Source organism: Gloeomargarita sp., assembly GCF_053491055.1.
Genome location: NZ_JBRCEP010000044.1, coordinates 1 through 42,314 on the forward strand (window position 1 = coordinate 1; position 42,314 = coordinate 42,314).

31 protein-coding genes are annotated in these 42,314 nt (G+C 57.8%); 13 read left to right on the forward strand and 18 right to left on the reverse strand.

The window, feature by feature from the left end:
• Positions 1–402: 402 nt before the first annotated feature.
• The 3 genes from ACWISF_RS04710 to gatC are packed head-to-tail and all read left to right on the forward strand — an operon-like array spanning position 403 to position 2,564.
• Entirely contained in the window at positions 403–1,734 is a 1,332-nt protein-coding gene (locus ACWISF_RS04710; protein WP_448380439.1) for a glycosyltransferase, read from the forward strand.
• 2 nt (positions 1,735–1,736) lie between these two features.
• Positions 1,737–2,258, forward strand: coding sequence for a photosystem I assembly protein Ycf3 (locus ACWISF_RS04715; protein ID WP_448380440.1), 522 nt, complete (start codon positions 1,737–1,739; stop codon positions 2,256–2,258).
• Positions 2,259–2,273: 15 nt separating this feature from the next.
• The gene (gene gatC, locus ACWISF_RS04720; protein ID WP_448380441.1) at positions 2,274–2,564 is read left to right on the forward strand and encodes an Asp-tRNA(Asn)/Glu-tRNA(Gln) amidotransferase subunit GatC; all 291 of its coding nucleotides are present in this window, start codon (positions 2,274–2,276) and stop codon (positions 2,562–2,564) included.
• Here the strand turns inward: gatC and ACWISF_RS04725 are convergent.
• The 6 genes from ACWISF_RS04725 to rpsF all read right to left on the reverse strand — a co-directional run bounded on the left by ACWISF_RS04725 (position 2,534) and on the right by rpsF (position 7,610).
• On the reverse strand, positions 2,534–3,550 hold the full coding sequence (locus ACWISF_RS04725) for an NAD-dependent epimerase/dehydratase family protein (protein WP_448380442.1): 1,017 nt from the start codon (positions 3,548–3,550) through the stop codon (positions 2,534–2,536). The genes gatC and ACWISF_RS04725 overlap by 31 nt on opposite strands.
• A complete protein-coding gene (gene hemE, locus ACWISF_RS04730) occupies positions 3,529–4,581 on the reverse strand; it encodes a uroporphyrinogen decarboxylase (protein WP_448380443.1) in 1,053 nt (350 codons plus the stop codon). The genes ACWISF_RS04725 and hemE overlap by 22 nt, the downstream gene beginning before the upstream one ends.
• A 461-nt stretch (positions 4,582–5,042) precedes the next feature.
• The gene (locus ACWISF_RS04735) at positions 5,043–5,762 is read right to left on the reverse strand and encodes a ComF family protein (RefSeq protein WP_448380444.1); all 720 of its coding nucleotides are present in this window, start codon (positions 5,760–5,762) and stop codon (positions 5,043–5,045) included.
• Positions 5,763–6,291: 529 nt separating this feature from the next.
• Entirely contained in the window at positions 6,292–6,531 is a 240-nt protein-coding gene (locus ACWISF_RS04740) for a 2TM domain-containing protein (protein ID WP_448380445.1), read from the reverse strand.
• Positions 6,531–7,169 carry a hypothetical protein gene (locus ACWISF_RS04745; protein ID WP_448380446.1) on the reverse strand — a complete coding sequence of 213 codons (639 nt, stop codon included), beginning with the start codon at positions 7,167–7,169 and terminating at the stop codon, positions 6,531–6,533. Before ACWISF_RS04745 ends, ACWISF_RS04740 begins: the two co-directional genes overlap by 1 nt.
• A gap of 90 nt (positions 7,170–7,259) precedes the next feature.
• On the reverse strand, positions 7,260–7,610 hold the full coding sequence (gene rpsF, locus ACWISF_RS04750; protein ID WP_448380447.1) for a 30S ribosomal protein S6: 351 nt from the start codon (positions 7,608–7,610) through the stop codon (positions 7,260–7,262).
• A 59-nt stretch (positions 7,611–7,669) separates the two neighbouring features.
• Between rpsF and ACWISF_RS04755 the strand changes: the two genes are divergently transcribed.
• The gene (locus ACWISF_RS04755) at positions 7,670–8,434 is read left to right on the forward strand and encodes a fumarylacetoacetate hydrolase family protein (protein WP_448380448.1); all 765 of its coding nucleotides are present in this window, start codon (positions 7,670–7,672) and stop codon (positions 8,432–8,434) included.
• Here the strand turns inward: ACWISF_RS04755 and ACWISF_RS04760 are convergent.
• From ACWISF_RS04760 to ACWISF_RS04785, 6 genes are all read right to left on the reverse strand, one after another.
• The gene (locus tag ACWISF_RS04760; protein WP_448380449.1) at positions 8,419–9,903 is read right to left on the reverse strand and encodes a UDP-N-acetylmuramoyl-L-alanyl-D-glutamate--2,6-diaminopimelate ligase; all 1,485 of its coding nucleotides are present in this window, start codon (positions 9,901–9,903) and stop codon (positions 8,419–8,421) included. The two genes, ACWISF_RS04755 and ACWISF_RS04760, sit on opposite strands and share 16 nt — an antisense overlap.
• 257 nt (positions 9,904–10,160) lie before the next feature.
• Complete coding sequence (locus ACWISF_RS04765) at positions 10,161–10,853, reverse strand: NnrU family protein (protein ID WP_448380450.1); 693 nt, start codon at positions 10,851–10,853, stop codon at positions 10,161–10,163.
• A gap of 9 nt (positions 10,854–10,862) precedes the next feature.
• The gene (gene ctpC / locus ACWISF_RS04770; RefSeq protein ID WP_448380451.1) at positions 10,863–12,161 is read right to left on the reverse strand and encodes a carboxyl-terminal processing protease CtpC; all 1,299 of its coding nucleotides are present in this window, start codon (positions 12,159–12,161) and stop codon (positions 10,863–10,865) included.
• A complete protein-coding gene (gene ispG, locus ACWISF_RS04775) occupies positions 12,158–13,393 on the reverse strand; it encodes a (E)-4-hydroxy-3-methylbut-2-enyl-diphosphate synthase (protein ID WP_448380452.1) in 1,236 nt (411 codons plus the stop codon). The genes ctpC and ispG overlap by 4 nt, the downstream gene beginning before the upstream one ends.
• A gap of 96 nt (positions 13,394–13,489) precedes the next feature.
• Positions 13,490–13,879 carry a VOC family protein gene (locus ACWISF_RS04780; protein WP_448380453.1) on the reverse strand — a complete coding sequence of 130 codons (390 nt, stop codon included), beginning with the start codon at positions 13,877–13,879 and terminating at the stop codon, positions 13,490–13,492.
• 494 nt (positions 13,880–14,373) lie between these two features.
• Positions 14,374–14,826 (reverse strand): T3SS (YopN, CesT) and YbjN peptide-binding chaperone 1, encoded by a 453-nt coding sequence (locus ACWISF_RS04785; protein ID WP_448380454.1) that lies wholly within the window; start codon positions 14,824–14,826, stop codon positions 14,374–14,376.
• 162 nt (positions 14,827–14,988) lie between these two features.
• Here ACWISF_RS04785 and ACWISF_RS04790 point away from each other — a divergent pair, with 162 nt between their 5' ends.
• From ACWISF_RS04790 to ACWISF_RS04800, 3 genes are all read left to right on the forward strand, one after another.
• Positions 14,989–16,128, forward strand: a complete 1,140-nt coding sequence (locus ACWISF_RS04790; RefSeq protein ID WP_448380455.1) for an adenylate/guanylate cyclase domain-containing protein — start codon at positions 14,989–14,991, stop codon at positions 16,126–16,128.
• Positions 16,129–16,387: 259 nt separating this feature from the next.
• The gene (locus ACWISF_RS04795) at positions 16,388–17,776 is read left to right on the forward strand and encodes a BCD family MFS transporter (RefSeq protein ID WP_448380456.1); all 1,389 of its coding nucleotides are present in this window, start codon (positions 16,388–16,390) and stop codon (positions 17,774–17,776) included.
• Positions 17,777–17,919: 143 nt separating this feature from the next.
• On the forward strand, positions 17,920–19,542 hold the full coding sequence (locus ACWISF_RS04800) for a dipeptide ABC transporter ATP-binding protein (protein WP_448380457.1): 1,623 nt from the start codon (positions 17,920–17,922) through the stop codon (positions 19,540–19,542).
• Here the strand turns inward: ACWISF_RS04800 and ACWISF_RS04805 are convergent.
• On the reverse strand, positions 19,493–20,791 hold the full coding sequence (locus ACWISF_RS04805; protein WP_448380458.1) for a TldD/PmbA family protein: 1,299 nt from the start codon (positions 20,789–20,791) through the stop codon (positions 19,493–19,495). The two genes, ACWISF_RS04800 and ACWISF_RS04805, sit on opposite strands and share 50 nt — an antisense overlap.
• A gap of 469 nt (positions 20,792–21,260) precedes the next feature.
• On the opposite strand from ACWISF_RS04805, the gene ACWISF_RS04810 reads away from it, so the two are divergent.
• Both ACWISF_RS04810 and ACWISF_RS04815 read left to right on the forward strand, forming a co-directional pair.
• Positions 21,261–23,450, forward strand: a complete 2,190-nt coding sequence (locus tag ACWISF_RS04810; protein ID WP_448380459.1) for a PBP1A family penicillin-binding protein — start codon at positions 21,261–21,263, stop codon at positions 23,448–23,450.
• A 104-nt stretch (positions 23,451–23,554) separates the two neighbouring features.
• Positions 23,555–23,896, forward strand: coding sequence for a hypothetical protein (locus tag ACWISF_RS04815; RefSeq protein WP_448380460.1), 342 nt, complete (start codon positions 23,555–23,557; stop codon positions 23,894–23,896).
• Between the two features lie 14 nt (positions 23,897–23,910).
• Here ACWISF_RS04815 and ACWISF_RS04820 read toward each other — a convergent pair whose 3' ends face one another.
• From ACWISF_RS04820 to ACWISF_RS04840, 5 genes are all read right to left on the reverse strand, one after another.
• The gene (locus ACWISF_RS04820; RefSeq protein WP_448380461.1) at positions 23,911–25,509 is read right to left on the reverse strand and encodes an ArnT family glycosyltransferase; all 1,599 of its coding nucleotides are present in this window, start codon (positions 25,507–25,509) and stop codon (positions 23,911–23,913) included.
• Positions 25,488–28,163 carry a GAF domain-containing protein gene (locus ACWISF_RS04825; protein ID WP_448380462.1) on the reverse strand — a complete coding sequence of 892 codons (2,676 nt, stop codon included), beginning with the start codon at positions 28,161–28,163 and terminating at the stop codon, positions 25,488–25,490. Before ACWISF_RS04825 ends, ACWISF_RS04820 begins: the two co-directional genes overlap by 22 nt.
• A 34-nt stretch (positions 28,164–28,197) precedes the next feature.
• A complete protein-coding gene (locus tag ACWISF_RS04830; RefSeq protein WP_448380463.1) occupies positions 28,198–29,985 on the reverse strand; it encodes a M3 family oligoendopeptidase in 1,788 nt (595 codons plus the stop codon).
• Positions 29,982–30,752 carry a 16S rRNA (uracil(1498)-N(3))-methyltransferase gene (locus tag ACWISF_RS04835; RefSeq protein WP_448380464.1) on the reverse strand — a complete coding sequence of 257 codons (771 nt, stop codon included), beginning with the start codon at positions 30,750–30,752 and terminating at the stop codon, positions 29,982–29,984. Before ACWISF_RS04835 ends, ACWISF_RS04830 begins: the two co-directional genes overlap by 4 nt.
• Positions 30,753–30,972: 220 nt before the next feature.
• Positions 30,973–32,478 (reverse strand): class I SAM-dependent methyltransferase, encoded by a 1,506-nt coding sequence (locus ACWISF_RS04840; RefSeq protein WP_448380465.1) that lies wholly within the window; start codon positions 32,476–32,478, stop codon positions 30,973–30,975.
• A gap of 111 nt (positions 32,479–32,589) precedes the next feature.
• On the opposite strand from ACWISF_RS04840, the gene ACWISF_RS04845 reads away from it, so the two are divergent.
• The 4 genes from ACWISF_RS04845 to ACWISF_RS04860 all read left to right on the forward strand — a co-directional run.
• Positions 32,590–33,357 carry a peptidylprolyl isomerase gene (locus tag ACWISF_RS04845; protein ID WP_448380466.1) on the forward strand — a complete coding sequence of 256 codons (768 nt, stop codon included), beginning with the start codon at positions 32,590–32,592 and terminating at the stop codon, positions 33,355–33,357.
• The gene (locus tag ACWISF_RS04850; RefSeq protein ID WP_448380467.1) at positions 33,354–36,269 is read left to right on the forward strand and encodes a peptidase domain-containing ABC transporter; all 2,916 of its coding nucleotides are present in this window, start codon (positions 33,354–33,356) and stop codon (positions 36,267–36,269) included. Before ACWISF_RS04845 ends, ACWISF_RS04850 begins: the two co-directional genes overlap by 4 nt.
• Positions 36,266–37,561, forward strand: a complete 1,296-nt coding sequence (locus ACWISF_RS04855) for an HlyD family type I secretion periplasmic adaptor subunit (protein ID WP_448380468.1) — start codon at positions 36,266–36,268, stop codon at positions 37,559–37,561. Before ACWISF_RS04850 ends, ACWISF_RS04855 begins: the two co-directional genes overlap by 4 nt.
• Before the next feature lie 195 nt (positions 37,562–37,756).
• A partial coding sequence (locus tag ACWISF_RS04860) for a choice-of-anchor I family protein (RefSeq protein ID WP_448380469.1) occupies positions 37,757–42,314 on the forward strand: 4,558 nt, incomplete at its 3' end.

Sequence of the window (42,314 nt, forward strand, 5' to 3'; positions counted from 1 at the left end):
ATAGTCGTTTCACAGGAAAATGCAACACTTTGAGGCACTGGTCATCACTGTATCCCCTTCCAGGACAGGGTTTGCAGGTAAAGGCGAATGTCGCAAACTTGTTTGAAATGACTATATCTGCGTGGGGGATAAGTGGATGACAATGGCTAAAAAACACAGCAAAGGCCATTCAAAGTTAGGCATCACCAAGCTAGTTTTTAATTTTGTGACGAATTATCGGCCCTACCAGGAGAACTTTTCCTTTGGCTAAAAGCCCAGGAAATCCTGCTGCGAGCCACCCCTACAATTAGGCATGACTTTGTGCGTATCCCCTGCTTGTTCCGGCGGGGAGAGGGGCAATGAGTGGACAAACCCTGGCCTACCATAACGTAGTATAGTGAGGGCAGCAGTCCAGGAATTGTTATGGCCGTTGAGCAGGTCTGGGAGGAACCGGAGTATTACGACCCAACGCCCCGGAATTTTAATGCCTATGGGCAGGGGCGTCGCCGGAAAGCCGCCGTAATGCTCTCGCTGGTGTGGGGGGGGACGGTGGCGCTGCATTGGCTGTCTTGGGGGACCTGGGTCGTGTGGGCGTTGACGACGGTGGTTGGTTGGCAGGTGATGCGTTTGCTGTGGGGGAAACCTATTCCCGAATCGCCGCCGCCTGCCTTGACCGACGGCCCTTTGCCCCTGGTGTCGTTGTTGGTGGCCGCCAAAAATGAGGAAGCGGTGATTCGGCGCTTGGTGCGCTCGCTATGCCAACTGGATTACCCGTGCTATGAGGTGTGGGTGATTGACGATGGCAGTACAGACGCCACGGGGCAGATTTTGGACGAACTCACGGCGGAATATCCCCAACTGCGGGTGTGGCATCGGCCCCCAGGGGCAGGGGGCGGTAAATCCGGGGCGCTCAACGAGGGGTTGCGCCTGAGCCAGGGCGAAATTATCGGGGTGTTTGATGCGGATGCCCAGGTGTCTCCGGATTTGCTCCGCTGGATTGTGCCGTTGTTTGCGCAGGCGCAGGTGGGAGCGGTGCAGGTGCGCAAGGCGATTGCCCCTGGCCCGCGGAATTGGTGGTTGGCCGGACAGCGGGTGGAAATGATTTTGGATGCGTTTTTGCAGCAACAACGCCGGCGGCGAGGGGGGATTGCCGAATTGCGGGGGAATGGGCAATTTGTCCGGCGCACGGCCCTGTATCGGGTGGGGGGCTGGAATGAGGCCACGCTCACCGATGACCTGGATTTGACGTTTCGCTTGCATCTGGACGCCTGGGATATTGAGTTTTTGTTTACCCCCAGCGTGTTGGAAGAGGGGGTCACCAGTTTCCGCGCCCTGTGGCACCAACGCAACCGGTGGGCCGAAGGGGGCTACCAGCGCTATTTGGACTACTGGCGGCTGTGGCTGTTTTCCCCCTGGGGCTGGTGGAAACGCTTTGATACGGGGGTGACCTATGTGAGCCAATACCTGCTCCCGGCGGCCAGTATCCCCGATGGTTTGCTGGCGCTGTGGGGCAAACACCCACCCTTGCTGTGGCCGTTGACGGGCCTGATGTTGCTGCTGTTTTGCGGTTCCACCTGGCGGGGGCTGTCCCAGTTGGAGGCCCGTTCGCCCTGGCACCGCTTGGGGGAGTCCCTGCGGGCGATGGTGTATATGACCCACTGGTTGCCGGTGATTGCGGCGATGATGGTGCGTCTGGCCGTGCGGCCCAAACGGTTAAAATGGGTAAAGACGGTTCATGTTAGTTCGGGGGAATAGCCATGCCCCGCTCGCAACGCAACGACAATTTCATTGACAAAACCTTCACGGTGCTGGCGGATTTGCTGCTCAAGGTCTTGCCTGCCAGTCCCAAGGAAAAAGCGGCGTTTGCGTATTATCGGGATGGCATGAATGCCCAGGCGGAAGGGGAATATGCCGAGGCGCTGCAAAACTACCAAGAAGCCCTTGCCCTGGAGGAAGACCCCTACGACCGCAGCTTTATTTTGTACAACATTGCCCTGATTCACACCAGCAATGGCGACCACGAAAAGGCTTTAGAGTACTACCACCAGGCCTTGGAATTGAACCCCCGGATGCCCCAGGCCTTGAACAATGTGGCGGTCATCTACCATTACCAGGGGGAACAGGCCAAGGCAGCTAATGACCTGGAACGGGCCGAGCAACTTTTTGACCAAGCGGCCCAGTACTGGCAACAGGCAATCCGGCTGGCGCCCAACAACTACATCGAAGCCCAAAACTGGCTGAAAACCACCGGGCGCGCCACCATTGACATCTTGATTTAGGTAGAACCGTTCCCCATGCTCACCCCGGAAGAAACTGCCCACCTGGCTCACCTGGCCCGTTTGGAACTGACGCCGGAAGAAATCACAGAACTCAGCGGCCAACTGGGGGCAATTCTGGACTACATGGCGCAGTTGCAGCAGTTGGATGTGCGGGATGTCCCACCGACGGCCCATGCGGTCGCCACGGCCAATGTGTGGCGCCCCGACCAACCGGTGCCCTCGACCCTGGCGGCTGCGCTTTTAGAGGCGGCGCCCGTCCCGGAAGACCATTTCTTTCAAGTACCGCAAATTTTGCGGGAAACGTAGGCCGGCGGAATGCCCAAGGCGGCAAGTACTTCTGGTAGGGTGGTGCAGTGGGGGGTCAGCCCCAACCGCCCTGGATGCACCACCGGTTCGTAGCAGAAATAGCGATAGGCAGCGCAAAAGTCATCCCAGGGAATCAACGGCATCCCCAACCAACGCGCCACCCGCATCAACCAGGCCACCCGTCGGGGGGTTAAATCTAACTGCCAAGGGGGGACGCGCAGCCCCCAATAAGCGCACAATTCCCGCACCGCCTCGTTCAAGGTCACTACCTCATTGCCCAGGACGAATTGGCGAAATGCCTGGGCAGGCCGGTCTAGGTAATACAGCACCACCTGGGCAATATCCTGGGCATGAATAAAGTGGAAACAGCCGTCTGCCCGTAGCCACCGCACCCAGCGCAAATAACCGGGCAAGGCCGCCAAACCCGTAGCCACATGGCTAAGAGGTTTATCCTTGTCCCCCCCAAAAATCAAAGTGGGGAAAAACACCGTGATCCGGTGGTAAATCGGCAGGGTTGGCAGGGCCTCATAGCAGGCACATTTAGAACGAATGTATTCCGTGCCGAGGGTTTTCGCCTGGGGCAACAGCCGCAACTGCCGATCCAAAATACTCGCCGTCGAAAAATACATCACCTGTTCGCACACCTGGGGGTTCAGAAGCTGCATGATGCGCAAATTGGCATCCACATTCACCGCAAACGTGCCTTCTCCTCCCCACTGGGTCGCCAACAAGATGGCTACCTGCACGCTGGGCAACAGCGCCCTATAGACCGCTTCATCCCGCACATCACCCGTGAGCAGATGCACCCCAGGGCGGCTGGCCACCGGGAAGCGCACCTTTTCCGGGTGCCGCACCAAAAAAAACAACTCGTGCTCCGTCTGGTGAATCAGGGCATCGGCCAGATAATGCCCCACACAGCCACTGCCGCCGGTGATAAAAATCCGTTTCCGTTGGCCCGTTGCCATCACCCCTGCGCGTGGTTCCACTGCTGCACAGTTTCAAAAAAGACCCGCACATGCTCTTCCGGGGTATCGGCCAACACCCCATGCCCCAAATTCATAATGTGTCCCACCGGCCCGGCCTGGCGGATGATTTCGCCAACCCGTTGGCGGATCAGGGCAGGTGGCCCAAACAGCACCCCAGGGTCAAGATTGCCCTGGACACACATTTCCCCCAACCGACGCCGGGCAACCCCCATCTCCACCGTCCAGTCCACACTCACCACGTCCACGCCACTTTGCGCCATCGATTCCAACAACGTGCCACTCCCATAAATGTATAAAATCAAAGGGGTTTCCGGGTGTACCGCCTTCACCTTTTGCACCAATTGCTGCTGATAGGGCAAGGCAAATGTTCGATAATCCCCAGGCGACAATTGCCCCGCCCAGGAATCAAAAATTTGCACCACCTCTGCCCCTTGCTCGATCTGATAGATGACATAGGTAGCAATTTGCTCGGCTAAAAACCCCAGCAACCGGTGCAACACCTGGGGTTCCCAGTAGGCCAGGGACTTAATCACCGTGTAATCTTTGGAGCTTTTGCCTTCGACCATGTAGGCCGCCAGGGTCCAAGGCGCCCCCACAAACCCCAACAGGGTCGCCCGGTCACCGATTTCCGCCCGCAGGGTGCGCAGAATTTGGCCGATAAACGGCAACGACTCGGCTGGGGTGAGGGGATGCAACTGCTCGATTTGCGCCGCAGTACGAATGGGCGGGTCAATCACCGGCCCCCGACTCTCAACAATGTCAAAATTGATCCCCAACCCCGGCAGGGGCGTGAGAATGTCCGAGAACAAAATCACCCCATCGGGCGCGAAGGCGCGAAACGGTTGCAGGGAAATTTCCACCGCCAACTCCGGGTTTTCTGACCGTTCCCGAAAACTGGGGTAACGCTCCCGCAAATCCCGGTACGCCCGCATATAGCGCCCCGCCTGCCGCATCATCCACACGGGCGGTCGGGGCAAGGGCACTTTTTGGATGCTTTTGAGCAGATAGGTACTGCGGGAACCAGCGGTCATCGGGGACACAAACCAACGGCTTTTTTGACTATACCACTCTGGGGCAAAGCTGAGGCGCAGGTGTTCCCACCTCCGTCAAATCATGGCCGCTTGCCAGCGCGAGCAACCGTTCCACATCCCGCTGCACCTGCGCACAGAGAGGGATCGCTTGGTAGCCCCGCAGTACGGGGAGGAAAAGCCCTTAAACCCCTTGAGTTGTGGTATGACCGTTGGTGAGGCATAAGTTCCCAGGCAAGTAGCCAACTACGGTGAAAAACCCGATCGGTGATAAATGCCGGGGAGATGCGTAATCTCAGAGAAAGTAAGCAGAACCTGGGGCGTTGGTCTCAAAGGAAGTGTGTAGAGGCGTCTTGACAATGCCGTTACGAGTCCGTTTGTGGACGGCGTAAGAATCCCTTGCCTTCAGGCGGTGGAAGTTTCAAAGTAATTCGGCGCCACCATTCCCATCGCCCTGCTGCTAATTAATTTGTGTCCCTTGACCTAGCCATTGTTCTGGAACTGTCAAGCCTTTTGCCTGCTGATTTGTTCCGTTGTAGGCGCGCTGGCGTATCTCCCTTCCCGGTCGCTACTACCAAAATTCCCACCACAGGTACCCCTGCCATGTGCAGCACTCTCTGAGCAGTGCGGGCAGTTGCCCCCGTCGTGTAAATGTCATCCACAATCAACACCGGAACACGAGGGCGTGGCGATTGGGGGTTAACGGCAAAAGCGGTCGCCAAATTTGCCTCCCGTTCCTGAGCCGACAGACCGTGCTGGGCTTTGGTATTCGTTTGCCGCACCAACAAATCACTGTACAAATTAAGGCCAACATACTGACAAAACCAGAACGCCAATAACTCTGCCTGATTGTAGCCCCGGATTTGGCGTTTGTCGGGGTGAATGGGAATCGGGACGACCCCAGGTGGTTGGGGCAAACCATGCCCGCGTGTGAGCCAGAGTTCCCCTAGGTAATGCCCCAAGGGACGGGCCAGTTCTGGGCGGTGGTGATACTTGAGGGCCGCCAGGGCGCGCTTGAGGGCATCCCCATAGCGTCCCCAGGCAGCCAGGGGGAGTTCGCCTTGCCAAAATTGCCAGGGTTGGGCTAAGCGGGTTGCATCTAGTTGACGCTGACAGTCGCGGCAAAAATATCCCTGCGCCGGACGGCCACACAAGGGACAGGCAGGCCGAAAGACGGTTGCCACTAGGGAGCGAAGTACCACCTAGGGAGAAAGGTTCTCTTGGGGACATTTTTATCCTAATGATAACAATTACCGCTGTCCCCCAAAAATGCATCATTTTTAATTAATATAGTTTAATTTGTTAATATAGTTTAATTTGTAATTGCTCTATCCCTTTTGGGACAGGGTTTGTTGGCTAGTTGGAAATGATGATAGGAGTCCTATGGGAGATGGCAACAGTAGTCCCCTAAGAAGTGAACTGGAAACAGATTTCTTTTGGTATAGCTAGGTAGGCTAAGGTTGTCGCCTGAAGATTCATGGCGACGCCATTGTGGGGCTACGCCCAGCGACCCATATCATGTCAACCTTTGTATGCTTAGCTATATCTTTTGTGCAACCATTTAGGATATTCATGGGATGAATTGATAGATAGAGTGAGCACGCCGCAAGCCATAGGCTCAGCCTGCGGTATCAGGGAGGGTCCACCGATGTACCATGTTGCCTTGTTGGTCAACCAGTCCGCCAAGTGTGGGGGCAAAAATCCCTGCAAAAGTTATTTGTCGTCATAACGCGCCCAGGCCACGACATACACCCCATGCACCAACAATCCCAAACCCCACAGGCCCGTGAACCAGGGTAGGCGGGGAAAGGCGCCATTCAATTCCTGCACAAACCATAACCCGGAATTGACAGCGGCAAACAGGGCAATGTGAACGGCCAGGTTCATCCGGTCAGCCAAGCGGCGGTAGGCCGGGTCCTTGGGGTCGGGGCGCCGCGGCCAACGGGGGGGCATCAGGAAACTACCCGCGAGATGCTCTGGAGGGGCGGGAATTGGGGCAGGTCAATGCTGGGGGGCGACTCCCGCCGGGAAACCGTCTGGGTCAGGGCACCATAGCGCTGGAGTTCGGCCTGGAGACGGCGATTTTCCTCCTGAAGTTGCGCCAGTTGCTCTTTCACCGGGGCCAGCCGGGCGTTGAACCGACGGCGATAGACCTCCGGCAAATCCCGCAGAATCGTTTCCAAATGCTGGTTTCGTTCCCGCGCCGCCGCCAACATCCCCTGCACCTCCACCAATGTCTGTTCCCGCTGGTGCAATTCCTGTTGTACCTGCTGCAGTTCGCCTTGGAGCTTCTGTATCTGCCCTTGCAACGCCATGACGGTTGCCCCATCTACCTGCCGTTCCTGGCGCAGCCGCTGAAATAACTCCGCCGACAACTGCTGGACTAACTGGGTATATTGCTGCAATTCCATCTTTAACCGCCGGAGTTCCTGCGTCTGCGCTGCCAAAGTGTATTCCCAAATCTGTTCCCGTCCCCGCTGGGGCACCAACCGCTGCAACAATTCCTGGGAAAGTTGGTGAACGAGGCGGTTTCGCTGGTCAAGCTGTCGCCGTAGCGCGGCAACATCCTCCTCTAGGCCATGGGCAGGCACAGGGATCAACTCCTCACCAAAAGGCAACCGACCTGGCCTTAGTTTAACACCGGCCGGCAGCGTTTGTCATGCCCTTGCAACAGCCCCGCATTACTCAGCGCCGGCAACCGCCACCGGCTCCGATCCTGCCGGCGCAGGGGGTGGGGTTTGGGCAATGGTCAAAAAACGAATCACCTCTTCACTCAAACGCATGGCCCGCTCGAACGCAGCCACCGTGTGGCGATTGCCGTAGTAGTTTAACTGCACATAAATCCCGTCAGAAAATTTGCGGATCGGGTAGGCCAGCCGCCGCCTTCCCCGGTTGAGCACCTGAATCTGCTCGCCCCCTACTTCGCTCAAGATATTTTTGAATTTTTCAATCGTTTGCTGGGTCAATTCGTCGCCCAAATCCGGGCGCAGAATGTACATGGTTTCGTAATAGGGTTTGGGGGCAACGGGCATAGCACTCCTAGACAACACAAAACCTTTACAATCATAGCAAATCGTTGTGTGATGTGGCGATGTGGGTACGGGTTCAGGCGGGGACACGGGTGGTCTATGGCCGGTTGGGGGATGACGGGGGCATTGGGGTATGGACGGATGCGCCTTGGTTAGGGGGTATAGAGACGGAAGAATACTGGGCGCCGGGAACCTACCAGCTTTTGCCACCCACCTTGCCCAGTAAAATTGTTGCCGTTGGCCGCAATTACGTTGACCACGCCGCCGAAATGCAAGCGACGGTGCCGGTGGAGCCGGTGATTTTTCTCAAACCGCCGACGGCCCTGCTGCCACCGGGGGGAGACATCGTTTATCCGGCCCAGTCGCGGCGGGTGGACTACGAGGGGGAATTGGCGGTGGTCATTGGGCAAAAGGGGCGCCATTTAACCCCGCAAGAGGCAGTGGCAGCCATTTGGGGCTATACGATTGCCAACGATGTGACGGCGCGGGATTTGCAAAAACAGGATGGGCAATGGACCCGCAGCAAGGGATTTGACACGTTTTGTCCCCTGGGGCCGGGGATGGTGCGGGAATTGCCCCCGGAGGCCCAACTGGAAACCTGGGTGAACGGGGAGCGCAAACAGGCGGCCAAATTGCAGGAGATGGTGTTCCCACCGCCGGTGCTGGTGAGCTTTATCAGCCAGGTGATGACCCTGCTGCCGGGGGATGTGGTACTCACCGGGACGCCTGCGGGGGTGGGGCCGCTGCAACCGGGGGATGAGGTGCAGGTGCGGATTACGGGCATCGGTACGCTCTGCAATCGGGTGGTGGCTCAACCCCGGTTATAACGGCGATTCAGCGCCATGGCTGCCTGCTTGCGGTCGTCAAAAGGGATTTTGGTTGTACCCAAGATTTGGTAATCCTCATGGCCTTTGCCCGCGATCATCACCCCATCCCCAGGCTGGGCCATGTGAATCGCTTGGTGGATGGCCTCCTGCCGGTCGGGGATCACCACCGGCGTACCCGGCATCCCTTGCAAAATGTCCTGGATGATCTGCTGGGGGTCTTCGGTGCGGGGATTGTCGGACGTGACGACCACCACATCGCTCAATTCGGCAGCGATTTTTCCCATCAGCGGTCGCTTGGTGCGGTCCCGGTCACCGCCGCAGCCAAACACGCAGATCAACCGCCCGGCCACAAAAGGACGCAACGCCCGCAACCCATTGGCCAAGCCGTCCGGGGTATGGGCATAGTCCACCACCACCGTAATCTCCTGGTCAAGGCACACCTGCACCCGCTCCATGCGCCCCGGCACCCCCGGAAATTGGGGAAGAATTTCCTGAATTTGCGCCAACTGTACACCCAGATGCAAGGCCGCCCCCACCGCCGCCAAGGTATTGCTCAAATTAAATTGGCCGATCAGGGGAATCTGCAAACGTCCAGTCCCGGCCGGCGTCATCACCATAGCCTCAATACCCGCCGGAGTGTAATCCACCTGCTGCACCGTAATATCAGCCGGTTGTCCCGCCGCGCTGTAACTCCACCGGGGCACATCCAACTGCTGCAAGCCCTGGAGCAACCGCCTGCCGTAGGGGTCATCCCGGTTGACAATCGCCCGCCCCCGCAACAGTTGTGGCTCAAACAACCGCGCCTTCGCCCGGAAATAGTTTTCCATCGTCAGGTGAAAATCCAAATGGTCCTGGGTGAGGTTGGTAAAAACCGCCACATCGTAGGCACAACCCGCCACCCGTCCCTGCGCCAGGGCATGGGAACTCACCTCCATCACGGCCACCCGACAGCCCGCCTGCAGCGCCTGCGCCAAATCCCGCTGCAAATCCACCGCCCAGGCAGTCGTGTAACTCGCCGTTTGGGTATAACCCGGCCAGCGGTTGTACAGCGTTCCCAACAAGGCCGTCGGCCCCAGCGTCTTTTGGCAGAGAAATTCCAGCAGGTGGGTGGTGGTGGTTTTGCCGTTGGTGCCGGTAACCCCTACCATGTGCAGGCGACGACGGGGGTAGCCGTAAAACGCCGCTGCCAACTCCCCACAGACCTGGGCAATCTCCACCACCGGCAGCACCTGGGGCGGCAAATTGGGGCGCGGCGTCACCAGGGCCGCAATCGCACCCTTGGCCAGGGCTTGCGGCCAAAAGTCCCCCCCATCCACCCGTGTACCCGGCAAACCCACAAACACCATCCCCGGTTGGCATTGGCGGGAATCGCAGGTAATCCCCGTCACCGGTGCCTGCCAGTGGGGGTGCGGCGCATCCAGAGGCGGCAGATAGGGAGCAATGGCAGCAAGTAAATCCCCCAACTTCATCGGTCAACCCAGGCATACCATTGCCCCTAGGATAAACCAGGGAGAACCTTTTTAGCCCAGGGAATGTTCGTGCGTTTGGCAATGGTTAGGGGTTTTGGCATGAATGGTTAGCCCAATCGTCCGAATCAAAAACGCAAACCCATTCCCCTTTACCCAGGAGAATTGTTCCTTGATAAACCCACAGGTTCCATCAGGCAAGTATTGCAAAGGTGTTGGCCAATTTTACACTGGCCACTTAATTTTCTCCGCCCCCAAAACTAAAAAGGAAACCCCTGGGCCCAGCGCAGCATCTGCGGATGCAACCAATAAACTGCGACCACAAACACTGCCACCCCCGCATAGGCCGGACGGAGAAATTCCCGCAGTACCAACTTTTGTTTGCCCTGGAGAATGGCCCGGAAGGGAATAATCGAAGTATTGGCCTTGAGTTCAGAAAACGCTTCGGGATAACGCGCCGCCCAACGCCGATCCCCATGCCACACCCCAAACAGGTGGTAGGCAATCAACCCCAGCGACGTCACCACCATAAACGAACTGCCAACCCACAACGTATGGGCAATACACCACAGGGTTTGCCCCACCATCTGCGGGTGCCGACAGACCCGAATAATCCCCTGGGAATACAGATGAATTTGGGGTTTTTGAATCGCCGCAATTTCCCCCAAATTAAATGTCGCCGGAAACAAAAATAAAAAAGAAAACGCCGTTAATACCCACACCAACGCCCGCACCCCCGGCACCTCCTGTAGCTGCCACAACTGCACCCCATCGTAGCGGTGTTTCAAAAAATAACCCAGCAGCGGCACCACCACCACCAAACTGGCTGTGGCAAACAACAGCCGGTACCCCCGCGCGCCCAAACGCTTTTCCCCCTGGGGCCGCAATGCCGCCAGCCCACTATGCACCAGGGCAAACCCCAGCAGCCAGGCCAAAATAATGACGTGCGACATACCCAGCGACTACCTGGCCGCACCGCGCTGCAGCGTATGGCTATTGCGCCGCACCAACTCCGTCAGCACCTCCACCGCCCGGACATACTGCGGGTCCATCGGCGTCCCCATCGCCTGGTCGCGCATGATCTTCTCCCGCTGCTCCTCCGTCAGTTCCACTTTCACATCGGGAATAATGCCCTCTTTGTTGATGTCCTTGCCGCTCGGCGTAAAATACTTGGCCACCGTCACCGCCACCCCCGAACCATCCTGCAACTCCCGCACCGATTGCACCAACCCCTTGCCAAAGGTTTTTGCCCCCACCAACGTCGCCCGCCGATTGTCCTGCAACGCCCCGGCCAAAATTTCACTGGCGCTGGCCGAACCCCCATCCACCAAAATGACCAACGGACGGTCCGTCAACGGCCGCCGCGAAGCTTCATACCGCTCCGCTTCCCCTACCCGCGTCACCGTAGACACAATCGTCCCTTTATCCATCCACATCCGGGCAATCTCAATGCTGGCCTGCAACAACCCCCCCGGATTGGCGCGCAAATCGAGAATATACCCCATCACCCCCTGGCTTTCCAACTTGCGAATCGCCTCCCGCATATCCTGCGCAGCATTCCCGTTAAACTGGGTCATGCGGATATACCCCACCTTCCCCGCTGGCGTCTCTTTCACCTCATGGCGCACCGCATGAATCTCAATCCGCTCCCGCTTCAAGGTAAACGTAAGCAACTTTTTATCCCGCTCAATCACCAACTGCACCGTCGTCCCTGGCCGCCCCCGGATCAGCGACACCGCCTCGTTGATGTCCATCCCCTGGGTACTGCGCCCGTCAATCGAAACAATGTAATCCCGCGGCAAAATCCCCGCCCGCGACGCCGGCGTATTCTCAATCGGGGCAATCACCACCAAACGGTCCGTCTTCTCCTCTTGGGCCAGTTGAATCCCCACCCCCGTCAACTCCCCGGACGTATCCACCCGCAAATTGGCAAACTGCCGCGGGTCCATAAACCGGGTGTAGGGGTCGCCCAACTTCTCCAGCATCTCCCGGATGGCCTTGTAAGCCTCCTCCTTGCTGCTGTACTCCCGGCTAAGGTACTGCTGCCGCACCTGCTTCCAATCCGTCTTGTTGAACGAACCATCCACGTAGTCCCGGTAGATGATGTGCCAGACCTCATCCACCAACTGCTTGGGACTCTCTTTGAGGCCCGCCCAACTCTGGTTACCTGCCCCCGCCGCCAGCAACCCCGCTGCTGCCGTGACCGTCGCCCCAATCGCTACACCCCGCGCCACCTCCGGCGGCCATTTGCCCTGCCTCATGCGCCATCCCCTTGTGTATGTGGTTCTACCCAACGTCCATCCGCCTTGATTAAATTGATCAACTCCGTGACCCCCTCCTCCTCCGGCACCCTTTTAATCTCCTCCCGCCCCCGATACAGCGCAATCACCCCCGGCGTTTTCCCCACATAACCGTAGTCCGCATCCGCCATTTCCCCCGGCCCGTTGACAATACACCCCATGACCGCAATGTTTAACCCCGTCAAATGCTTCGTCGCCTCCCGCACCTTGTGCAGCACCTCCTCCAGGTTAAACAACGTCCGGCCACAGGAAGGACAAGCCACATACTCCACCATCGTCCGGCGCAACCCCAACGCCTGCAAAATGCCATAGCACACGGGAATCTCCTTCTCCGGCGCCTCCGTCAACGACACCCGAATCGTATCCCCAATCCCTTCTGCCAACAACGTCGCAATCCCCGCCGTGGACTTGATCCGCCCGTACTCCCCATCACCCGCTTCCGTCACCCCCAAATGCAAGGGATAATCCATCCCCAACTCCTCCATGCGTTTGACCATCAACCGGTTGGCCGCCAACATCACCGGCACCCGCGACGCCTTCAGGGAAATCACCAAATTGCGAAAATCCAACGACTCACAAATGCGAATAAATTCCAGCGCCGACTCCACCATGCCCTCCGGCGTATCCCCATAGGTAAATAACATCCGCTCCGACAGAGAGCCATGATTCACCCCAATGCGCATGGCTTTCCCCTGCTCCCGCAAGGAAATCACCAACGGCGCCAACGTCTCCCGAATCTTCTCCGCAATTTCATCAAACTCCGCTTGGGTATATTCCGTGCGGTTGGGCTTGGGCTTCTCAAACACATACAACCCCGGATTGATCCGCACCTTGTGGACGTGCTTGGCCACCTCCAAGGCAATTTTCATGCCGTTGTGATGCACATCCGCCACCAAGGGCACATCCTTATACTGCTTTTGTAATTGTTTGCGAATCTCTGCGACCGCGTGGGCATGGGCCAAACTGGGTACCGTCACCCGCACAATTTCACAGCCCATCTCATGCAGCCGTCGTATTGCCCGTACCGACCCTTCCACATCCAGCGTGTCCTCGTTGATCATCGACTGCACCACCACCGGATGATCCCCGCCAATGGTCACATCGCCGACTTGAACCGGACGGGTGCGCCGCCGGGGAAAGGTAAGCGGCATATCCTGGTAAAAGCCGCCCGCCGGTGCATCAAGGGTCAGCATAGGGTACGACCAAAAACCGTTGCCGTAAAACAACTATAGCCAATCATATTGTACTGTAGCTCAGGGGTTGAGGGAGCATGTTGCCATGTGTGAAACCTACGGACGGTCAGGACGGGGTTCGGGTTCCCACTGGTTAAGTTCGATGACATGACCATCCGGGTCCTGGGTAAAGATGGCCGCCCGCCCAGAACTGCTCGGTTGCACCGGATACCCGGCAGACAGTAATTCCTGGGCCGCCTGAGTTAGATCGGTTACGGCCAAAGCCAAGTGGGGATTGCGTCCCCAGCGGTCAGGGTCGGCCAAAGGCAGGGGTGGGTGGGGTTGGTGGATCAAATGAATTTGCACGCCGTGCAGTTCATACCAACACCCAGGAAAGGACATATCCCGTGGCACTGGGGTCAGACCCAAAAGCTCGCCGTAAAAATGCCGGGAGCGTTCCAGGTCATTGACCGTAAGTGCCGTATGCAGGTAACGCACCAATTTCATGCCGCCAAGCCAACGCCAAAACCATCAAACTGTTGACCACGATAAAGCAATTCTACCCCGTAGGCAAATATGCTATTTATTGTCAAAAATTTATTCCATCACACCGCAGGATTACTTGGTAGCTCCGTACTACGGGGTGGAAAAGCCTTTAAGCAACTTTAGTTTTTTACCGATGTTATTAAGTATCAATGAGGCGTAGCGTTCCCAGGGAGTCGCTTGAGCGGGCCGTCGGCCTTGCACCTACGACGGTGACAAACCCGACCGGTGCGTCCCCGCTGACGCGAACAGTAAAGTGAGCAGAATCTTAAGGAACTCTGTAGGGGTGTTTTGACGGCGCCTTTGCGCGTCCGTTCGGGGACTGCGTCAGCATCCCCCGTCTTTAGGCCGTGGGAGTGTCAAAGGTTTTGCCCTGGCATCCCTTGCCCAACCTGCACCTGGGCAGCAATTGCCGCTAGGGTGTGACCCCCGCTGCCACTGCCTGAACCGGCAATGGTTTAGGCTTGTACTCCCAAACGGTCGGCGGCGCGTTGTCCCCCGGCGAGGGCCGAAATTTCATCGTCGTAGCGGTCGGCCATTTCCATAATGGATTTCGCCGAAGTCTCCAGTTCCTTGCGGTCGCAGGTGGAACCCACAATCGCGTGTTCGAGGAGAATATCCCCATCCTCGTCAATGCCAAAGGCGCCAAAGGGAATTTCCGTATTTTTGCGCAAAAGGTACTGCAACAGTTCCGGTTTGAGTTCGGCGCCTTTGACCACATAGGACCACGTACACACAATGGCATCGTCTTCGGTCCAAGGTAATACTTCCACCGCCGCGTAGGCCGAACCGCGGGGAATGATGAAAATGGGCAGGTCTTCCCGGATTTGTACCTTGTCGCCGAATAATTCCTGCATCCAGGGACGGATTTTTTCGTAGCAGGCTTGTTGCGGGGCACTCTCAAAGAGCATGGGCATTCCTCTTGGCTCACTGCTTTTTAGTGTACCGGCAAGCCCCGCCCCCCAAGGTTAAATTCCGGTAATGAACCGGAAAAAATCTGAAGGGAACGGCTGGGGTTCGGGGGCTTGGGATACCCTGGACGTAGCAGAGGCTAACTGCTCGCTTGGGGGGTTATGGAGTCTGCCATCTCAAACAGCCGTTTGCAGACGATGGGAATTTTGATTGTGGATGATTCCCCGTCCCAACGGCTGTCGCTGGTGGCAATTTTGACCGCTGCGGGGTTTCAAAGAATTTACACCTGTGACCATGCCTTGGCGGCTTTTGAATTGCTCCAGCAGCAACCGGTGGATTTGATTTTGATGGATGTGAGTATGCCTCTGCTTAACGGCATCGAAGCCTGTCGCCACATCAAAAGCCAGCCTGCTTTGCACGATATTCCGATTATTATGGTGACTGCCAGTGTGGAGGTGGCTGACCTGGAATCGGCCTTTGAAGCCGGAGCAACCGATTACATTGTCAAACCCCCCCATCAAATCGAGTTGTTGGCGCGGGTGCGGGCAAGTTTGCGGCTCAAGTACGAAATGGACCAGCGCAAGGCCAAGGAGGCGGAATTACGGCAGTTGACGGTTGACCTGGCGCAGGCCCTGAAATCCCTCGATGAACAGCACCGGCTGTTGCAGTTGGAGCAGGAAAAATCCGAGCGTTTGCTCCTGAATATCCTGCCCAAACCGGTAGCCGAACGCCTCAAGCAGGGACAACAGGTGATTGCCGATGATTTTCCCTCGGTTACGGTGGTGTTTGCCGATATTGTGGATTTCACTTCTTTGGCGGCGCGGATGCCTGCCCAGGATGTGGTCGCTTTGCTCAATGCGGTGTTTTCCCGGTTTGACTGGCTGGCGGAACGGCACGGGCTAGAAAAGATCAAAACCATCGGGGATGCCTACATGGCCGTCGGTGGTTTGCCTACCCCTTTTCCGGGACACGCCCAGGCGGTGGCCGCTTTTGCCCTAGACATTTTGCAGGTCCTCCAGGGCGATGAACACACCAAACACCTGTTGCGGGTGCGAATTGGCATTCACACAGGGCCGGTGGTGGCAGGGGTCATCGGCACGAAAAAGTTCATCTATGACCTGTGGGGCGACACGGTCAATACGGCCAGCCGGATGCAAATGGTGGGCAATCCCAACACGATTCAGGTGTCGGAAGCGACCTACCAGCACCTCAAAGATGCGTTTGTCCTGGAGGAACGGGGGCTAATTCCGGTGAAGGGAAAAGGCGAGATGCGGGTGTATTATTTGCTGGGGAAAAAGTGATGGTTAGGGTGCTTGGCACAGAAATTTTTTTATCAATTTGCTGAATTTGTTCAGGGGGATCAGCGCTCATTATCTTTTCCAGCTAAGTACGGGAATGTCCTCAACGACCGCAAAAATTCAGTTCTCCGAGGGTTGGAAGGGGGATGCGGTTTGGGGAAGCGGGTTTGGCAGGCTTGGTTGGCGGATGTCCCACAGGTGGGGATGGCATCGTTCATAATGAATTAGGCTATGGAGAAACGCTGGGAACTGGGGTAGGGGTATGGGTGAGTATCCCCGCATTGGGTTGCTGACGATGGTGCGCCTGGGGTTATTCCAGGCGGGGTTGGGGATGATGTCGGTGCTGATGTTGGGAATTCTTAACCGGGTCATGATTGCTGAGTTGGGGATTCCCCCGTTGGTGGCGGCAGGGGTGATCGCCATGCACCAGTTGGTGGCGCCGGCGCGGGTGTGGTTTGGACAACTTTCGGACGCCTATCCGGTGGGGGGGATGCACCGCACGGGCTATGTGTGGCTGGGGGCCGGGGCGTTTGCTCTGTTGGCCTGGGGGGTGGTGCAAATCACCTGGCAGGTGGCGGCGCAGATAGCCCTGGGCTGGACCTGGGTCACCTGGGCATGGGTGGCGCTGTTGGGGCTGGGGTTTGCCCTGTATGGCTTGGCAGTAAGCGCCAGTTCTACCCCGTTTGCGGCGCTGTTGGTGGATATTTCCGACGAAGATAACCGCTCCCAGTTGGTGGGGGTGGTCTGGTCCCTGTTGATGGTGGGCATTATTGCGGGTGCGGTTGTCGGGGGTAGCTTGCTCAAACAGGTGGAATTGGATGCGGCGGCGGCGGTGGTACAGGCGAGTGTGAACTGGCTGTTTACCCTGGTGCCGTTGGCGGTGGTGGGGTTGGCGGTGTTGGCCACCGCCGGGATAGAGCGGCGCTTTTCGCGCTATCGGTTGCGCTCCCAGGTGGTGGAACGGGAGGACCAAATTACCCTGGGGCGGGCCTTGCGGGTGTTGACGGCCAGTCCACAAACCGGTTTATTTTTTAGCTTTTTGCTGTGCATGACGTTGGGCCTATTCATGCAAGAACCGGTGCTGGAACCCTACGGGGGGACGGTGTTTGCCATGCCCATTGCCGCCACGACCCGGTTGAATGCCTATTGGGGCATGGGGACCCTGTTGGGCTTGGGGGTGACGGGGTTTTGGGTGGTGCCGCGCTTGGGCAAACGTCCGACGACGGTCTTGGGCTGTGGTTTGGCGGCTTTGGGATTTTTGGGAATGATGTTGGCAGGTTGGGTGGGGCAGGTGTGGCTGTTTACCCTGATGGTGTTTGCCTTTGGGGTGGCCTCAGGGGTGACGACCACGGGGGCTTTGACCCTGATGCTGGATTTAACCCTGGCAGAAACCGCCGGGACCTTTATCGGGGCGTGGGGCCTGGCGCAGGCGTTGGCGCGGGCGTTGGCGACCTTGTGCGGTGGCGGATTGCTGGAATTGGGGAACCGCTGGTTTGGGGCGGAGAGTTTTTGGGCCTATGTGCCGGTATTTGCGACGCAAATGGTATTACTCTTGACGGCGGCTGCGTTACTCCGCACGGTGGATGTGAAGGTGTTTACCGAGCGTACCCGCCGGGCTTTGGGGGAACTCTTGGCGGAGGAATTGGAGTAGGTACAGGGGTGATGCGAGATTGGCAGGGCGGATTGATTGCCAACCGTCGGGTTGACTTTTAAGATGGCTTGAGCCAATCTCAGCATCCTTCGGGAAGCCCACCCGCGCCATACTGGAGAACGACCCCTATCCCCTGGGATGGCATGAATCAACAGCCTTTGCTCGCGGTACGGCATCTGTGGGTCGCCTATCCCGATTCCCCCTGGGCCTTGCAGGATGTGTGCCTGACTTTGGCGCCGGGGGAACGCTTGGGGTTGGTGGGGGAATCCGGTTCCGGCAAATCCACGTTGGGCCGGGCGTTGGTGCGGCTGTTGCCCCAGGGGAGCCGGGTGCAAGGGGAAATTGTGTTAGACGGGGTGAATGTTTTGACCTTGTCCCCCCGCCAACTGCGTCACCTGCGGGGAGAACAGGTGGGGCTGGTGTTCCAAGACCCCATGACCCGCTTGAACCCTTTGCTGACGGTGGGACAACACCTGCAAGAAACCCTCAACGCCCACCGACGGATGACCCCAGCCCAGGCCAAAGCGACGGGGTTAGCCATGTTGCAGGCGGTGCAATTGCCGGAGCGCTGTTGGGGGCAATATCCCCATCAACTTTCCGGGGGGATGCGCCAGCGGGTGGGGATTGCCCTGGCCTTGCTGTTGCGTCCTTCGTTGGTGATTGCCGATGAACCCACCACCAGTTTGGATGCCACCGTCGGGGCAGAAATTCTGGCCTTGCTCGTCCGTTTGGCACCGACGTTAATCCTCATTTCCCACGACCTGCATCTGGTGAGTCGCTATTGCCAGCGGGTGGCCGTGATGCACCAGGGACAGATTGTGGAGCAGGGCATGACCGCCCACGTGTTAACGCAACCGCAACACCCCTACACCCAAGCCCTGTGTGGGGCGCGCCTGACGCTGACGGTTCCCCCACTCCGGGAAGCGCCCCCCTGTTTGGTCGTCCAAGGGGTAAAACAGTCCTACCCACTCCCAGCACGACATCCCCTCCACCTGCTGGGCTGGCGCCCTGTGCCCCGGTTAACAGTCTTAGACGGGGTAGATTTCAGTCTGCAACCGGGGGAAACCCTGGGGCTGGTGGGCGAATCCGGTTCTGGGAAAAGCACCTGCGCCCGAATTATTCTCAAACTAATCCCGCCCACCCAAGGCCATGTGTACTGGCAAGGGCAGGATATTATCCCGCTTACTTGGCGGCAATTTCGCCCCTACCGCCGCCATTTGCAAATCATCTTCCAAGACCCGCGCGCTTGCTTGAATCCCCTGTTGACCGTCGCGCAAATTCTGCAGGAGCCGCTACGCATTCACCGCTTGGCCCAAGGGGCAAAGGCCGCGGCCATCGTGCGGGATGCCTTGACCCAGGTAGGGCTATCGGAACAATACCTGCCTCGGTATCCCCACCAACTCTCCGGCGGGCAACAGCAGCGGGTGGCGATTGCGCGGGCGTTGGTTGTGCGTCCCCAGGTGTTGGTCTGCGACGAACCCGTGAGTATGTTGGATGCCCAAGTACAGGTACAAATCTTGCAACTTTTAGACCGACTGCGGCGGGAATGGGGGTTGACGCTGCTTTTGATTACCCACGATCTGCGGGTGGCGCGGCAGTTTTGCCATCGGGTTGCCGTGTTGCGGCAGGGGCAGATTGTGGAATACGGCTGCGCCCAAAGGGTAATTGACCAGCCCCAGCACCCCTATACCCAGGCTTTGGTGGCCGCCTGTGGGCTTAATTCCGGGTCGCCACCCCCAGACGGGCAAACAAAATCGCAGGCGTAAGCACACTACTGCCGACCCATTCCCGTTCTTGGCTGAGGGCCTGGATGGGCGCTTCCAACACACTGCCTGCCACCATCGTATTTTTCACCCGCCCGACAATCTCTCCATTCACCACCCGGTAGCCCAGGTCAAGATTCACGGAAAATTCCCCCGCCAACTGGTTGGACTGCCCTGCCCCCAACACCTGGTCCACGATCACCCCCTCGGTCATCTGGGCCAGCAATGCCTGGTAGGGCGTGTCCCCCGCCTCGATGCACACATTCACCAACTCCGCCCCCGGTCGCGATAGACCGCTGCGATAGCCATTGCCGGTAGAAACACACCCCGCCCGCTGCGCCCAGAGTTTATCCCAATAAAAGCCCTGCACGACCCCCTGGTCAATCAAGGTCTGGGCTTGCGTCGGCGTACATTCATCGTCAAACCGGCGGGCACTCACCCCCAACGTCGGCTCCTCCCGCACCGTCCAGTGGGGGTCAAACACCCGCTGCCCCACCTTATCCGCCAGCGGCGTTGCCCGTTGCACCACCGCCTGCCCCGACAACATGGACTCAAACAACCCGGCCAAGACACTGGCGACCGCCCTAGGGGTAAACAACACCGGCAGCGCCCCAGGGGTAATGGTCGTCGTGGTTTCCGCCCAGGTGTATTTTTGAATCAGCTCCTGCAACAGGCGGTCGTAATCCGGGGGGTGACCATCCGTCACGTCATAGCTATAAATCTGCAAAAAATCCTCTCCCCGCACCCAATTGCCCCCCAAGCTGGCGCTGAGCGACTGCCGCCGATAATGGGCCTGAGCGCCGGTATGGGTAAGGATATACACCTCGCCACAGGCCGGATTCAGACTGACATCCACCAAAATCTCGGCGTTGTAGTCATGCACCCGCGCCACCAAATCCTTACCAATCGCCACCAACGTCTCAGTGCTGGGCAAAGCCACCGGCGGGCGACTGTCTTCTAGCTGTTGCGCCGGAGCAAACTCAATCTCTGCCGGGTCGCCGATGGTCGCCGTCTCCAGAGCCGCCGCCACCAAATCGTCCAAACGCGTCAAATCCGTACTGGCAGCAAACCCCAACCGCCCGTTCCGAATCACCCGCAGGGCCACCCCCTCGACCGATTTACTGGTCAGGGACTTGAGGCGATTATTTTCAAACTGCACCGGCTGACTGTAGGTACGCAGGTAATAAATTTCCACCCCCTCTGCCTGGGGGCGTGCCAAATCCATGATCCGCTCCAGGACGGCATGAACCATCGGGACTGCCTGCCAATCAAAGTGCTTGCTTATCTTAGCGCAAACCCCGGCCATCTTCCTCCCCAGGGGAACCTAGGTAGCAACCACCGCCCTAACGTAAGGGGGCTGTCTAGGGGCGTTTTGACAACACCTTGACCCATCCTTTGTGGGCTATAGCTAAGCATACAAAGGTTGAATGATATAGGCCGCCGGGTGTAACCCCACATTGGTTTCCCGGCGTAGCCATGAATCTTAAGGCGACAACCTTAACCTACCTAGCTATACATAAAAATCCCCTTCAGGCGGTGGGCGTGGCAAGGAGTTTTCAGCGTCAAGGCAGTTATCGGGGAACTGCGGGAGTCCCTGAGAACGTCCATAGGGCAAATCGCCCATGAACCTGTTGGGCTGTATTTTTGAGGGGCAAGCAGCCACGCTCGCTACAATACATGGATTATACATCTAGGGTTTGCACCACCGTTTCGCCTAGCCTATGGCAGATCCTTCCCGCTTGGGATTGAGTCAATTGCTCCAAACCCTTTATGCCGGTAAAGCCGCCTTGAAGCCCCAGGCGCGGGTGCCCCAGCTCTATATCTACTATCCAGACCGCCCGCAGCCGGAAGTGGTGCCCTTGGTGGGGGAGCGGTATTTCATCGGGCGCAGTCGCCGCAGTTGCGATATTCCTGTGCGGTCGGAGTTGGTCAGCCAGGTGCACGCGTTGCTCCAACGGCGGGGGCGGCGGTATGTGTTGCTGGACCAAAAATCCACCAATGGCATTTACCGGGGGCGGCGGCCAATTCAACAACACACCCTGCGGCATGGGGACCGCCTCACCTTGGGGCCGCCGGAGTTGGCCGCGGTGGTGCAATTGGTGTATGTGGACCCTCCCCCTTGGTACTGGCAGGCGGTGGGCTACAGCCTATGGGTCATTGGGTGTGGGCTAGCCCTGGCCGTAGGCTGGGTGGCGGTGGAATGGCAGAAATTTGACGTCACGCCCCTGCCGGCAGGCACTCAGGGACCCTTGGTCATCTTATCTGGGGATGGACGCACCCCCCTGCGTTCGCCCTGGAACCAAAACCACCGCGAGTTGGCCCGCTTGGAGGACTTTTCTCCCTACCTGCCCAAGGCGGTGATCGCTTCCGAAGATAGCCGTTTTTACTGGCATCCGGGCGTAGACCCAATTGGGGTGGTGCGGGCCTTGGGCATCAACCTGCTCAGCGGCGGAGTGCGGGAAGGGGCAAGCACCATCACCCAACAGGTGGCGCGCAGTCTGTTCCGGGAATATGTGGGCACAGAAGATTCTGCCGGTCGCAAGTTGCGGGAAATGGTGGTGGCACTGAAACTCGAAGCCCACTACGATAAAAAAACCATCCTCACGGTGTACTTAAATAAGGTGTATTTGGGGGTGGCGGGGTATGGGTTTGAGGATGCGGCGCAGTTCTATTTTGGGAAATCTGCCCGGGATTTGACCTTGGCGGAGGCGGCGACCTTGGTGGGGATGCTCCCGGCCCCCAATCGGTTCAACCCGGTCAAGGACTACGACACGGCCTTGGCGTTACGCAACCGGGTGATTGACCGGATGGAAGCCCAGGGGATGATTACGGCGATGGAGGCCAAACGGGCACGGCGTTCCCGGATTGAAATTAGCCCCCAGGCGACCAGAAATCTACAAAGCACCATTGCCCCCTACTTCTACGACACGGTGCTGGCAGAACTGGAGTCCCTGCTGGGCAAACGTCTGGCAGAGGAAGGGAACTTTATCATTGACACTGCCTTGGATATCCATATGCAAAAACGGGCGGAAGAGCATCTGGCCCGCTTTGTCGCCACTTACGGGCCAACCTACAATTTTGACCAGGGCGCCTTGGTCACGCTGGATGCCCGCACCGGCGCAGTGAAAGCATTAGTGGGCGGTAAAAATTACCAACAAAGTCAATTCAATCGCGTTACGCAAGCCCGCCGACAACCGGGTTCTGTGTTCAAGGTTTTTGTCTATGGGGCGGCGCTGGAGCAGGGGATTTCCCCAAGCACCACCTATGAATGTACCCCGTTGGTCTGGCAGGGGGTGTCCTTTGCGGGGTGTCGTTCTGGCAGTGCGCCGTTGGATTTGACCCAGGGGTTAGCCCTTTCGGAAAATGTGGTGGCGTTGCGGCTGGCGCAGCAGGTGGGGTTGGCGGCGGTGGTGCAGTGGGCCAGACGGTTGGGGATCGCATCGCCTTTGAACCCTGTCCCCGGTTTGGTGTTAGGACAAAGTGAAGTCACTCCTTGGGAATTGACCGGGGCCTTTACCGCTTTGGCGAACCAGGGGGTAAAACACCGACCCCATGCAATCACCCGTATCCGAGATAGCAGCGATTGTACAGACATCAACCGCCCGGAAACCTGCCGGGAAATTTACCGCAGTCCTGCTGGGGAATCGGTCATCGCGCCGGAAGTAGCGGCTACTTTAACCAGCATGTTGCAAACGGTGGTCGCCAGTGGCACGGGACGGGCAGCGTTTTTGGGGCGGGGGGAAGCGGGCAAAACCGGCACCACCAACGAGGCGCGGGATATGTGGTTTGTGGGGTATGTGCCGGGGGCGTGGGTCACGGGCATCTGGCTGGGAAATGATAACAATCAACCCACACGGGGAAGTAGCGGTCTGGCCGCCCAATTGTGGGGGGAATATATGGGTGGCGTGTAATGAGCATTGCTTTCTAATATACATAAAAATTGCATGGGTAAATGTTTGAGGCGTGCTAACGTAGTCTGTATTGGGTCACCATACACCTAAAACCCATTAGTGCGATGAATTTTCTTCTGCGATTGATTGGTTTAGGTTTGACCCTCTGGGGCATTTATATGCTGGGGGAAAACATCTTTTTCACCACCCAAGCCTCTCCCTATTTTTGGCGGGGTATCGCTGCCGATGGGTCAGTGCTTGCCCTCACCGCTGGGGTGCTCATGTTGGTTTTGCTCCCTAGCGATGCGAAAAGTTGGGGACTGCTGCCAATTGTCATCGCGATTGTGTTGATCATTGCCAGTGGTCAAGCGGTTTTGCAACCTACCAGTTTGTGGCAATTGTTCCTCTCATTATTGGCGTTAACAGTAGGCTATACATTGCTCACTACCGGACGCATCCCCCTCTAGATCAGAGTTTATATTTATAATTTGGGTAAGGGGCAAGTAGGTGCATCTGCTTGGGTTGGGGGGGCAATCATTGGCCCAACTAAAGTGTAGTGTTCGGTCTGACCATAGATACGATGATTGGGCAAATTCACCTGGTCTAATTCCTGGTTTTTTAATAATATAAATGGGCGTACCGGTTTCTCTTTCCACAGACGTTCCAGGGTTTCTTTGCTGTGGGCTTCTACCCGCCTGCCGCTGTAAAAATCTAAAGTGCGGCGGCTGTGATGGCGAGAGAGATAAACGTTATATCCGGGAGGTACAAATTGGCGAATGAGGGCTGCAACCGGTTTCACGGCAAATTCCGAATTGTTTAACTCCCAGTTCCAGTGTGGCGTTGCCATAAATGCCACCAGAGCTAGATAAAATCCCCCGGTTAAAACCACTAAAAATTGCCGCTTTTGTTGCCAGTAATAAAAGGTAGTTCCCCCAAACGTTATGGCTAGGACCAATAACACACCTGCGAGGTCGAATTGCTTTGCCATAAACCCATAGTAAATACCTGCACCTGTGGCCCCAAAAGTTAAAAACCCAAATACATACAACCACCAGCGGGGCGGGACAGTTTTGTTCTGCCAAATTTGGGTTATTTTTGCCCCAACATTTAGCGCAAAAAAAGGATAAATAGGCATCACATACCAGGGGATTTTTGTTGTCATCAAGGAAATAATGCCTAAAAATATGCCCGTGCCCAATAAACTTAGTTTTGCCCAGGATTCGTGACGTTTGCGCCAAGCCAAAAGCAATCCCCCCGGCCAAAACAAAAACCACGGCCAACTGTGAAAAAATAAATGTTGCACATAATACCAAGGCGGCCCCGGTTCCCCTCCCACCACTTCCCAAGCGCGGGCCAGACTTTGGTCGAGGAAATGCCCTTGCCAAAAGGTGGCGCCATAGTGAGCCATTTGGGCAAAAAACCAACTCAAACCGGGGAGCATTCCTAGCCATAAACCCACCCAAAACGATGGGTTTGGGAAGGTGCGAGGCTGTTCCCAGGCTAAAAACGCTAAAGCAATTACCCCCAAGGGCAGGGCAATTAATCCCTTGGTCAGGGCGATGATTCCCAGCAGGCATCCCATCCCCCAACTCCAGCGGGGTTCATAGCGGGTACCGGCGGTGGCAATCAGCAAAAACACTAAGCCCGTTACAACGGTGCCGTCTAACATGGCAAGACGACCATGCCGCACCACCGGCAGCAGGGTCAAAAACACCAGGGCAGCCCAGCGGGCAGCAACTTCCTTGGCCAACACCTGTCGTCCCAGCAGGTACATCCCCGGCACGGCCAAGCTACTGACCACAGCGGCAGGGAAACGGCTGGTCCAGTCGGTAATGCCCCCTAAGCGATAGCTGAGCGCAGTAAGCCAATGCACCAACGGCGGTTTGTTTAGGTAGGGTTCCCCCATGCGGGTGGGAAAGAGCCAATTGCCGGTGCAAAAAATATCCCGTGCCACCAGCGCTACCTGACCTTCATCCACATCCCGAAGCGGTACGTTGTCCAAACCAATTAGCCAGACCAGCAACGCCAGTCCGGTCAAGCCCAGCAACCACCGCCAGCTCAAAGGGCCAGGGGTAACCATAACCGGCTCGAAAAGCGATTGTCGGGGAGTTTTTCGTAGAAAATATCGCCGCCCATCTGTTGCACCTGGAACCGACACAGGAATAACTCCCGCGCCGGGGAATGGTCCAAGACGCCGTTGCCCAACGGGTCGGGCTGGCCCGGGCGCAGCAGTTCCAGAAGACTTACGGACATCGGGCCGTAGTCGGTAATCGCCACCTCCACCACCCCGCCTTGCACCGGTTGACACCAAATATCCACCCGTCCTTCCTGGGGAGAGCGTTGGCAGGCAAACCGCAGCAATTCTGCCAAAACCAACTCCAAACATTCCCCATCCCCCAAAATTTGCGCCTTTTCCAGCCCGGATTGATGCACCCGAAACCAGACCTTGCTTTGGTTGATTAGGTCATTGACACGGGCAGAGGCCCGGCGCAGGAGACCCGAAAGGGACACAGGCTGGGGATGCAGGGTGACATCGGGACTGAGCCAGCAGGTGGCTTGGGCCTGTTTCTCCGGCCACTGCTGCGGGAATTCCTCCGGCGTTAGGCTGCCCACCGCCGTTGCCCACTCCTGCCAGCGCCATTGCCGTTGCCAGTTTTGACTCACCAGGTGCAGATACGCCCGCTCTAAGTGCTGTAGCCGTTGGTTCCAGGTCAGTTCCCGCCCCAAAGCACTCCCCAAGGCCTGCACCACCTGGAGCAAAGCGGGCGGCCAGGTTTGTTGCGCCGTATCCAACAGCACCAGCACTCCCTGAACAGGTTCCCCAAGGGGCAAGGCAAACACCTGGTCAATGCCTGCTCCCGTCAACCAGCGGCGGGTCGCCGGTTCCAATTCCACCCCGCTTTGCAACCAAGGTTCCCGTTGCGCCATCACCCGCTGCAAAAGAGGGTCATCGGGAACCGAAATGGGGTCATGCACGTTGACCGTCAGGGCGTCGTGGTGGGGATTGGCCGCTACGACCTGTCCTGCCCCGGCCGTCCAAGTCACCAAGGCCACCTGCGGCAGGGAGAAAGCGGCAGCCAGATGTTGCACCAACGCCTGGGGTTGATCCAGGAGTTCCAAGCCCCGCACCAGCGCCCGATACCAACGGGTTTGGGATTCGTAGGACTGTTGTAAATACCATTGGCGCACCACCGTTCCCAGTTGCCGCGCCACCGCCTGGGCAAACTGGCAATCGCGGGGACTCCAATAGTGGGGTTGGTTTTGGGTCAAAACCAGGAGAATGTGCGGGTCCTGTGCCGGCAGGGCATTGGCTGCCAACACCGCTTGCACCCCTTGGTTTTGTAGGGTTTGTCGCCAGGTCATGAGTTTCAATTCCGTTTGCCAGTTGGGTACGGTGATGACGACCTCCCCCTGGCGCAGTAAATCCTGGTCCAATTCGTGCAAGGGCGCTAAAGGCCCTACCAAAGGCCGTTTTTTATAGCTTTGGTACACGATTTCATAATGGCGGCTGTCGGGATTTTGGTGCAGGAGCAACCATCGCTCCCCCGGCAAATGCTGATCCAAAATTTGACCGGCGGTTTTGAGCGCCTGTTGCCAGTCACCGGCCCCATAAACTGCCTGCGCTACGCCCAAGTACACCTTTTGCTCCGTTTCCAGCCGCGCCAGCGTTTGGCTCAATTCTGCCAGGGGTGAGAGCATGGCTGCCAACTGGGCCACCCCTTGCAGAACCGATTTGTCAAAAGGCTCCCAATTCCGGGGCTGGCGGCTAAGACAACAGTAAAACCCCAACAACTGCTTGGATGCGGGCGCCAAAATAGCAGCGGCTAACAACGCCTTGGCATTGTACTGCTGCCAAAACTGGAGGCTGATGGGGATGCGCTCGGCTTGGCTGGCATCGTTAATCACCACCAATTCCCCCAGCACGAGATTTTGGTACAAGCCCTGGACCATCGCCACGGGCACCACCTCCTCCCGTCGCAACCGGGGGGCGCTGGTTTTGAGGATGAAGTGATTCGCCCGTTCGTCGTAGGCATACACCAGGGTTTGGTCCGCCCCAAGGGCCTGATGCACCTGTTCGGCCATGAGGGCCAGACGTTCCTCATAACTGCTCTGGGGACGGCACTTGAGCATCACCTGGGTCAGAAATTCTCCCCCTTGGCGGCTCTGCTGTCGGTGGTGCTGCTCCGTCAAGCGGCGCAACTGTTGCTCCATTTCGGCCAAAAACAGCCGCACCCGCAGTTTGCCATCCGGGCGCAGCGCCGCGCCCCAATGGGGAATCCCCAACCAAGCGACCCCCATTCCCCCTGGCAGCGGGTAGAGGGTGACTCCCACCGGGCGCAGGCGTTGCATTTTAGTGGCCCATTCCCCCAACTTCGGCTCCTTGCTCCAGTCGGGAATATCCAGGGGCGTTTGGGACTGCAAGACCCGCTGCCACACATCCCCCGCCGTGACCGCCAACCGTTGCCGCAGCAGGGTTCCCTCCTCCCTGGGGTTGGGCACCACCCCGTCTTTGCCCACCAGCATTTGCCGAAGGGCATCGTAACTGGCTAACCACACCCAGACCGACCCAGTACGCCCCTCGCTGGCCAGATGGGTCTGCAATTCCTGCCCCAGATAGGCGGCGGCTTGGCTCCAGACCTGTTCCGCTGTCGTGGCCGCCCGTACCTGTTCCACCGCTTGCACCAGGGCGGTCAACTTGCTTTCTTCTGTGATGACTGCCGTTTTCAAAACCACCGGAATTTTCAGGAATAGTACCAGCTTACCAGGGTCACCGCGAGGCTTCCAATCGGTCGATTAACCCGGCCACCGTATCCAAAGCCCGGTCAATGGTCGCTGGCTGGGTCAAATCCACCCCCACGTACTGCCGCAACGCCTCCATCTGCTCCTGGGAACCGCCGCTGGCGAGCAGTTGCAAATACCCTGGGATAAACTCCCGCCCGTGCTGCCGGTACTGCTGATAGCAGGCCAAACTCACCACACTGGATGCCGTGTATTGGTAACAGTAAAAAGGCTTGAAAAAAATATGGCCGATGCGCGCCCAGTCCACCCGATGTTCCGGCAGCACTTCCACCGCATCGCCGCACAATTCCTGATAAAGCTGCATCCAGGTCTGATTGACAAATTCGTGGTCAAAACTCCCCTGGGTCGCCCGCTCATGAATTGCCAATTCTAAGCGGCTGATGGTGCTCTGCCGGAAGATTAAATTCAACTGGTCCTCGATCAAGCGCACCAACAACAGCCGTTGCAACGCCGGTTGGTCATTGGCCCGCGCCAGCAGATAATCCAGCAACAGCAACTCATTAAACACCGACGCCACCTCGGCCAAGACCATCGGCGGATTGCTGTTGAAATAGGTCTGTGCCTCCCCAATCCAAGCAAAATGCAACCCATGCCCCAGCTCGTGCGCCAGCGTAAACAGGGAGTTGTAATCATCCGCATAGGAAAGCAACAGATAACTGTGCTTGCCATACACATAGGAACAAAACGCTCCCCCCTGCTTGCCGGGACGCATCTGGGCATCCACCCACCGCTTCTGGAAAAATTGCTCCGCCCGCTGACGATAGGTGTCGCTAAATTCCCCCAACGCCCCCAGCAGCAGTGCAATCCCCCGGTCGTAGTCAATCCGGGTGTCCACCGGCTGTTGGCTCGGCCAGGGTGCAAACATATCACAGGTGCGAATTTTCTGCCCCAGCGCTTCCCCTTTTTGCCGGTAATAGCGTTGGAACAGGTCGTAACGCGCCCGCGTACCCTGCATGATGGCCGCAAACACGGCTTCGGGCACCTCATCCGCCAGCAATTGCTTGGCCAGGGTCGAGGGATAGCCCCGCAGTTGGTTTTCCAGGCGATGATCCTGCGCCAACGTACTCAGAATATACCCATAAAGCAAATTGTGTTCCGCCAGCCGCTCCCGGATGCTGGTGTAGGCCTGGTAGCGGGTCTGGGCATCCGCATGAAACAGCAGGGCGCTCAATTCCGCCTCCAGGGTCGCCGTTGTTCCTTCGGGGGTGGTCACCGGGCGGTAGGTCAAGGCCCCTTGGTGCAAAGAACGCAGTTGGATAAACGCCTGCCGTCCCGTCAAACTGTCCTGGTTGCGGGTTTGTTCCACGGCCTCGGGCAACCGGTAGGGCTGGGTCACCCGGAGCCGTTCCAGATAGTGCCGGTAGCCCGCCAAGACCGGTGCCTGAATCAACTGGGTCAACTGCGCCGCCGGTAATTGCTGCAATTCCAGGGAGAAAAACAACACCTGATTTTCTATTGCCGTCGCCGCCTGCATCACCTGGTCCAGCCGTTGCCGAGCGCGGGGGTTTTGCGTATCTGCCGCAAACATCAACGCGGGATAGGCATAGACATAACCCACCCGTTCCCACAGGGATTCCAAGGTTTGCAAGGCCGTGCGCACCTCCAGCGGGGTCAAGGTCGCCACCCTGCCCCGATAGGTCTCCCGAAACCGTCCCGCCTGCGCCTGCAACGCCTGCATCTCCTGGTCCAGCCGGGGGTCTTCCAGGCTTTGGTACAAATCCGACAAATCCCACGCGCGGGCGTAAGTGACGGTCATGGCCGCTCCCTGCCAACGTACTGTTCCCATGATGCCCCAATCAAGGCCAGCGCGACGACCGGTGCGGTGACCGTGCGGAGCACCCGTCTTCCCAACGACACGCACTGCCCCCCCTGGGCCTGCAACCAAGCCATTTCCGCCGGACTCCACCCCCCCTCCGGCCCAATCAGTACCGCCAAGGCCGTTGGTTCCGGGGGCAGGACGGTCACCAGATGGGGAAATTCCGGCGACGGGGCGCACACCAACTTGGGCATGGCCCCCACCTGCACAACCGCCGTGGCCAAAGGTTGGGCCGGGAACACCTCCGGTATCCATTGCCGCCAGGACTGCTCTGCCGCTTCGGTCGCAATTCGCCGCCAGCGTTCCATCCGCCCAGAACCCGGATGCACCTGCGTCCGTTCCGTGAGCACCGGCCAAATCTGCCGCACCCCCAACTCCGTCGCCTGCCGTACCACCTGATCCATCCCATCCCCCTTGGGAATTCCCATCAGGAGGGCGATAGGGGCAGGCAGTTCCCGCCAGATGGGTAATAATTCCCCCAACTGGGCCAGGGTCGGGGTGAGCAACTGCGCCCGCCACCAATGCCCCTGCCCGTCCATGGCGATAAAGGCATCCCCTGGTGACAACCGCAACACCCGTCCCAGGTAATGGCTTTGCGCCGGGGTCAAATGCACCTGTTGCCCCTGCCTTTGCTGGGGATGAATGGTCAGGCGCTGATACCCGGCCAGGGCGTCTAGGGGGGGCGTGGCGCCCGCAGAGGTTGCCATATCAGGTGTATTCACTCGCCGTAACTTTAGCGTAGCGCCTTACCAGGGTATAAACAGCCTTAATGGTTCTCAAGGCATGGCGATAACGACCGCCCCTTTATTAGCCCCTGTGGCTTGAGGAATCACCACAGGGTTACTCAGAAGAGCCGCACCCGCAGGATGTGGCCCAGAACAAGCTGTTATTGCTCCGTTTTTTTCAGAATGGGAGAATCAGGAATGCTCAAATACCCAACTGACGCAACACCGGTCGCCGATTCTGGGCAAACTTTTGGGCGCTTTCTTGTAAAAATTGCCAGTTTTCTTCGGGAGTTTCCAGGGTTTTGCCCTCTTTGGTAAAGCGCATCCCACTATTTTTGAGATTTTGCCAGACAAATTCTAAGCCTTGCTCGCCCTTAGCTTCTGCCAGCAACAGCAACTGCTCCAGCCGGGGGACACTAATGCCATTGCCAATCACCGGACTGCACAGGAAATTCACGTCGCTGTGGTGGAGTGAGCGCTGGATCATTGCCTGGTTAAATTGCTGCGCCTGCGTGGGTTCAATCCCCTCGACAACCGGGTGGGCATAACTCATGCCGGTCATGACCAGCAAGGCTTGGATCAGACGTTGGAGCGGGATATTGTGGGCACTCAATTTGGCCTCTAATTGGGCAAGGCTGAGGGGGCCTTCTTCCTTGAGGCACATGGTGAGGGGCCGATAAACATGTTCCTGGAGTTGCAATTTCCCCAAAGCGGTTTGATGTTCCAGTTTGATTTGGTCAACCTCCACGGTCAACATAAATTTCATCCGGCGAAATGCCTCGGTTTGCTCGGCGGGACTCAAGAACTCCAGCCCCCGCACATACACATCCCGGCGGAAGGTATTATTCAGATAAAAATCCCGCACCACTTCCCGATAAACCGGGTCTGGAATTTTTGCCAATGCTTGTATGGCTTCCGCCGTGAAATTGAGATTCTCCATATTATCAATCAGGTGGGCCGAACCCAAGTAGGTGAGTTTGGCCTGTTCCATCTGCTGATGCACTTGGTCAAAGTACAGGGCCGTCCAGTGCTCGTTGAAATATTCATGGATGAGATAGGAGCGATTTTGGGATTTGAGGCGCTCTAGACGTTTCACAACATTAGGTTCTTGCAAATAGACCGCTTTGGTCGCTTTCATCTGTTCTAAAAATTCGAGTGCCCCGTTGAGTCGCTGCTCGACAGACGTATTGGTGACCGTCTTATATTGCAACATCAGTCGCTGCAGGGGCGCCATCATCGCCCAGCCAGGCATGGTGTTGTAGGATATATAAACTACCCCGCCAATTTTGAGTTTTTGGCGGATAAATTCCACAATCGCCTGGCGGTTTTCCTCGCTAATCCAGCTATAAATTCCGTGGAGGCAAATAAAATCAAAGGGGGGCAAATCCTCATGCAGATATTCCTTAAAACTTTTATCGGCAAAGGTCACATTGGTCAGTCCTGCCGCCTGGGCGATGGTACGGGCATGCAATATATGGGTGGGGTTAAAATCCGTCCCGTAGAACTGGGCATGAGGATAGGCTGCAGCCAGGATATTTGTGGTCATGCCGAGGCCGCAGGCCAATTCGCAGTAGGTGAAGGGTTGGTGGAGAGGAAGCCCCTGCACCCGTTTCATCAACAAAACCAGATGCAAATTGGCAGGGCTAAGGTGGTGGTAAAATCCGGGTGTGTAGGGGATTTGGGTAACGTACCCTTCATTCCAAGTCATGGTTTTCTCAGGTCAGGGACTAGCTGGATTATACTACCAGTCATCTACCGCGCAGACAGCCTGGGGCTTTGCAGGTCAAACCTTGAACATGGACCCAACTTAGGGACGAGGATGAACGATGAACCAACCCAAGGGATGGATGTGGCCACCGCGACGGCAGTTTTACAGGTCGGGGAACAGGTTTTCACAGCCGCGGAGTTGTTGCGGGCGCTGGCGGAACATCAACTGCTTATCCCCCTTATCCAGGGAATCGTGACGGAACAAGCCCTGCGGGACATTTCCTGCACGCCGGAGGAGGAGGCCCAATGGCTACAAGCGTTTTGGGAGCAACAGCAGGTGACAAACCCTGAAGCGCAACAGGCCTGGTTGGCGCGCCATGCCCTGACGCCGGAGCAGGTGGTGCGGGTCGCCAGCCGTCCCCACCGGTTGGAACGGTTCAAGGAGGCCACCTGGGGCGCTGAGGTGGAAAGTTATTTCCTGCAACGCAAGGCGCACCTGGACCGGGTAGTGTATTCGCTTTTGCGCACCCACCAACCCGGCATTGCCCAAGAACTGTACTTCCGCATCAGCGAGGGGGAACAGTCCTTTGCCGAGGCGGCCAAGCAATTTTCCCAAGGGCCGGAGGCCAACACAGGCGGGCTGATTGGGCCTGTGCCTTTGGGCAAGTTGCATCCTACCCTCAGCCGTATGCTCTCGGTCAGCCAACCGGGGCAGGTCTGGCCGCCGGTGCAGTTGGGCAACTGGTGGGTGGTGGTGCGGCTGGAACAATCTCTCCCTGCCCAACTGGATGAAGCCACCCGGCAACACCTGTTGGATGAACTCTTCCACAGTTGGCTGGATAACCAAGTAAAGCAACTCTGCCCAGGAAAACTCCTATGACGCCATTTCACGAGTTTTTGCGGAACCATCCCCTGGTACAGACCCTGCCTGCGTCCCTGCACGACCGGGTGCTGGGGCAGGTGCAGGCCTGGAAGTACCGGATGGGGCAACCGCTCATCGTCGCCAACCAAAACCCTGACCATGTGATTGTTTTGTACCAAGGGGCGGCGCGTTGTCTGTTTTTGGACCCCCGCAGTCAGAAGCTGGTGACGCTGGAGCGGTTGGCAGTGGGGGCGGTGGTGGGCTGGCTGGGGGCGTTGCGCCAACAGACAAGCGAGACGGTGATTGCTGCCGAAGAGGCGATTGGGTTGGCCCTACCGGCGGCTTTGTTCCGGGAACTATGGCAGACCCAACCGGCCTGGCGGGACTATTTTGGTCAAGAAGCGACGGCGGTGGAACGGGCGGAATTGCTCGGGGCGGCGTTGGCCCAACAGGCAGAGCAGACGGTGAAGACGCCCCTGCGGGAGTGGGTGCGCCAGTTGGAGGTGAAATTGATCAGCTTGGCGCCGGGGCTGCTGGTGTTGCCGGAGATTCCCAATTGCCGCTGGTGGTTGAGTTTGGGGCAGGTGGGGAACTATCGGGCGCCCGGTTGGTTGGATTTGCAAACGCCTTCGTTGCGGGTGGAATGCCCCAGCCGGTTGTTGGGGGTCGTCGGGCCGCTCATCCCGGAGTCGCCCCCGGCAGCCATCGTGGCCCCTCCACCGGTGACGCCGTTGCCGGAGTTGCCCTATGCGCCGGGCGTGAGCGCCCAAACCGGGGTCGGCCCTAGCCGTGCGGATTACCCCTACGTGCGGGGGGAAGGGGAAATCGGCGGGACCTTGGCCTGCCTGCAGATGGTGGCCAAGTGGTTCCAGATGCCGTTTCGCCGGGAGCTGCTGCGGCGGGTGCTCGAAAGCAGGCGGCAACAGATGGGGGGGGTGACGCCGCAATTGCTGGGGGCGGTGGTGCAGTTGATGGGCATGGACACCCAGTTGTTGCAGGTGCCCAGCCCCTTGGTGACCCGGGTGGAAGCGCCAGCCCTGATGCAGTGGCAGGGCCGATGGGTGGTGCTGTTTGCCATCTCGCCGCAGGAGTTGGTGCTGGGAGTGCCGGATCAGGGAATTGTGCGGCGGCGACCGAGCGAGTGGTTGGCCACGGTGGGGGATGAGGTCACCTTACTGACCCTGAAAAAGACGGCGCATACGCCCCAAGCCCGGTTTGGCCTCAGTTGGTTTTGGCCGTCGATTTGGCGGTATCGGCGGGTGTTGCTGGAGGTGTTTGTGGCCTCGTTTTTTGTGCAATTATTCAGCCTGGCCAACCCGCTGATGATTCAGATCATTATTGATAAGGTGTTAGTTCAAAACAGCATTAGTACCCTGAATGTCCTGGGGATTTTGCTGATTGGGATTGCGGTGGCAGAGGCAGTTTTGAGTGCCATTCGCACCTATTTGTTTGTGGATACCACCAATCGCATTGATATGACGTTGGGGGCGGCGGTGATTGACCATTTGTTGCGGTTGCCCCTGCGCTATTACGAACGCCGGCCGGTGGGGGAATTGGCAACCCGCGTCAATGAATTGGAGCAGATTCGCCAATTTTTGACGGGTACGGCTTTGACCGTGGTGCTGGATGCGGTGTTTTCCGTTGTCTATATCGTGGTCATGGTGGTCTACAGTTGGCTGCTGACCCTGATTGCCCTGGCGACGGTGCCGTTGTTTGTCCTGCTGACCCTGTTGGCCGCCCCGATGATCCGCCGTCAATTGCGCACCAAAGCGGAACGGAATGCGGAAACCCAGGCCTATTTTGTGGAGGTGTTATCGGGAATTCAAACCGTCAAAGCGCAAAATTTAGAATTAAGTTCTCGCTGGGAATGGCAGACCCGTTATGCCCGCTATGTGAGTGCGGGGTTTCAGACGGTGATTACCTCCACCACGGCGGGCGCCCTGAGCCATTTTTTGCACCAATTATCGGGGTTGTTGCTGCTGTGGGTGGGGGCGTTTTTGGTGCTCAAAGGGGAATTGACCCTAGGGCAATTGATTGCCTTTCGGATCATTGCCAGTTACACCACCAGTCCCCTGTTGCGGTTGGTGCAGTTGTGGCAGAACTTCCAGGAGACGGCCTTATCCCTGGAACGGTTGGCGGATATTGTGGATACGCCACAGGAGGTGGAGGCAACCGACCGGCAGAATATCCCCATGCCGCCGATTGTGGGGGCGATCCGCTTTGAGGAAGTGAATTTTCGCTTTAACCCCAACAGTCCCCTGCAATTGGTGAATGTGTCGCTGGAGATTGCGCCGGGGACGTTTGTGGGGATTGTGGGGCAAAGCGGGGCGGGCAAAAGTACCCTCACCAAGCTGATTGCCCGGTTGTATGCGCCGGAATCGGGGCGGATTTTTATTGATAACTACGACATTGCCAAGGTGGATTTGTATTCGCTGCGGCAACAAATCGGCATGGTGTTGCAAGAGCCGCTGTTGTTTGACGGCACGATTCAGGAGAATATCGCCCAAGCCAACCCGGATATACCGGTGGAGGCAATCATCGAGGCGGCGAAAATTGCCTGCGCCCACGATTTCATTATGAGTTTGCCCCAGGGGTACAACACGCGGGTGGGGGAGCGAGGGAGCGCCCTATCGGGGGGGCAACGGCAACGGGTGGCGCTGGCGCGGGTGTTGGTGCAGCAGCCCCGGTTGTTGATTTTGGACGAGGCCACCAGCGCCCTGGATTACGACACGGAATACCAGGTCTGTCAAAATTTGGCCAAGGCCCTGCAAGGCCGCACCGTGTTGTTTGTCACCCATCGGTTGGCCACCATTCGCCACGCCGACCGCATTTTGGTGATGGACCAAGGTAGAATTGTGGAAGATGGCACCCACGAGGAACTGTGCCAGCTCAAAGGGCGTTACTATTCTCTCTATCAGAAACAAAAATGACGAAATCCTTGCCTGCGGGCGCCCCCTTTGACCAGCCGGTGGTGTTGCGCCAACCAGGGGTGTGGTCGCACCTGATTTTGTGGTCTTTGGTGGGCACGGCAACGGGGGTGATCCTGTGGGCGGCGTTTGCCCCGTTGGAACAGGCAGTGCAGGCGCCGGGGGCGCTCAAACCGGTGGGGGAAGTCAAGGAGGTGCGGGCGCCCTTGAGCGGGGTGGTGCGGGCGGTGTACGTCAAAGAGGGGCAGTTGGTCAAGCGGGGGCAGTTGCTGTTGACGTTGGACCCGCGGGCCAATGCTGCGGAATTGGCGGCCAGTCGGCGGGTGCGGGAGAATTTGCTGGCGGAAAACCGCATCTACCGGGCATTGCTGGCGGGGGTGGGGGAGGTGACCACCTTGAGTCCGGAGCAACAGGCGATGTTGCAGGAAAGTCAGCGGGAATTGCTGAGTCGGTTGCAGGCGGCGCAGGCGCGGATTCGGCAATTGGAAGAACAACTGCGCCAAAACAACATTATGCTGGCGAGCAAGGAAGCGGTCTTGGCAAGCAATAAGGCGTTGTTGGCCGATTTGCAAACCCTGATGGAGGAGGGGGGTCTGGCGCGGGTGCAGTACGTGCGCCTGCAGCAGGAGGTGTTGCAGCAGGAGGGGGAAGTGCAGCGGTTGCGCAGCGAACAACCCCGCCTCGAAAGCAGTATCCAGCAGGCCAAAGCGGAGATGCAAAATACCTTGGCGGCCACCCGCCGGGATTTGTTGGTGAACATCAGCGAGAATGAGCGGCGGATTGCGGAATTGACCCGGCAACTGGAACAGGCGCAGGTGGCCCAGCAGTATCAGGAGGTGCGCGCTCCGGCCGATGGCATTGTGTTTGACTTGCAGCCGCATACGCCGGGGTTTGTGGCCAATGTCAACGATCTGCGGCCACTGCTGAAAATTGTGCCGACCGACAAGTTGGTGGGGGAAGTGTACATTACCAATCGGGATATTGGCTTTGTGGCGCCGGGGATGGATGTGGATGTGCGGATTGATTCGTTTCCGTTTAGCGAATTTGGGGATGTGAAGGGGAAATTGGTGCAGGTCGGGGCGGATGCCTTGCCCCCTGACAATACTTATAATTTCTTCCGGTTTCCGGCGCGGATCGAATTGGCCTCGCAAACGATGCGGGTCAAGGACCGGGTGGTGCCCTTGCAGTCGGGGATGAGCATCACGGCCAATATCCGCACCCGCAAGCGCACCGTCTTAAGTATTTTTACAGATTTGTTTACGCGGCAGACGGAAAGTTTGCGCTACGTGCGTTGACCTGGGGGCCTCTTCCCTAAGAGCAAAGGCGGGTGGGACAGTTCCTCCCGGCCAGCGGGGGACCGTACCGTTGCCAACTTAACCTTCTTTTAACGAACAGCTAGTTATTTCTTATACAGTTCTTAATTGATCTGCTCCCTGTTTTTACCTAATTTGCGAATAGTTTTGTTTTTTCGCGGGAGAAGGGCAGGGATTATGACATCTACCTTTACCTTACAGTTGCTGCATGCTTCGGACCTTGAGGGAACTGTTAGTGCTATTCCGAACGTAGCTAACTTTGCGGCGCTGGTGGAGTATTTTGAAAATCTGGCGACGCCGGTGGATGGTGGCACCCGCACCCTGGCCCAAAACACCATTCTTCTCTCTTCGGGGGACAATTACCTTTCGGGGCCTTTTTTCAATGCGGCAGGCGATACGACGGTGGATGTGGACCCCAATACCCCTGGGGTGCAAACGGTGCAAACGGTTTTGCGGAATGTGTACAATCGGTTGTTTGGCTTGCCTGCCGATGTGAATGGGGATGGGAACCCCGATAGCTTTACGGATTTGCGGGCGGCGCCGGGGCGGATTGACATCAGTATTATGAATGTGATTGGCTTTGATGCCTCAGCCCTAGGAAACCATGAATTCGACCTGGGCACGGCGGTCTTGGCGGATATTATTGCGGCGGATATTCGGGGGACAACGACGCCCAATCTGTTGGGGGGTACTCGTTGGTTGGGCGCCCTGTTTCCCTACCTGGCCAGTAACCTGAACTTTGCCAATGACCCCAACTTCAATGCGGATGCGATCAATACTTTTGTCAATGGCGGCCCTCTTTTTTCAACCAGTCGAGAACGCTTCAATACGGATTACATTACCCAGCGGTCGGATTTGAATAAGCCGACGGCCAGTGCGCTGGTTGAACCGGATAAACTGGCGCCTGCGGTTATTATTGATACGGACGGGAGTAGCGCTACCACCTTTGACCGCATCGGTGTCATTGGCATTACTACCCCTTTGCTGCCGAGTATTTCGTCGCCGGGGGCCACCACCGTCATCGGCCCGACCACCAACAACGTGGAGTTGATTGCCCAATTCCTGCAACCGATTATTGATGATGTGATTGACGGTCCCGACAATAATCTGGGTACTGCCGATGACATCAACAAAATCATCCTGGTTACGCACCTGCAACAGTTTCAGATTGATCGGGCATTAGCGTCCCTGCTTAGGGGGGTGGACATCATCCTGGCAGGTGGCTCGGACACCATTCTCGCCGATGCAAACGACCCCCTCAGACCGGGGGATACGGCGGCATTGCCCTATCCTGTCCAAGCCACGGGTGCTGATGGCAGACCTGTCCTCCTGGTCAACACGGATGGCACTTATAACTATCTAGGGCGCTTGGTGGTGCAGTTTGATGCCAATGGTGTCATCATCCCTGCCAGCTTGGACCCCGTCATCAATGGCGCCTATGCCACCACCGATGCGGTAACCTTCAGCACGATTGGTCTTACCGACCTCAATGGCGATGGGGTGGTTGACGGCAAAGACCTGCGCCTATTCGACCCCAACAGGGATGGGATCAGCAAAGCAGGTTTGACCGGGCAACTGACGGATGCGGTGACGGCGGTAGTCACGGACCAAGATGGCACGATTGTCGGGGATACCAGCGTCTTTCTGGAAGGGCGGCGGGAAAAGGTGCGTACCGAAGAAACCAACCTGGGTAACCTGACGGCGGATGCCAACCTGGCCTACGCCAAGGATGTGGACAAAACGGTGGTTCTCTCTTTGAAAAATGGGGGTGGGATTCGCGACATCATCGGGGCCATTCAAAACGACACCAGCCAAAACCCCCCGGTGACCAATTTTCTGCCCACCCAAGCCAACCCGCTGGCCAATAAGCAGGAAGGGGATATTTCCCAGTTGGACATTGCCGGGTCGCTGCGGTTTAACAACGGTTTGACCCTGCTGACGATTACCCAGCAGCAACTCTACTGGCTGTTTGAGGCGGCTGTGGCCCCTGTGGCGCCTGGGCAGACGCCGGGGAGTTTCCCGCAAGTGGCGGGTGTGCGCTTTAGCTACGATCCCAGCAAGCCGGGATTACAAGAACTGCGTACCGAATCTGCCGGTTCCACCCGCGTCTTCGATGCCGATGGGGTGTTGACGCCGGAATTCCAAGCCCGCCTGGCCAACGGTCAGGGCCGGATTCGCAACCTGGCTTTGGTGGATGAACGGGGGGTGGTCACGGAAGTCATTGTCAAAGACGGTCAGTTTGTGGGGAGCGCGACCGATACGCTGCGTATTGTCACCTTGAATTTTTTGGCAGGTGCGCCGCCGAGCTTTACGGGCACGGTGCCCAACCTGGTGGATACGGTGTACCCCTTTACCCGCTGGACGAACGCCAATCCTGCATTTGTCAATCGGGTGGATATTCCCAATAGCGGCGCGATTTTGGGCAACAAGGTCACGTTTGCTGCCCAGGGCACCGAGCAGGATGCTTTGGCCGAGTACCTGTTTGCCAATTTCAACGTCGCCCAAGGCAAGCCCTCGTTTAGTACTCCGGATGTGGCCGCGTCCTTTGATCAGCGCATCCAAAACTTGGCGGTTGCCCAGGATACGGTTTTGGCGACGGTGGCAAACCATGAGCTGACCGCCCAATTCAAATCCCGGATTTCCCTGACCGGTGGGGCAGAAATTGTCAGTTTTGACCCCGTCTCCAGACGCCTGTTTGTGGTCAGCGGTGGGGATAAACTGGCGGTTTTGAATGCGGCGAACCCCAGCAACCTGACGGTGATTACCACCATTGACCTGGCGCCCTATGCTACTACGGGTGGGGCGAACTATGCCAGTGGTATCGGTGCCAACAGCGTGGCGGTCAAAGATGGCATCGTGGCGGTGGCGGTAGGGCCGAATTTGGGGGATACGCCCAATGCAGCCCAGCGCACCGAGGCGAACGAGCAGGGGAAGGTGCTGTTCTTCAAGACGGATGGCACCTTTATCCGGGAAGTTTTGGTCGGCTTCTTGCCGGATAACCTGGTGTTTAGCCCGGACGGGAACAAGCTGGTTGTCGCCAACGAAGGGGAACCCCAGGGCTATCAACCGGGACAAGCTGACCCGGAAGGTTCGGTGAGCGTGATTACCTTTGCCGGGGGGGTGGGGGCGTTGACGGCAACGTCTCCCCTAACCAACGTCAATGCCACCTTTACGGCGTTCAACGGTCAAAAAGCCGCTTTGGAGGCGCAAGGGGCGAAATTCAACGGCCCCAATGCCACCCTCGCCCAGGATGCAGAGCCAGAGTACATCGCCATCTCGGCAGATTCCACCACTGCCTACGTCACCCTCCAGGAAAACAATGCGGTGGCGGTGGTGAACTTGATCACGGGAACGGTGACCAGCATCCTTCCCTTGGGCTTCAAGGATCACAGCCTGCCCTACCACGCCATTGATGCCAGCGACCAGGACGGCGGTTTCAATCCCCGCAGTTACCCGAACCTGTTTGGTCTGTACCAGCCGGATACCATTGCCACCTACACAGTCGGCGGTGTGACCTATTTGGTGACGGCCAACGAGGGAGACGGGCGGGAGTATGACGGCTTTGTGGAAGAGGTGCGGGGTGCTTCCGTACCGGGTGGTCTGGATGCCCGAGCGTTCCCTAACCCTGCAGGCATCTTGGATAACGAGGCTCTGGGTCGGCTGAGTGTCGTTCGCACCAACTACAGCGACCCCGATGGCGATCCTCAGCGGGAACGACTGTTTTCCTTTGGTGGCCGTTCCTTCTCGATCTGGAATGCCCAGACGGGTCAGTTGGTCTATGACAGCGGCAATGCCTTCGATACGATTGCGGAGGCACTTGGCATCCGGGATAACGGACGGGATGACAACAAGGGGACAGAACCGGAGGCGTTAGCGATCGGGCAAATTGGGGACCAAATCTATGCCTTTATTGGGTTAGAGCGCACGACGCGGGCCGCAGCCATTTTGGTGTACAACATTACCGATCCTGCTGCTCCCCGGTATGTCCGCACCATTGCGCTCCCCGGTGATGTCAGCCCTGAAGGGTTGATCTTTATCCGGGCGGAGGACAGCCCCAGTGGCAAACCCCTGCTGGTGGTCGCCAATGAGGTGAGCAATACGGTCAGTGTGGTTGAATTGGGGGTTGCTGGCACGACTGCCAGTTTGACGGGTGATGCCGGCAACGACCTCATCTATGGCGGTGCGAACAACGAAACCATCCGTGGTGAAGCCGGGAATGACAGCCTTGTGGGTGGTGACGGCAATGACACGATTGATGGTGGTGTTGGGGATGACATCCTCGTTGGCGAGGGCGGCAATGACAGCTTCCTCGGTGGGGAGGGAAATGACACCATCGGTGGCGGCACGGGCAACGATACGCTGTTGGGGGGTGCTGGGAATGATATCCTCATTGGCGAAGGCGGCGATGACAGCCTCGATGGTGATACGGGCAATGACATCATCTTCAGCGGCACGGGCAACGATACGGTTGTCGGTGGAGAGGGTAACGACAACATCTTTGCCGGTGAGGGGAATGACACCCTTGCGGGTGGGGCGGGTAACGACACCCTCTCTGGTGAAGGCGGCAACGATACCCTCGTTGGTGAAGGTGGGGATGACCTCCTGTTTGCGGGCGCGGGCAACGATGTGTTGGTGGGTGGCTTGGGGAATGACACCTTGGTGGGCGGCCCAGGCAGCGACCGGTTTGGGTTTGCCACAGGTGCCCCGTTCGTCCTCAGCACCATCGGCAACGATT

Excerpts from the sequence above, each read along its gene's own strand:
- ACWISF_RS04710 (WP_448380439.1), top strand. The coding sequence starts at position 403 with ATGGCCGTTGAGCAGGTCTGGGAGGAACCGGAGTATTACGACCCAACG.
- ACWISF_RS04715 (WP_448380440.1), top strand. The coding sequence starts at position 1,737 with ATGCCCCGCTCGCAACGCAACGACAATTTCATTGACAAAACCTTCACG.
- gatC (WP_448380441.1), top strand. The coding sequence starts at position 2,274 with ATGCTCACCCCGGAAGAAACTGCCCACCTGGCTCACCTGGCCCGTTTG.
- hemE (WP_448380443.1), bottom strand. The coding sequence starts at position 4,581 with ATGACCGCTGGTTCCCGCAGTACCTATCTGCTCAAAAGCATCCAAAAA.
- ACWISF_RS04740 (WP_448380445.1), bottom strand. The coding sequence starts at position 6,531 with ATGCCCCCCCGTTGGCCGCGGCGCCCCGACCCCAAGGACCCGGCCTAC.
- rpsF (WP_448380447.1), bottom strand. The coding sequence starts at position 7,610 with ATGCCCGTTGCCCCCAAACCCTATTACGAAACCATGTACATTCTGCGC.
- ACWISF_RS04755 (WP_448380448.1), top strand. The coding sequence starts at position 7,670 with ATGTGGGTACGGGTTCAGGCGGGGACACGGGTGGTCTATGGCCGGTTG.
- ACWISF_RS04760 (WP_448380449.1), bottom strand. The coding sequence starts at position 9,903 with ATGAAGTTGGGGGATTTACTTGCTGCCATTGCTCCCTATCTGCCGCCT.
- ACWISF_RS04765 (WP_448380450.1), bottom strand. The coding sequence starts at position 10,853 with ATGTCGCACGTCATTATTTTGGCCTGGCTGCTGGGGTTTGCCCTGGTG.
- ctpC (WP_448380451.1), bottom strand. The coding sequence starts at position 12,161 with ATGAGGCAGGGCAAATGGCCGCCGGAGGTGGCGCGGGGTGTAGCGATT.
- ispG (WP_448380452.1), bottom strand. The coding sequence starts at position 13,393 with ATGCTGACCCTTGATGCACCGGCGGGCGGCTTTTACCAGGATATGCCG.
- ACWISF_RS04780 (WP_448380453.1), bottom strand. The coding sequence starts at position 13,879 with ATGAAATTGGTGCGTTACCTGCATACGGCACTTACGGTCAATGACCTG.
- ACWISF_RS04785 (WP_448380454.1), bottom strand. The coding sequence starts at position 14,826 with ATGCTCTTTGAGAGTGCCCCGCAACAAGCCTGCTACGAAAAAATCCGT.
- ACWISF_RS04790 (WP_448380455.1), top strand. The coding sequence starts at position 14,989 with ATGGAGTCTGCCATCTCAAACAGCCGTTTGCAGACGATGGGAATTTTG.
- ACWISF_RS04795 (WP_448380456.1), top strand. The coding sequence starts at position 16,388 with ATGGGTGAGTATCCCCGCATTGGGTTGCTGACGATGGTGCGCCTGGGG.
- ACWISF_RS04800 (WP_448380457.1), top strand. The coding sequence starts at position 17,920 with ATGAATCAACAGCCTTTGCTCGCGGTACGGCATCTGTGGGTCGCCTAT.
- ACWISF_RS04805 (WP_448380458.1), bottom strand. The coding sequence starts at position 20,791 with ATGGTTCATGCCGTCCTGGAGCGGATCATGGATTTGGCACGCCCCCAG.
- ACWISF_RS04810 (WP_448380459.1), top strand. The coding sequence starts at position 21,261 with ATGGCAGATCCTTCCCGCTTGGGATTGAGTCAATTGCTCCAAACCCTT.
- ACWISF_RS04815 (WP_448380460.1), top strand. The coding sequence starts at position 23,555 with ATGAATTTTCTTCTGCGATTGATTGGTTTAGGTTTGACCCTCTGGGGC.
- ACWISF_RS04820 (WP_448380461.1), bottom strand. The coding sequence starts at position 25,509 with ATGGTTACCCCTGGCCCTTTGAGCTGGCGGTGGTTGCTGGGCTTGACC.
- ACWISF_RS04830 (WP_448380463.1), bottom strand. The coding sequence starts at position 29,985 with ATGACCGTCACTTACGCCCGCGCGTGGGATTTGTCGGATTTGTACCAA.
- ACWISF_RS04835 (WP_448380464.1), bottom strand. The coding sequence starts at position 30,752 with ATGGCAACCTCTGCGGGCGCCACGCCCCCCCTAGACGCCCTGGCCGGG.
- ACWISF_RS04840 (WP_448380465.1), bottom strand. The coding sequence starts at position 32,478 with ATGACTTGGAATGAAGGGTACGTTACCCAAATCCCCTACACACCCGGA.
- ACWISF_RS04845 (WP_448380466.1), top strand. The coding sequence starts at position 32,590 with ATGAACGATGAACCAACCCAAGGGATGGATGTGGCCACCGCGACGGCA.
- ACWISF_RS04850 (WP_448380467.1), top strand. The coding sequence starts at position 33,354 with ATGACGCCATTTCACGAGTTTTTGCGGAACCATCCCCTGGTACAGACC.
- ACWISF_RS04855 (WP_448380468.1), top strand. The coding sequence starts at position 36,266 with ATGACGAAATCCTTGCCTGCGGGCGCCCCCTTTGACCAGCCGGTGGTG.